Origin of the sequence: Pseudoalteromonas peptidolytica, assembly GCF_012641745.1 — a bacterium.
Lineage (GTDB): Bacteria > Pseudomonadota > Gammaproteobacteria > Enterobacterales > Alteromonadaceae > Pseudoalteromonas > Pseudoalteromonas peptidolytica.
Genome location: NZ_WEHZ01000002.1, coordinates 173,014 through 230,684, shown reverse-complemented (window position 1 = coordinate 230,684; position 57,671 = coordinate 173,014). Strand labels below are relative to the sequence as shown.

55 protein-coding genes, 5 tRNA genes and 1 pseudogene (2 of these 61 only partly in view) are annotated in these 57,671 nt (G+C 42.6%); 24 read left to right on the top strand and 37 right to left on the bottom strand.

Annotated features, from left to right (window positions below):
* Positions 1–7 carry the 3' portion of an alpha/beta fold hydrolase gene (locus F9Y84_RS02275; protein ID WP_128732222.1) on the top strand. It extends 923 nt beyond the left edge of the window, so only the last 7 of its 930 coding nucleotides appear in the window; its start codon lies beyond the left edge, outside the window; it ends in the stop codon at positions 5–7.
* 25 nt (positions 8–32) lie between these two features.
* On the opposite strand, the gene F9Y84_RS02270 is transcribed toward F9Y84_RS02275, so the two are convergent.
* From F9Y84_RS02270 to F9Y84_RS02255, 4 genes are all read right to left on the bottom strand, one after another.
* A complete protein-coding gene (locus tag F9Y84_RS02270; protein WP_147389800.1) occupies positions 33–335 on the bottom strand; it encodes a hypothetical protein in 303 nt (100 codons plus the stop codon).
* 82 nt (positions 336–417) lie between these two features.
* Positions 418–1,548: a sodium ion-translocating decarboxylase subunit beta gene (locus F9Y84_RS02265; RefSeq protein WP_147389803.1), complete on the bottom strand. Its 1,131-nt coding sequence runs from the start codon at positions 1,546–1,548 to the stop codon at positions 418–420.
* A gap of 10 nt (positions 1,549–1,558) precedes the next feature.
* A complete protein-coding gene (oadA, locus tag F9Y84_RS02260; RefSeq protein WP_147389805.1) occupies positions 1,559–3,340 on the bottom strand; it encodes a sodium-extruding oxaloacetate decarboxylase subunit alpha in 1,782 nt (593 codons plus the stop codon).
* A gap of 12 nt (positions 3,341–3,352) precedes the next feature.
* On the bottom strand, positions 3,353–3,601 hold the full coding sequence (locus F9Y84_RS02255; RefSeq protein WP_125254021.1) for an OadG family protein: 249 nt from the start codon (positions 3,599–3,601) through the stop codon (positions 3,353–3,355).
* Positions 3,602–4,059: 458 nt separating this feature from the next.
* Here F9Y84_RS02255 and F9Y84_RS02250 point away from each other — a divergent pair, with 458 nt between their 5' ends.
* On the top strand, positions 4,060–4,560 hold the full coding sequence (locus F9Y84_RS02250) for a YcxB family protein (RefSeq protein WP_147389807.1): 501 nt from the start codon (positions 4,060–4,062) through the stop codon (positions 4,558–4,560).
* Positions 4,561–4,821: 261 nt separating this feature from the next.
* On the opposite strand, the gene csrA is transcribed toward F9Y84_RS02250, so the two are convergent.
* The 6 genes from csrA to F9Y84_RS02220 form a co-directional block, all read right to left on the bottom strand.
* On the bottom strand, positions 4,822–5,007 hold the full coding sequence (gene csrA / locus F9Y84_RS02245) for a carbon storage regulator CsrA (protein ID WP_010375935.1): 186 nt from the start codon (positions 5,005–5,007) through the stop codon (positions 4,822–4,824).
* A gap of 90 nt (positions 5,008–5,097) precedes the next feature.
* Positions 5,098–6,321, bottom strand: coding sequence for an aspartate kinase (locus F9Y84_RS02240; protein WP_125254023.1), 1,224 nt, complete (start codon positions 6,319–6,321; stop codon positions 5,098–5,100).
* 7 nt (positions 6,322–6,328) lie between these two features.
* Positions 6,329–8,932: an alanine--tRNA ligase gene (gene alaS / locus F9Y84_RS02235; RefSeq protein ID WP_128732227.1), complete on the bottom strand. Its 2,604-nt coding sequence runs from the start codon at positions 8,930–8,932 to the stop codon at positions 6,329–6,331.
* Between the two features lie 4 nt (positions 8,933–8,936).
* Complete coding sequence (locus F9Y84_RS02230; RefSeq protein WP_125254025.1) at positions 8,937–9,425, bottom strand: regulatory protein RecX; 489 nt, start codon at positions 9,423–9,425, stop codon at positions 8,937–8,939.
* Positions 9,425–10,222, bottom strand: a complete 798-nt coding sequence (locus F9Y84_RS02225; RefSeq protein ID WP_147389809.1) for a BPSS1780 family membrane protein — start codon at positions 10,220–10,222, stop codon at positions 9,425–9,427. Before F9Y84_RS02225 ends, F9Y84_RS02230 begins: the two co-directional genes overlap by 1 nt.
* A 261-nt stretch (positions 10,223–10,483) precedes the next feature.
* Entirely contained in the window at positions 10,484–11,110 is a 627-nt protein-coding gene (locus F9Y84_RS02220) for a GTP cyclohydrolase II (RefSeq protein ID WP_125254027.1), read from the bottom strand.
* Positions 11,111–11,272: 162 nt separating this feature from the next.
* On the opposite strand from F9Y84_RS02220, the gene F9Y84_RS02215 reads away from it, so the two are divergent.
* Genes F9Y84_RS02215 through F9Y84_RS02205 form a run of 3 tightly spaced genes read left to right on the top strand, consistent with a single transcriptional unit; the run spans position 11,273 to position 14,494 of the window.
* Positions 11,273–12,493 (top strand): hypothetical protein, encoded by a 1,221-nt coding sequence (locus F9Y84_RS02215; RefSeq protein ID WP_147389811.1) that lies wholly within the window; start codon positions 11,273–11,275, stop codon positions 12,491–12,493.
* The gene (locus F9Y84_RS02210; protein WP_125254029.1) at positions 12,493–12,915 is read left to right on the top strand and encodes a type 2 periplasmic-binding domain-containing protein; all 423 of its coding nucleotides are present in this window, start codon (positions 12,493–12,495) and stop codon (positions 12,913–12,915) included. Before F9Y84_RS02215 ends, F9Y84_RS02210 begins: the two co-directional genes overlap by 1 nt.
* The gene (locus F9Y84_RS02205; protein ID WP_147389813.1) at positions 12,908–14,494 is read left to right on the top strand and encodes a sensor domain-containing diguanylate cyclase; all 1,587 of its coding nucleotides are present in this window, start codon (positions 12,908–12,910) and stop codon (positions 14,492–14,494) included. Before F9Y84_RS02210 ends, F9Y84_RS02205 begins: the two co-directional genes overlap by 8 nt.
* A 111-nt stretch (positions 14,495–14,605) precedes the next feature.
* Here F9Y84_RS02205 and F9Y84_RS02200 read toward each other — a convergent pair whose 3' ends face one another.
* From F9Y84_RS02200 to F9Y84_RS02190, 3 genes are all read right to left on the bottom strand, one after another.
* Entirely contained in the window at positions 14,606–16,417 is a 1,812-nt protein-coding gene (locus tag F9Y84_RS02200; protein ID WP_280177905.1) for a DUF3413 domain-containing protein, read from the bottom strand.
* Between the two features lie 256 nt (positions 16,418–16,673).
* Entirely contained in the window at positions 16,674–17,180 is a 507-nt protein-coding gene (locus F9Y84_RS02195; protein WP_125254032.1) for a DUF3087 domain-containing protein, read from the bottom strand.
* Positions 17,181–17,595: 415 nt separating this feature from the next.
* Positions 17,596–18,972, bottom strand: coding sequence for a Na+/H+ antiporter NhaC family protein (locus F9Y84_RS02190; protein ID WP_147389817.1), 1,377 nt, complete (start codon positions 18,970–18,972; stop codon positions 17,596–17,598).
* Positions 18,973–19,184: 212 nt separating this feature from the next.
* Here F9Y84_RS02190 and F9Y84_RS02185 point away from each other — a divergent pair, with 212 nt between their 5' ends.
* The gene (locus tag F9Y84_RS02185; protein WP_125254034.1) at positions 19,185–20,033 is read left to right on the top strand and encodes a MurR/RpiR family transcriptional regulator; all 849 of its coding nucleotides are present in this window, start codon (positions 19,185–19,187) and stop codon (positions 20,031–20,033) included.
* Positions 20,034–20,087: 54 nt separating this feature from the next.
* Here the strand turns inward: F9Y84_RS02185 and F9Y84_RS02180 are convergent, their stop codons facing one another.
* From F9Y84_RS02180 to xerD, 12 genes are all read right to left on the bottom strand, one after another.
* Complete coding sequence (locus F9Y84_RS02180) at positions 20,088–21,245, bottom strand: exo-beta-N-acetylmuramidase NamZ family protein (RefSeq protein WP_147389819.1); 1,158 nt, start codon at positions 21,243–21,245, stop codon at positions 20,088–20,090.
* 409 nt (positions 21,246–21,654) lie between these two features.
* Positions 21,655–21,731 (bottom strand) — tRNA-Arg (locus F9Y84_RS02175).
* A 53-nt stretch (positions 21,732–21,784) separates the two neighbouring features.
* A tRNA-Arg gene (locus tag F9Y84_RS02170) sits at positions 21,785–21,861 on the bottom strand.
* Between the two features lie 136 nt (positions 21,862–21,997).
* Positions 21,998–22,074 (bottom strand) — tRNA-Arg (locus F9Y84_RS02165).
* Between the two features lie 53 nt (positions 22,075–22,127).
* Positions 22,128–22,204: transfer RNA gene (locus F9Y84_RS02160), tRNA-Arg, on the bottom strand.
* A gap of 22 nt (positions 22,205–22,226) precedes the next feature.
* Positions 22,227–22,319: transfer RNA gene (locus F9Y84_RS02155), tRNA-Ser, on the bottom strand.
* Positions 22,320–22,438: 119 nt separating this feature from the next.
* Positions 22,439–22,624, bottom strand: coding sequence for a hypothetical protein (locus tag F9Y84_RS02150; RefSeq protein ID WP_147391061.1), 186 nt, complete (start codon positions 22,622–22,624; stop codon positions 22,439–22,441).
* Positions 22,625–23,153: 529 nt separating this feature from the next.
* The gene (lysS, locus tag F9Y84_RS02145; protein WP_147391062.1) at positions 23,154–24,704 is read right to left on the bottom strand and encodes a lysine--tRNA ligase; all 1,551 of its coding nucleotides are present in this window, start codon (positions 24,702–24,704) and stop codon (positions 23,154–23,156) included.
* Between the two features lie 27 nt (positions 24,705–24,731).
* A protein-coding gene (gene prfB, locus F9Y84_RS02140) for a peptide chain release factor 2 (RefSeq protein ID WP_125250840.1) occupies positions 24,732–25,830 on the bottom strand; the annotation gives its coding sequence in 2 pieces (ribosomal slippage) (positions 24,732–25,754 and positions 25,756–25,830; 1,098 coding nt in all).
* Between the two features lie 177 nt (positions 25,831–26,007).
* The gene (recJ, locus tag F9Y84_RS02135) at positions 26,008–27,732 is read right to left on the bottom strand and encodes a single-stranded-DNA-specific exonuclease RecJ (protein ID WP_147391063.1); all 1,725 of its coding nucleotides are present in this window, start codon (positions 27,730–27,732) and stop codon (positions 26,008–26,010) included.
* A gap of 99 nt (positions 27,733–27,831) precedes the next feature.
* Positions 27,832–28,563, bottom strand: coding sequence for a bifunctional protein-disulfide isomerase/oxidoreductase DsbC (dsbC, locus tag F9Y84_RS02130; RefSeq protein WP_147391064.1), 732 nt, complete (start codon positions 28,561–28,563; stop codon positions 27,832–27,834).
* 97 nt (positions 28,564–28,660) lie between these two features.
* The gene (gene xerD, locus F9Y84_RS02125; protein WP_125250971.1) at positions 28,661–29,554 is read right to left on the bottom strand and encodes a site-specific tyrosine recombinase XerD; all 894 of its coding nucleotides are present in this window, start codon (positions 29,552–29,554) and stop codon (positions 28,661–28,663) included.
* 110 nt (positions 29,555–29,664) lie between these two features.
* Between xerD and fldB the strand changes: the two genes are divergently transcribed.
* Positions 29,665–30,189: a flavodoxin FldB gene (gene fldB / locus F9Y84_RS02120; protein WP_125250843.1), complete on the top strand. Its 525-nt coding sequence runs from the start codon at positions 29,665–29,667 to the stop codon at positions 30,187–30,189.
* A 45-nt stretch (positions 30,190–30,234) separates the two neighbouring features.
* Here fldB and F9Y84_RS02115 read toward each other — a convergent pair whose 3' ends face one another.
* A complete protein-coding gene (locus tag F9Y84_RS02115) occupies positions 30,235–30,936 on the bottom strand; it encodes a tRNA1(Val) (adenine(37)-N6)-methyltransferase (protein ID WP_128731930.1) in 702 nt (233 codons plus the stop codon).
* A gap of 67 nt (positions 30,937–31,003) precedes the next feature.
* On the opposite strand from F9Y84_RS02115, the gene srmB reads away from it, so the two are divergent.
* Together srmB and F9Y84_RS02105 are read left to right on the top strand one after the other, a co-directional pair.
* A complete protein-coding gene (gene srmB / locus F9Y84_RS02110) occupies positions 31,004–32,230 on the top strand; it encodes an ATP-dependent RNA helicase SrmB (protein ID WP_147391065.1) in 1,227 nt (408 codons plus the stop codon).
* Positions 32,231–32,513: 283 nt separating this feature from the next.
* Positions 32,514–32,726: a hypothetical protein gene (locus F9Y84_RS02105; protein ID WP_147391066.1), complete on the top strand. Its 213-nt coding sequence runs from the start codon at positions 32,514–32,516 to the stop codon at positions 32,724–32,726.
* 40 nt (positions 32,727–32,766) lie between these two features.
* Here the strand turns inward: F9Y84_RS02105 and F9Y84_RS02100 are convergent, their stop codons facing one another.
* The 3 genes and pseudogenes from F9Y84_RS02100 to F9Y84_RS02090 form a co-directional block, all read right to left on the bottom strand.
* Complete coding sequence (locus tag F9Y84_RS02100; protein WP_147391067.1) at positions 32,767–33,264, bottom strand: GNAT family N-acetyltransferase; 498 nt, start codon at positions 33,262–33,264, stop codon at positions 32,767–32,769.
* Positions 33,261–33,533 carry a type II toxin-antitoxin system TacA family antitoxin gene (locus tag F9Y84_RS02095; RefSeq protein WP_017420534.1) on the bottom strand — a complete coding sequence of 91 codons (273 nt, stop codon included), beginning with the start codon at positions 33,531–33,533 and terminating at the stop codon, positions 33,261–33,263. Before F9Y84_RS02095 ends, F9Y84_RS02100 begins: the two co-directional genes overlap by 4 nt.
* Positions 33,534–33,878: 345 nt before the next feature.
* Positions 33,879–34,265: pseudogene (locus tag F9Y84_RS02090) on the bottom strand (transposase); the annotation flags it as partial.
* Positions 34,266–34,674: 409 nt separating this feature from the next.
* Between F9Y84_RS02090 and F9Y84_RS02080 the strand changes: the two are divergent.
* The 4 genes from F9Y84_RS02080 (at position 34,675) to F9Y84_RS02065 (ending at position 36,870) form a co-directional block, all read left to right on the top strand.
* Positions 34,675–35,604: a DUF2971 domain-containing protein gene (locus F9Y84_RS02080; protein ID WP_147390722.1), complete on the top strand. Its 930-nt coding sequence runs from the start codon at positions 34,675–34,677 to the stop codon at positions 35,602–35,604.
* 151 nt (positions 35,605–35,755) lie between these two features.
* Positions 35,756–36,166: a hypothetical protein gene (locus F9Y84_RS02075; RefSeq protein ID WP_147390723.1), complete on the top strand. Its 411-nt coding sequence runs from the start codon at positions 35,756–35,758 to the stop codon at positions 36,164–36,166.
* Between the two features lie 175 nt (positions 36,167–36,341).
* Positions 36,342–36,590, top strand: a complete 249-nt coding sequence (locus F9Y84_RS02070; RefSeq protein ID WP_005377003.1) for a type II toxin-antitoxin system Phd/YefM family antitoxin — start codon at positions 36,342–36,344, stop codon at positions 36,588–36,590.
* Entirely contained in the window at positions 36,580–36,870 is a 291-nt protein-coding gene (locus tag F9Y84_RS02065) for a type II toxin-antitoxin system RelE family toxin (RefSeq protein WP_147390724.1), read from the top strand. The genes F9Y84_RS02070 and F9Y84_RS02065 overlap by 11 nt, the downstream gene beginning before the upstream one ends.
* A 209-nt stretch (positions 36,871–37,079) precedes the next feature.
* Here F9Y84_RS02065 and F9Y84_RS22495 read toward each other — a convergent pair whose 3' ends face one another.
* The 4 genes from F9Y84_RS22495 to F9Y84_RS02045 all read right to left on the bottom strand — a co-directional run bounded on the left by F9Y84_RS22495 (position 37,080) and on the right by F9Y84_RS02045 (position 41,098).
* Positions 37,080–38,114 carry a S66 family peptidase gene (locus F9Y84_RS22495; RefSeq protein ID WP_147390725.1) on the bottom strand — a complete coding sequence of 345 codons (1,035 nt, stop codon included), beginning with the start codon at positions 38,112–38,114 and terminating at the stop codon, positions 37,080–37,082.
* A 71-nt stretch (positions 38,115–38,185) separates the two neighbouring features.
* Positions 38,186–39,391 (bottom strand): NAD(P)/FAD-dependent oxidoreductase, encoded by a 1,206-nt coding sequence (locus F9Y84_RS02055; RefSeq protein WP_128732582.1) that lies wholly within the window; start codon positions 39,389–39,391, stop codon positions 38,186–38,188.
* Entirely contained in the window at positions 39,378–40,787 is a 1,410-nt protein-coding gene (locus F9Y84_RS02050; RefSeq protein WP_225740681.1) for an FAD/NAD(P)-dependent oxidoreductase, read from the bottom strand. The genes F9Y84_RS02055 and F9Y84_RS02050 overlap by 14 nt, the downstream gene beginning before the upstream one ends.
* Positions 40,787–41,098 (bottom strand): 2Fe-2S iron-sulfur cluster-binding protein, encoded by a 312-nt coding sequence (locus tag F9Y84_RS02045; protein ID WP_125250854.1) that lies wholly within the window; start codon positions 41,096–41,098, stop codon positions 40,787–40,789. The genes F9Y84_RS02050 and F9Y84_RS02045 overlap by 1 nt, the downstream gene beginning before the upstream one ends.
* A 376-nt stretch (positions 41,099–41,474) precedes the next feature.
* Here F9Y84_RS02045 and F9Y84_RS02040 point away from each other — a divergent pair, with 376 nt between their 5' ends.
* Positions 41,475–41,702 carry a hypothetical protein gene (locus F9Y84_RS02040; RefSeq protein ID WP_147390726.1) on the top strand — a complete coding sequence of 76 codons (228 nt, stop codon included), beginning with the start codon at positions 41,475–41,477 and terminating at the stop codon, positions 41,700–41,702.
* A gap of 109 nt (positions 41,703–41,811) precedes the next feature.
* Here the strand turns inward: F9Y84_RS02040 and F9Y84_RS02035 are convergent, their stop codons facing one another.
* Together F9Y84_RS02035 and F9Y84_RS02030 are read right to left on the bottom strand one after the other, a co-directional pair.
* Positions 41,812–42,558 (bottom strand): SDR family oxidoreductase, encoded by a 747-nt coding sequence (locus tag F9Y84_RS02035; RefSeq protein ID WP_147390727.1) that lies wholly within the window; start codon positions 42,556–42,558, stop codon positions 41,812–41,814.
* Positions 42,559–42,590: 32 nt separating this feature from the next.
* On the bottom strand, positions 42,591–43,079 hold the full coding sequence (locus F9Y84_RS02030) for a winged helix-turn-helix transcriptional regulator (protein ID WP_125250857.1): 489 nt from the start codon (positions 43,077–43,079) through the stop codon (positions 42,591–42,593).
* Between the two features lie 404 nt (positions 43,080–43,483).
* Here F9Y84_RS02030 and putA point away from each other — a divergent pair, with 404 nt between their 5' ends.
* Positions 43,484–47,287 carry a bifunctional proline dehydrogenase/L-glutamate gamma-semialdehyde dehydrogenase PutA gene (gene putA, locus F9Y84_RS02025; protein WP_147390728.1) on the top strand — a complete coding sequence of 1,268 codons (3,804 nt, stop codon included), beginning with the start codon at positions 43,484–43,486 and terminating at the stop codon, positions 47,285–47,287.
* A gap of 74 nt (positions 47,288–47,361) precedes the next feature.
* Here putA and F9Y84_RS02020 read toward each other — a convergent pair whose 3' ends face one another.
* Complete coding sequence (locus tag F9Y84_RS02020; RefSeq protein ID WP_125250973.1) at positions 47,362–47,616, bottom strand: helix-turn-helix domain-containing protein; 255 nt, start codon at positions 47,614–47,616, stop codon at positions 47,362–47,364.
* A gap of 227 nt (positions 47,617–47,843) precedes the next feature.
* Between F9Y84_RS02020 and F9Y84_RS02015 the strand changes: the two genes are divergently transcribed.
* Together F9Y84_RS02015 and F9Y84_RS02010 are read left to right on the top strand one after the other, a co-directional pair.
* Positions 47,844–48,527, top strand: coding sequence for an XRE family transcriptional regulator (locus F9Y84_RS02015; RefSeq protein ID WP_125250859.1), 684 nt, complete (start codon positions 47,844–47,846; stop codon positions 48,525–48,527).
* Positions 48,528–48,541: 14 nt separating this feature from the next.
* On the top strand, positions 48,542–49,177 hold the full coding sequence (locus F9Y84_RS02010) for a LysE family translocator (RefSeq protein WP_128732619.1): 636 nt from the start codon (positions 48,542–48,544) through the stop codon (positions 49,175–49,177).
* Between the two features lie 214 nt (positions 49,178–49,391).
* Here F9Y84_RS02010 and yegD read toward each other — a convergent pair whose 3' ends face one another.
* A complete protein-coding gene (yegD, locus tag F9Y84_RS02005; protein WP_147390729.1) occupies positions 49,392–50,750 on the bottom strand; it encodes a molecular chaperone in 1,359 nt (452 codons plus the stop codon).
* Between the two features lie 241 nt (positions 50,751–50,991).
* On the opposite strand from yegD, the gene F9Y84_RS02000 reads away from it, so the two are divergent.
* The 7 genes from F9Y84_RS02000 to F9Y84_RS01970 all read left to right on the top strand — a co-directional run.
* Positions 50,992–51,774 (top strand): sporulation protein, encoded by a 783-nt coding sequence (locus tag F9Y84_RS02000; protein WP_147390730.1) that lies wholly within the window; start codon positions 50,992–50,994, stop codon positions 51,772–51,774.
* 486 nt (positions 51,775–52,260) lie between these two features.
* On the top strand, positions 52,261–53,202 hold the full coding sequence (locus F9Y84_RS01995; RefSeq protein ID WP_128729774.1) for a CHAD domain-containing protein: 942 nt from the start codon (positions 52,261–52,263) through the stop codon (positions 53,200–53,202).
* A 23-nt stretch (positions 53,203–53,225) separates the two neighbouring features.
* Positions 53,226–54,125, top strand: coding sequence for a DUF350 domain-containing protein (locus tag F9Y84_RS01990; RefSeq protein ID WP_125250863.1), 900 nt, complete (start codon positions 53,226–53,228; stop codon positions 54,123–54,125).
* An 87-nt stretch (positions 54,126–54,212) separates the two neighbouring features.
* Positions 54,213–55,865, top strand: coding sequence for a polyamine aminopropyltransferase (locus tag F9Y84_RS01985; RefSeq protein WP_244297447.1), 1,653 nt, complete (start codon positions 54,213–54,215; stop codon positions 55,863–55,865).
* Between the two features lie 80 nt (positions 55,866–55,945).
* Positions 55,946–56,359, top strand: a complete 414-nt coding sequence (locus F9Y84_RS01980) for a DUF2170 family protein (RefSeq protein WP_125250865.1) — start codon at positions 55,946–55,948, stop codon at positions 56,357–56,359.
* Between the two features lie 15 nt (positions 56,360–56,374).
* Complete coding sequence (locus F9Y84_RS01975) at positions 56,375–57,064, top strand: PspA/IM30 family protein (protein WP_147391321.1); 690 nt, start codon at positions 56,375–56,377, stop codon at positions 57,062–57,064.
* A gap of 69 nt (positions 57,065–57,133) precedes the next feature.
* On the top strand, positions 57,134–57,671 hold the 5' portion of the coding sequence (locus F9Y84_RS01970; RefSeq protein ID WP_147391320.1) for a DUF4178 domain-containing protein. Its footprint extends 101 nt past the window's final position; the window shows 538 of its 639 coding nt (coding positions 1–538); the start codon lies at positions 57,134–57,136; its stop codon lies beyond the right edge, outside the window.

Genomic DNA, 57,671 nt, shown 5'->3' with positions numbered 1-57,671 from the left:
GATCTAAGGTCTCGTGTGGGTATATCAAATTATTACGACTTTTCATGAGACATACTTTTTAGCTTAATTGCGAGTCCACATACAAAATATACTTTCACCACACCGACTACCATTAAATGAAAATTCGCACGGGACAAGAGGTCAAAATTATAAATACTAGCTATGATTAACTTGGAGTAAGTGGCCAATTCAACACACCAGTGATAAAGGGCAATCCCCTCTTTTATTATGCCAAACACAATCAAACCAACACCGGTTAAAAATAGCAATCGACGATACCACACTGCAGTTTCTAAACCCGGACATTGTAAGTTTCGAAATGGAATAAACTTCATACTCTTTCAGCTTCTGCATATTTTGGATCAAAAATACGTGGCAATTAAATCATTGCCACGTTAATGGTTGGAGAAGCTAAAATTATCCAACTAGTGCAAGCAAAATACCAGCAGCGACCGCACTGCCTAATACGCCAGCAACATTTGGCCCCATCGCGTGCATCAATAAAAAGTTATGTGGATTACTCTCAAGACCGACCTTGTTAACCACTCGCGCTGCCATCGGCACTGCGGATACTCCTGCCGCACCTACCAGAGGGTTAATCGGAGTATTGCTAAAGCGGTTCATGGTTTTTGCCATTAATACCCCGGTTCCTGTGCCAATACCAAAGGCAACAGCCCCTAACGCCAGAATTCCCAATGTTTCTATCGTTAAAAACTGATCTGCTGCTAATTTTGAGCCAACAGCCAGACCGAGGAAAATGGTTGTAATATTAATAAGCTCGTTTTGTACCGTTTTACTAAGGCGATCCACCACACCACACTCTTTCATCAAGTTACCTAAGCAAAACATACCAACTAGTGGTGTTGCGGCAGGTAAAAACAATATCGTCAAGCCAAGTACAGCGAGTGGAAATAATATCTTTTCTGTTTTCGATACGTGACGTAATTGCGGCATTGCTATCTGACGCTCTTCTTTTGTGGTGAGCGCTTTCATGATCGGTGGCTGAATAATCGGCACCAACGCCATATACGAATATGCAGCAACGGCTATTGCGCCCAATAGTTCAGGGGCTAATTTTGATGCCAGAAATATCGCAGTTGGGCCGTCAGCACCACCGATAATCGCGATTGCAGAGGCATCTTGTAGAGTAAATTCAAACCCTGGGATAAAATTAAGTAAAATAGCGCCGAATAAGGTTGCGAAGATCCCAAACTGAGCCGCTGCTCCTAATAACAGCATTTTTGGGTTTGCAATCAATGCACTAAAGTCTGTCATCGCGCCAACCCCCATAAAGATTAACAAAGGGAATACACCGCTATCTATGCCAATGTAATAGACGTAATATAACAAGCCGCCGGGATCTCCAAGCCCTGCAACGGGAATGTTGGTCAAAATAGCCCCAAAACCAATTGGCACCAAAAGCAGCGGCTCAAAACCTTTTGCAATTGCTAGGTACAATAGCCCACAACCCACGGCCATCATACACAATGCAGGCCAGGTAAAATTCGCAAGCCCTGTTGCTTGCCACAAATTAATCAACCCTTCCATTTTTGCTCCCTTACGCTAAAGACATCATAGCGTCGCCAGCACTGACTGAGTCACCTTCGGACACCAATAACTCTGCGACTCGGCCGCTGTGGGTAGCACGAACCTCTGTTTCCATTTTCATCGCCTCCATCACAAGCACAACATCGCCCTCTTGTACTTCATCTCCGGCGCGTACCATTAACTTAAAAATGTTACCAGCAAGCGGCGCATTAAGAGTTTCACTTGAACTTACTGAAGTTGACTGTGGGATGAGTTCACTGTCTTTTACTTGTACCTCTTGCAACTCGCCGCCAGGTGCCACAACAACGTCATACACTTTGCCATCAACTTTTACGCTATAACGCTCTGGAGTTGATGCTTTACCTGTTGCAGGGGTTGCTGTTGTTTTTTGCTCTTTGCTCTCAAGTTGCGTGGGCTTTGGTTCAAAAGCATCAGGGTTGTTGCGGTTTTTTAAGAATTTAAGGCCAATTTGAGGAAATAAAGCGTAAGTCAGTACATCATCAATAACGTCTTCGGCCAACGTAACCTGTTCGCTTTTGGCGGTCGCTATCAATTCACTTTGTAGGCTATCAAGTTCTGGCTCAATTAAATCAGCTGGGCGGCACGTGATAGGCTCCTTACCTTCCAGTACACGCTGCTGTAAGGCGTGGTCAACATCAGCGGGAGTCGCACCATACTCACCTTTTAGTACACCTGCGGTCTCTTTGGTTATCGATTTGTACCGCTCACCTGTAAGTACATTCAATACCGCTTGTGTCCCTACAATCTGCGAAGTTGGTGTAACTAACGGCAAGTAGCCAAGTTCTTTTCTTACACTTGGGATCTCTTTTAAAACAGCATCAAGTTTATCTCCAGCTCCTTGCTCTCTTAACTGGTTTTCCATATTGGTAAGCATACCACCCGGTACTTGAGCCGAGAGAATACGACCATCCACACCTTTTAAACTGCCCTCAAATGCTGCGTATTTCTTTCTCACTTCACGAAAATAAGCCGCTATTTCCTCTAATGCGAGTAAATCTAAACCGGTATCACGCTCAGTACCTTCAACAATTGCAGCAATGGTTTCTGTTGCACTGTGACCATAGGTCATGCTCATAGATGAAATAGCTGTGTCGAGCATGTCAATGCCTGCATCAATGGCTTTTTGATAGGTCGCAGTACTCAACCCAGTCGTAGCATGACACTGCATTGCAATCGGTATTGATACTGTCTGCTTTAGCCCTGAAATCAGTTTCTCAGCGTCATAAGGCTTTAATAATCCCGCCATATCTTTAATACAGATTGAATGACAGCCAAGGTCTTCAAGTTGCTTAGCTTGAGTTAACCACATCTCCAACGTATGGACTGGGCTCACAGTATACGAAATCGTTCCTTGCGCATGCGCCCCCACCTTTATCGCTGCTTTGATAGCAGTTTCTAGGTTACGCACATCATTCATTGCATCAAATATTCTAAAGACATCAACGCCGTTATGGTGAGCACGCTCGACAAACTTTTCAACCACATCATCGGCGTAATGCCGGTAGCCTAAAAGGTTTTGGCCACGTAACAACATTTGCTGTTTGGTTTTAGGCATCGCAGCTTTCAATGCACGGATCCGTTCCCAAGGATCTTCTCCCAAATAGCGAATACATGAGTCAAAGGTTGCACCTCCCCAAGATTCAACCGACCAATACCCCATATTGTCGAGCTGTTCAGCAATCGGAAGCATATCTTCTAATCGCATTCTGGTTGCTAATAATGATTGGTGCGCATCGCGCAACACAAGTTCAGTAAGCTTTAACTGTGACATGCAAGACCCCTATTAATTATTTTTTCTGTAGGTTGCAACAGCTGCACTAATCGCTGCAATATGTGCCTGCGGCACCCCTTGTGAAGAAGCTGTTTTGGCTATTTTTTGCCGTGAAGTGCTAGACTCAGCCTCTTTGAGCTGAGCGGCGAAGTTTGCTAAAAGCCGCATCGCAAAAATCAAAATAGACAGAAACAAAAACACACCAACCATACCAGTTAACATTAAGTTTCCTGCTTGCAATAACTGTGCGCCAATATCCATTTTTACCCCTTACTTGCTATCCGGTTTTATTCTTCGCGTTAACGAACTGATACAAACCTTCACTTTTTATCGATATTTATTCACCTTATAACAAAAAATGTTTCGCTGTAAAGCCTGGTGTAAATTGGTAATACCAAAAATATTAACCTTATGCCAATCATATAGTTAGCTATAAAAATCACCTAAAACATTGCTGATATGCACAATAAATATGAAAAATATTCAAAATAGTAGCAGGTAATAGTCAAGATCTAGGTCTCATTTAATGAAAATTTGGTTATCTTAATTATATTTGTCAATTGGACTGACCAAAAAGGTAAGTTCACGTAAACGTTAAGCTGTAGCGCTTATTTTCCGGTCTGTGTAATAAATTTGTTTTAATTACTCTAACCTAGCATTACCGCTTTGAACCTGTATAAAGGTATAATTAAGGTAAATTTTCACTAAAGTAATTACGTATGTCATCGCCTAAAGAAAATGAAAATTTATCTTTCCAAAGTCAATTTAAGTTAGATAAGGCCTATTACAAAGAGTGCTTTGAAGAATCTGAAGCAAATGGACTGGCGATAAAACCTAAATATGGTCTATTAATACTGCTTTTCGCGCTCGGTTTTTTCGCTATTTATGGATTACAAGAGCACTACCTTGGCAACTTTCTTATTTTGCTAGCCGTAGTCGAATGCTTAGCCTTTTATTATCGTAAAGCTTGGTGGGTAACTAGGCAGGCACTTTCACGAGCCGCTGGCAATGTGGTTACAGTATCAATTACCGATAACCAGATCATCACTAAAGCCAGTCATGCTGAGTTTTGTTATGCTTTTAATGCTATTGAAAAGTTAATTGAAACAGAGCAAGGTTTTTTGGTCTTTCAAAGTAACAAGCCAAGTTATATTAGTAAGTCAGGGTTAAGTGCAGAAGCCATCGAATTTTTGTCACAGAAAGTGACAAAGAACATATAGAAATGATAAACCCCACATTCGTGGGGTTTACTTATGCAAGTTAAACTAACTTGCTTAATAAAGTGAACAATATTCAAAGCAAAAAACCTTGTCGATAATCTCAAGAGGCTTTAGCTCTATCGGCATAAAAATTTGCTATTCAGTTGTTCTAAATAAAATTTTTACGATGTTAACGTCAGGTTTACATCTTCAAATTGAGCAAGTATTAAGACAAACTAGGTATCAAGTCACCTTAACTCACATACTAATTCAATACCTTGATCACATATTGCCTGGGCTAGATTTCTCAGCCTGAATACGCATATAGATTTCTTCACGGTGTACTGAAACATCTTTAGGCGCGTTTACACCAATACGTACTTGGTTACCTTTAACACCTAGTACTGTTACAGTCACTTCATCACCAATCATCAGGGTTTCACCTACTCGACGAGTTAGTATTAGCATTCTCTTGCTCCTGTTATTCCAAAATTTAAAAGATTCCGCATCAAATCCATTTTAAATAAAACTTCCCAGAAAAGTAAGCAAAAACTTAGTTTACTCAGTACTTTCCAATTCGAACTTGGCATGTAATGCTCTCACTGCCAGTTCGAGATACTTCTCCTCTACAAGTGCTGAGATCTTTATCTCAGAGGTAGATACAAGTAGAGTGTGAATGCTTTCCTCGGCCAATGCCATAAAAAATAGACCGGCGACACCAGAGTGAGATTTCATCCCGATCCCAACCGCCGACACTTTTGCCACGTTAGCATTAACCTCCATTGTTGCACCACCAAAATTTTGTAGATGTGGAAGTAAAACTTCTTGTGCCAACACAGCATCATTAACCTGCACAGTAAAAGCATAGTCTATTTTTTTATCACTGTGGTTCAAATGGTTAATCATGTCAACTTCGATATTATATTCACCTAAAAGCGTGAGAATATTAGCCAAGTTGCTTACTTTTACGTCGATATTTTTAACTAAGATCAATACTTCATCTTTGACACTTGCTATCCCAGACACAATCTTAGTATTTTTCATCTTTGCTTCCTCATAGCTAATTAAAGTGCCATTATCAGGGGAAAATGATGACAGTACTCGCAGCGGTACATTGTATCTACCAGCCGCTTCAACAGAGCGGATCTGCAATACTTTTGCGCCAACGGACGCTAACTCCAGCATTTCAGAAAAAGTGATATGTGATAGCCGCTTTGCATGTGGCTCAATGCGTGGGTCGGTCGTATAAACACCATCAACGTCGGTATAAATCTGACATTCATCAGCCTGCAAAGCACCTGCAATTTCAACTGCTGAGGTGTCTGTACCGCCTCGCCCAAGCGTGGTGATATTACCTTCCTCGTCACGGCCTTGAAACCCAGCAATAATAGCAATCCGATTATGCTCTAGCTCTTGCCTTAAGCGCGTTGTATCTATCTGGGTAATTCGCGCTTTAGAAAACATATTGTCAGTTTTGATACCAACTTGATCCGCCAGTAAGCTAACCGCTGAGTGGCCTCGCTTAATAATAGCCATTGCCAATAGAGAAATTGAGACTTGTTCACCCGTCGTGATCAACACATCTAGTTCACGGGCGCTTGGACGTGCATCGATTTGTTGTGCAAGAGAAATTAGGCGGTTTGTCTCACCCGACATTGCAGACAATACGACCACCACTTGGTGGCCTTGTTGTTGTGTTTTAACCACGAGATCAGCGACTGCCTCGATACGCTCTATAGAACCTACCGAGGTGCCGCCAAACTTTTGTACAATCAGCGCCACTTGCTGATTACTGCGTTACTTCATTTAACCAATCAGAAACACTATTGAGTGCTGTGTCAAGGTTTTCTGGTTGTGAGCCTCCAGCTTGCGCCATATCAGGACGACCGCCTCCTTTACCACCAACCTGAGAAGCCATATGATTAACCAGTTCGCCAGCTTTAACCTGACCGACAAGATCTTTCGTTACACCTGCAATCAGGCTTACTTTTTCACCGTTCGCAACACCCAGTGCAATTACACCCGAGCCAATCTTGTTTTTCAGATCATCAACCATACCACGTAAGGCCTTAGACTCAGTGCCTGCAACATTAGCTACCAGTAACTTAATACCATTCACTTGAGTTACCGAGTCTAGTAGTGTTGCACCCGCAGCACTTGCAAGTTTGTCATTCAACTGTGCGACTTGCTTTTCAAGGCCTTTTGACTTTTCAAGCAGTGCCGTTACTTTTTCCAATACCGATGAGGTATCACCTTTAACTAACGCCGCAATTTCTGATAACACTTGCTCTTGTTCATTCACATAAGCAATAGCATCAGCACCAGTTACCGCTTCAATACGACGAACGCCAGCTGCAATACCACCTTCTGAAACTATCTTGAAGAGGCCAATATCACCTGCACGCTTCACGTGTGTACCACCGCAAAGTTCAATTGAGTATTCACCAATTGATACGACTCGAACTTCATCGTCGTACTTTTCACCAAAGAGCGCCATCGCCCCTTTGTCTTTTGCAGCATCAATATCCATCAGCTCCGTTTGCAGAGCAAAGTTACTACGGATCTCAGCATTCACGGCGTCTTCAACTTGTTGCAGCTGTGCTTTTGTCACACCTTCAAAATGCGAAAAGTCAAAGCGCAAACGATCAGGTAGTACCAACGAGCCCTTTTGAGTAACATGGTCGCCTAGTAAGTCGCGTAGTGCTTTATGTACCAAGTGTGTTGCTGTATGGTTTTTCTTCACTCGCTCACGACGCTCAGCGTCAATACGTGCATCCGCCTTGTCGTTGATACCAATACGGCCAACAATATGACCATGATGTGCAAAAGCATTACCTAATTTCTGGGTATCTGTTACGACAAATTCACCATTCGCCACTTTAAGTACACCAGTATCACCTACTTGGCCACCCGACTCAGCATAGAAAGGCGTACGATCAAGCACAACGACACCGTGCTCGCCATCTTCTAGCGTATTCGTGTGCTGACCTTCTTTGAAAATTTCAATCACAGTTCCAGTATAGTGCTCAGCATCATAGCCTTTAAAATCAGTGTGTTTTTCTGACTTGAGACGCTCATTGTAGTCAGCGCCAAATTTACCAGCTGCTTGTGCTTTTTTACGCTGCTCTTCCATACATGCTTGGAAACCACGCTCATCGATTGTCATAAAGCGTTCACGTGCCACATCTGCGGTCAAATCTGCGGGAAAGCCGTAGGTGTCATAAAGCTTAAACACCAAGTCACCAGGGATCACATCGCCTTCAATGCCTTCAAGATTTTCTTCTAAAATGGCAAGACCACGATCCAGAGTTTTACCAAACTGATCTTCTTCTATACGCAGTACTTTTTCGATGATAGCTTGTTGTTTAACTAGCTCCGGATAAGCTTCACCCATTTGCTCAGCCAGCGCAGCGACTAATTTGTAGAAGAATGCGCCCTTCGCGCCTAACTTGTTACCATGGCGAACCGCACGACGAATAATACGACGAAGCACATAACCACGGCCTTCGTTAGAGGGCATGACGCCATCTGCAATAAGGAATGCGCAAGAGCGAATATGGTCAGCAACAACTCGTAGTGATTTATCTTCTAAGTCCTGAGCATCCGTAACTTTTGCTGCGGCTTGGATGAGCGCTTGAAATAAATCGATTTCGTAGTTTGAATGTACACCTTGCATGATCGCTGAAATACGCTCTAAACCCATGCCGGTATCAACCGACTGCATTGGCAGCGGCTCCATTGAACCATCGGCATGACGGTTATATTGCATAAATACTAAGTTCCAGATCTCAATAAAGCGGTCACCATCTTCTTCAGGCGAGCCAGGAGGTCCCCCCCAAATGTGCTCACCATGATCATAGAAAATTTCCGAACATGGGCCACAAGGACCTGTGTCGCCCATTGACCAGAAGTTATCAGATGTCGCTATGCGGATAATGCGCTCTTCAGGCACTCCAACTTGCTTTGACCATATGTCAAATGCTTCGTCATCTTCGTGGTAAACCGTTACCAGTAGTTTTTCTTTCGGCAGCTTAATGACGTCCGTCAAAAATCCCCATGCGAACTTAATGGCATCCGTTTTAAAATAGTCACCAAAGCTAAAGTTACCTAGCATTTCGAAGAAAGTATGGTGTCTTGCGGTGTAACCCACGTTTTCAAGGTCATTATGTTTACCACCAGCACGAACACAACGTTGAGAGCTTGTTGCTCGTGTATATGCTCGTTTTTCAGCACCTAAAAAGGCATCTTTAAACTGCACCATACCGGCGTTAGTGAAAAGTAGTGTGGCATCGTTGCCCGGAATCAACGAGCTTGAAGGCACCACTTGGTGCTGTTGTTTAGCAAAGAAATCTAAGAAGCTTTGCCTAATTTGTGCGGTAGTCATATGCTGCATGTGATCATTCACCCTTTATTGCTTCTTGCTCTGCTGCGTTCATTGCAGCTTCAATTGCAAAATCTATTTCATCAAAACTAAAGCCACGATAGCTCATATACCGTACGCGCTTTGTTTTTTCTTTATATTCTAACGGTTGCTCGCAAACACCATACTTTTTTTGATAGGTTTTTGCAGCTTGCATGTACCAGTCAATTTCGCGTTCAGCGAACAACGCATGCAATGTATCGCGGCTAACTCCTTTTTGCCCGGCATCTAGTAAGATACGCTTTGCTCCAAGTCCTTTGGCTATTTGTCGATTCAAAAAGCTCTCTGCAAAGCGATGGTCATTAACATAGTCTAGTGACACAAGCCACGACACCAGTTGTTGAGCAACTTCTGCCGTCGCCCCTTTTTGCAGCAACTTTTGCGTCAACCCAGTTTGTGAATACTCTTGTCGAGATAACAACCAAACTGCGTAGTTTTTTAGTTTTTTTACTTCTAACTCGTCCATTACGCGTCGAAACGACCCGCATCAGATTGACCGTTACTTTTATGTGCCTCAAGTTCATTTTTATCAATAATTGTAGGCATAAACATAGCCTGAAATGACACAAAAAAGCCTATCATGGCCACGGGCATAATAATAATCGCTGGGATCATTGAAAGTGGAATAGACGCAACGATTAATGCGGCGATAACCAATCCAAAAACCGTCAACGCCCCCACGTTGTGATAGAAGGCTGCTAATGAGCATTTCATTGCATGGAAAATGCGCTTTTCGCCTTGGAAGAAAACTTGTGGCACAACAAAAGCAAATGCCATCATTACTGTGGACTGTGCGATCACAAATAGAGCCACTTCTAGAAAGTTCATGTTACTCGCTACCAACTGGATCAATTGCTCCGGTGAGGTATTTGGCCCTGCACTTTCTATGGCCGTTGCCACATCACTAAATAACACGCCAGCAACCATAGTTAGCAGCAGCGCCCCCGCCATCTGGTAAATACCAACACGAAATAAATTCAGACGTCGACCCTTTGCTGCAAATGGGTCAAAAATATCAGCAAGCTTTGCTGCTTTATTCGTTTGTTTGTTGATAACAGCAAGATAAAAGCCTGCGCTTAAAAAAGGCCCGGATAAGGCAGCGATAAGATGAAAAACTGGCGCAAACAGCGGCAATAAGCTGACAACTGCCATGAAGATATACATCAACATAAAAGTCAAAGGTTGAGTTTTAAAAATTTCCCAACCCGCTTTTACCCATTGGATGCCCATATTTGCTTTGAATGTTCGAATAGGAGTCGACATAGTCCACTTAATTTAAGCTATAACGTCCTTGATTATACTGATTAGAGGGTCTGGTGAAAAGTCATGTAAACAGGATTTGTCTGGGCTTTTTCGTAATCCCTAGGCTGCTTCGCACCCATCTTTCAAATTTATACGAAATTAAGTTTGGATTTAGCCAAGTGGAAAGCGCAGATAGTCACTTTGACCTTCAAGTGGTAAGCCGAGTAAGGCCGCCACCACATCAATACCAGTCATTGTTCAGAGAATAAGGGCAAAAAGCCCTTAGTCCGCTTTTGAAATTTTCTTGATATCTAACATATGAGCACCGTGTTGTATTTTAGTTTTTAAGTATTGCTCATTGCCGGATACTCCAACTTTAACATGGGCTTGTGTTCCAACGACCTCATCGACTGTAATACCAGCGTTTCTCAGTGCTTTTAACTTTTTTGGGTTATTTGTCATTAACTTAACGTGGTTTAGCCCAAGTGCTTGTAACATCAGCACCGCATCTGAAAAGTCCCTTAAGTCATCTTCAAAACCAAGATGATTATTGGCTTCATAGGTATTCATGCCTTGAGATTGCAAAACGTACGCATCAATTTTGTTGTATAAGCCAATACCGCGGCCTTCTTGACGTAAATACAGTAACACGCCTCCTTGTTTGTGCATCATTTCAATGCACTCATTCAGCTGTTCACCGCAATCGCAACGTGAAGAATGGAAGACATCACCAGTCAAGCACTCAGAGTGCATACGAATAAGGGGCACAGACTGATTGCTGTCAGCATTATTAAATACTAATGCAACATGTTCTTGGCCATCATGTAGCCCTGAAAAAGAAACTATTTCCGCAGGGATATTACTGTGCTGCCCTACGTTCAGCTCGACTCTCGCTCTTACTTCTGCCACGTCTTAATCTTGCCTAATGTGATAATATAACAATATGCTACCATAAAAGAGATATGGTGTCTTTACTGGCATTATACAAGGCTAAAGGTAACATCGCATTGGTAAATGGTAAAAATCAAACTAGTCTGAAAGGTAAGGAAGATAAACTCTCACACAAATTTTATGCGTTCAGTATTCGTATGCTTGTTGGCTTTCACACCATTAAGCCATAGTGCAAATGCCGACTTTAGCGGTTTTGCGACGCTTAAAGCGGTAAAAACAGACTCTCGCACGGCTAAAATTAGAGAAACAATCTCACAACCAAGCGGAGTAACGACAGATGAACTTGACTTTTCATTCTCTTCAATTGGCTTACAAGCCGAATGGAAAATAAACAGCTCATTTGATCTAGTCGGACAACTGCTAATCAAAGACCAACGCAATGATAAAATTAACAATACTCTGAAATTGGCTTTTTTACGCTACAGTGCAAGCTCAAATTGGCAGTTTCGTGCTGGACGTACCGGGCTCGATTTGTTTTTAATGACCGAGTATCGAGATATTGGTTACTCTATGGACTTGGAGCATCCGCCAGTTGAGTTTTACGCCATCATTCCTCACCAGAACTTGGATGGTATTGATCTTCAGTACCGCGCGCCACTGAGCCATGGTGTAGCAAGCATAAAAGCATATTGGGGAAGATCTGAGTCACCGCTTTACAGTGACAATGGCTTTTTTTGGAATGTGGAGCTCAAGTCTATCTTAGGCGTAGTGGCACAATATGAAACACTAAACTGGCTATTTAGAGCTAATTACACCACAACAAAGTCGGCTAATGAACACGAACAACAAGGCCAATTACGTGACGCCCTAGTCAAAGTGCCACTCTCATTTTGGCCTACTAAATCACAATTGATCGACTCTCTTTTTATACAAGATAAAGATTTTACTTATAACGCATTAAGCATGCGATATGATGATTCAAATTGGCTAGTACAAACTGAAGCCTCTCTCACCGACTCAAATTCAAGTGTCCTTAATCATCTCAAGGCAGGTTATATTACGGTAGGTAAGCGATTTGATTTGAATACGCTCTCAGTAAGTTATTCCATTGCCAAATCCGATAATAAAGAAGTAGAGCCAGGACCCACAGTACCGTTACCTGAGTTAGTAGAGTTGTATCAAGCAGCGTCAATGCACTCTGGATTTTACCAACTTGATCAAAGCACAACCTCTTTAACTTGGCGGCGCGAGCTCTCAGCAACACTGGCTTTAAAACTTAACTGGCAACACACCACAACCCACCGATTACCCAGCGCATTTTATTTACATCGAGCGGATCAGTTTGAGGAACCTGACCTTTCGTTTAACACCTTCACCTTAAGCTTTAATTGGGTGTTTTGATGAAAGAGCTGAGGTTTTTACTTTTACTTGTTAGTGTAAGCCCTTTATTTGCTCATGCTGATATTGCCGTTATCGTCAATAAAAGTAACCCGATAGATACCGTTTCACAGCGGCAACTTATTGATATGTACATGGGAAAATATGTAGCGTTTCCTAATGGGGAAATGGCGGTTACCTATGATTATGACAAATCTCACCCCATGAGAGAGCCATTCTTTTTTGCGCTTACAGGACGAAATGAAAGTCAAATCAATGCGTATTGGTCAAGGATCAAGTTTAGCGGTAAGGTATCTCCTCCTCAGTACTTTTCATCTCCTTCGGCTATACTAAAAAATATCGTAAAAACACCTAACGCCATAGGCTATATACCGATGGAGCTTGTGACTGATGATGTTAAGGTAATTTATCAGATCAATGACTAGATATGGATTGATTGTCCGACTAGCACTGGTGCTGGTCATATCAACATGCGTATTTTCGCTTTTATATGCCAAGCTATATCACGATCACATTTTCGAGCGTGAATTAGCGCGTTCCAGTACTATTATTGGACAAATCGGTCAAACGGTTTCGGCTTCTTCATCTATTGCTACGTATCTCAACGATAAGGATTTGGCAGTAGAGGTAATAAATGGCTTGATCAGTAACGATGTTATTTCCTCTGCTGCAATGAAAAGTGAGGAAAAATGGTTGGCACAAAGCGTGGGCTTTAAGACCGACAACGCGACTATCATCAAGCTCAACCATCCATTTCTGTTTAATGAAATTGTTGGTGAAATCTATATCCAGCCAAATTCCATATTTATTGAACAAAACGCCAGAGACATCGCTCGGTCCAGCGTCAAGACGTTAATGATCGTCATTATTCCTATTTTGGTCATTTTTACTATCCTGACACACTTTCTAGTCACCAAACCCCTGAGCATTTTGAATAAACAGATTGCCCAGGTCATTCCTGGTGCGCCACTCAAGCTGCAAATACCAAATGGCCATGACTCTAGCGAAATAGGTGATATTGCTAACAATACTAACCAGCTTATCGCGAAAACCGCCGCGATGTTTGAACAAGAACGTCGCCTCAGGGCTGACATAGAAGCACTGGAAAAACGCTTTCGACTTATGTTTGAGCGTTCTTCCTCGCCGACATTATTAGTGAAAGACAAAGGAGAGGTGCTCTTGGCCAATGACGCTGCTTGTGATCTGCTTGCCGGAATGGGAATTGATTTAGAAGAGTTTTTTCCTGAGAGCTTTGGCCGTTATTGCCAAACTCCAGATATACTATACACCTTTACTGAACATACGCTCGCCCTTAACCAGCCCACACAATCTGAGTTTGAATTTATCAATCCGCTCACAGAGCAACCCGTTTGGCTCAGCATCATTATGCTGCGTTTAGAAAGCAACGGACAACTTTATCTGCAAATTTTCCTCTCTGACATCACAATGAGAAAGACTGTTTTCCAAGAGCTGAATATAAAAGCGAACCGCGACAAGCTTACTGGGCTGTATAACCGTCACGGCGCTGAAATCAAGCTTAATGAATGGCTCAATGACGCCTTACCCTTTAGCCTATTTATCGTAGATTTAGATGAGTTTAAGCCGGTAAATGATATTTATGGCCATAATGCTGGGGATAAAATGTTAAGACATATAGCCAAGCAAATAACAAAGCGGGTTAGAGACAAAGATATTGTTTGCCGCTGGGGAGGGGATGAGTTTTTAATTGCCCTACACTGTGTCGAAAAAGAAAAATTACACCAAATTGCGGCAAATTTATTAGCAGCTATCAACACCGCAATGCTGTGGCAAATTAACGAGACTAAAAATATACATCTTAGTGTTGGCGCTAGTATTGGTGTTGCGAGTTACCCAAAAGATGCCAAAGAGCTGGGGCAACTTATTGAGTATGCAGATAAAGCCATGTACGCCGTAAAACGAGGTAAAAAAAATGCGTTTGCAGTTTATTCAATAGATGATGAGAATAATACTAATCTAACCTAAGTACAGGAGCATCAAGGTAGCCGGTAGACAGATACTAATTGATTAAAGCTCCCATCATACTTGGCTTTTAGAAAGGAAATTCCATTGAATTGGTATCAGATAGTTCAGTTCTTATTGGAAGTGTCGACTTTGCTCCAAGGCATGCTGTACATGCTTGTAGTTTGGAGCTTGCTCAGTTGGCCTGTTACTATGATCAAGTACCTCGTAAGTCCCCAATGTTGATACTTCTATAATCTGCTGCCTGTTGACAATGGCGTATTTGTTGTAACTACTCAATAACAACCATTCCCTTTCTTGGACGGGCTCTGTAAGACTCATGCCAAGTGCAAAGTCCTGTACCTCATTTTTTACCCCCAAATACGTTTTCATAATAGTAGGTGCTACATCTAGGTGGCTGGTTGTAGCACGGGATGTTTTCCAATGACGCCATTTTTCTACTTTTGGCCCTACTACAATAAAGGGGACCTTCACTTGAGGAGTTGAAAAGTTACTATTATGGCCCCAATAGTTCAGCTTGTTGTCATTTAATTCCTCACCATGATCTGAGGTAATAATTACCAACGTATTTTCTCTATTAATCTTCGCTAATACTGACGCAACTAAACTGTCCACAAAGTGAGTACTTGTTAAATAGCGATTATAAACTGGCTGTCTTTCGTAGTTATTGTGTAGCAACATATGGTTGATCGGACCATGCATTGGCTGAAATCCAGCTTGGTAGCCATCAGGCACAGCATACCCATGAATTGCATCGTAAAAGAGAAAGCTAAATGAGGGTTGCGCTGGCGTTTTGTTGTCATACCACGACAGCCAGTTTTTGGTTATTTGCCTATCCCTAGCCAATACATCATCACCCTCAGTGTGGGTTTGCAATCCATTTATATTAGAAAAAACGGTTTCGTTAAACTCAGGGCGGATCAGCTGCGCTGAAGAAAAAATACCAAATTGATAGTTTAATTCGCGCATTCTATCCATCCATAGCGGAGCGGCACGATTGTTGTAAATATCTTGCCAATAGGTTCCTGTTAAACTGTAAAATAAGCCAGTGATCCCAGTTCTAGTTGAGTTACCGGTCGAGAAGTGCTGCTCAAAGGTCAGGCCATGTTTGGCAAACGCCCAGATATTAGGAGTGGCACTTTTTGTAAAAGCATCGTAGCGCCAAGAGTCAAGTACAATAACGACAATATTAGGAGCAGTAACAGAGTCTGCCTCAAGCCGATGAAGCGGATAATTAAACTGCCCTTTTACCAAAGACATGCTTTTTTGTTGTGCAAGCGCTGCTTCATCTATTAACTCATATTGCCGCAAAAGTGTATTCGCGGTGGCTGGCTTAAAAAGCGGTAAGTACTTGCTGAATCCAGTAATTGGTTGGTATACGTTAGCACTTGCCCAAACGTGAATTGTGTTGCTTGCTAACACGGCGCAGCAGGTGGCTACAACATATTTTCGCCCCAGCCGCATACTCATTAGCCGTTTTGGTCTACTGCTCCACTTAACAAGTATGTATTGACACACAAATAAGAGGACAAAAATAACACTGGCTTGTATCCAAGCATGCACAGATAACTCAATCACCTGCCCTGCTAACAACATATCAATAATGACACCATTGATATGAAATTTGTATAGCTCGAAACACAGACTGTTGACTATTAGTAACGCAAAGAAAAAAGCATAAAAAGCTGAAAAACCGAGCGCCCTGCAACCTTCTGACTTAACCCAAACCAATGGCAATAGCACCAAACTAATAGCGCCTGTGAGCAATGCCATATGCCCCCATGTCGACACTGTAGCGTAGAAGAGAGTCAGGCCCTGGTAGCTATTCGGATTAGAATTAACAACATTTGCTGCTAGTAAGATAGAAAAAAGTGAGTTAATTAACACTAACCAACCAAATTGATGCAGTCTATGACGTAACGACACTACCCTACTCGTCCCACTAATAGAAAAAACGAGCAGTATATTATTCTCTTGACATATTAGTGTCACATTAAAAAATGTGAAAAATTGCAAACCTTACTTATCAAAGGTTTGCCTAGGATTTGTTTATCTTTCAGGTTTGTTTTTGCAGCAGTTTGGATTCACTTTAGCGCGTTTTGCTCATTGTTGCATAGGTTGCTAGGCGGCAAGTCGAGTGCCGCAACCAATAAAACACTCAAAAAACAAAGATCAACACACCTTAATATTTATCTAAAATAGACTCATGATAATTTTCTGCTCGAATTTCAACTTGGTACTTGCTAGCAAGTGCATCAAGTTCACTTTGCCATAGTGCTAAGTCATCCATCGTTATGGTGTTATCGTCAAGTTGCCAAAGCTGCCTTGAGCCTGCATAACTGTATTGAATCGCAGTCATTGCTTCCACCTCTCCGTTTGCTGCGGCTTGCTTTAGTTTAGACATCTTTCGTGTAATTTTATTGAGTGCCTGCTTCAAATCCCATACATAACTCACTTCGGTCATAAACGAATGGGATTTGTATTTTTTTAAGACACCAGCAATTATCAAACAGGCCACGACGACACCTGATAAGTTCCAATGGAAGTGGCTACCATCAGCATCTGGAAACAAATAGATAAGTAGCTGCGCTACGCCTAAACTAATCGCAGTCAATGCAATAACACATGCCACAATAACCTGATTTAAGTGCTTTCGATAACGGGCTTTATCTATCTCTATTAATGTCATAACTCACCACTCCCCTAAGTTTAACTCAAGACGCTACGTGCCTTTTCAACCCGCGCATTCTAAACCAAGGCATCACATCATACCAAGATTCATATCAACGAAATAAGAAATTTCCATCCTCTTGGTCATTGTTGATCGTTTTTCCTTTAACGATTTATTTTAAGGAGCAGCACCATGACAGCAAAAATGATATCAATTTGCCTAATTAGGTGGTCTATTTTGAGGCGAGAAAATTTTGTCGATAACCCCGCTACCTCGTCCTGCTATCGCCAAGGTACCTACATCCGCAGAGGGACAAATCATCGACATAGAAAGCATGGGACATAGCCGGATACCGGCTTGCCCCCCAGATGTCACTCACGCTAACTAAAATGAGGCTGGTATCAAAACAAAGTCATATAGCTGGAGCCTATAACTAGATCATAACGAAGCTTGCAATCATAAAGCAAACAATTGCAGCCCCTCCTCCTACTAGCGCATAAGGGAGCTGAGTTTTAACATGAGTGAGTAAATCACAGCCCGAGGCGAGTGCAGAAACTGCACTTGTATCAGAAATTGGTGAGCAGTGATCTCCAAATATACCTCCACTCAAAATAGCGCCTATCACTAAGGATGGTGGCAATCCTAACGTTTGGATCAAGGGCACACCTATCGGTATAAGTATTGCAAAAGTGCCCCAAGAAGTTCCTGTAGTAAACGACATTATCGCTCCTGTGATAAAAAGCACAGGTACGATTAAATACACAGGCAAATAGTCACCCACCAAAGATGCAACGAAAGTCCCTGTACCTAAGTCCTTCAGGCTTGCACCCAGCGTTAGAGAAAGGAGCACTATGCTAACAAGTGGGAGCAATTCTCCCATTCCTTTAAAACCGATATCCATTAATTGATGATGGTTAAATCTTTTACCGGCTAATAGCAGTATGTATGCGACTGTTACGGCTAATATTGTGGCGTAGAGCACAGACTTAGACCCACTTCCATTTGCCAACTCACCATTTCCGGTTACAAACATAAACCCAACCATACTTATGATCAGCGTCAATAATGGTATTAACATATAACGAGACTTGGTGGCTTGAGGGCCACTATCTAATTCAACAGATTGATGCTGGAGTTCCTGCTCAGCCTTTTTCATAGGGCCGTGGACTTTATCAAAGATAATTGTGTAAAACACAATTAAGAGTGCGATAATCGCGTAAAAGTTAAACATTACGCTACCCCATAAAATACTGACTGGAGATTGCGCCAACTCATAATTACTCAGCAAACCGAGAACATATGCTCCCCATCCATTTAATAAAATTAAAATACAAACAGGAGCGCTGGTACTATCAATAATGTAAGCTAAACGTGCTCTGCTCATGCTGAACCTGTCAAATAGTCCCCTAGCAACAATGCCTGACGTTAGTACGCTCATATTTGACTCTATAAATACGGCGGTACCTGTAAACATTGTCAACAGCCCAACTTGACGTTTACTTTTTGCAACCCCTCGGTTTAGTAGCATATTTACCGTGGCAGCAACTCCACCAGACTCTCGAATATAAGCCAGCAGTGCTCCAATCACGATACTGAAAATTAATATTCTACTATTACCTGCCGAAGTCGACACTTCAATAACACGCTCAACACTGCCAACAAAAGTAGCCCAAAGTAATGGCTGCTGGCCATTCATTGCCGACAGAAGCTCAGATGAAACTAGCGCTAATATCAGTGCGATGATGACTTCTTTACGCCAAAACACGACCACTATCGCGATCAAAGGTGGTAAAATTGAGTACCAAGCCATATAGTTTAGTCTACGAATTCAAAACACCTAGCTTAAGTTAAGCGGTTTAAAACACCAAGTCTTTATGAATAAATTAAATTTAAGTCAACATTTAACCCCAAAACTGGTACAATGAATGTGTTTTGTGCAATGATATTCCTTTTTGGTCTATCGTAACGTTACAATTGAACCTATAATATGGACAGATTAATTTAGTTCGGATTGAGTATCGCATGTCTACATTTGTCAAAATCAAAGCTCTTCGTCCATCGCTATCAAATAGTGAAGCTAAGCTCGCTGACTTTACCTTGAACTCGGGCGATAAAATCCGTGCGCTTTCTTCTGTTGAGCTGGCGCGTGAAGCTGGTGTTAGCCAATCTAGCGTCGTGAAATTTGCTCAAAAGTTAGGTTACAAAGGGTTTCCTGCTTTTAAATTAGCCGTGGTGGATGCACTTAACGAGCAAGCAGATACAAGCTTGCCAATTGATGAGCTAATTTCCAGCAACGATTCTATTGAGTTAATTGCAGATAAATTACAACTAAAACAGCAAAATGTTATCTCAGAGACTCGGAAATTAAATTCAGCTAAACAGTTTGAATGCGCAATTCAGCTGGTAAAAAACGCCAGAAAAGTAATAGTTTGTGCGCTGGGCAGCACCTTTACGATGGCACAAGATTTAACATGGAAATTACAAAAACTAGGGATCCCAGCCATTGCACAAGTTGATGAGATCAGTGCTTCTAGCTTTATCGCTACAATGGGAAAAGATGATCTACTGATAGTTATTAGTAATACAGGTACAAGTAAAAGCTTGTTAACGCTAACGAATCAAGCACTAGACAATGATTGTAAGTGTTTGGCTATTTCAAGATATGGCAACCATGCACTAGCCGAAATGGCGGACGCCACGCTGTACTGCATTAACGAAGGAGAGCCGCTTAAGCACTCAGGTATGTTATCACGTACTTCACAAGCTTATCTTATAGATGTATTGTTTACATCGCTGGCACAGTCGAACCTTCACTGGCAAAAACGCGTTGATAAAGCAAACGAAAACATGCAGGTATTGCGCAGCGAGTAATGATGTTTTACGGCAGGCTACCTGCCGTGTTTTAGTCGTTTTCAACCAAGTCGCTCACCGTGGGTACAACAAGTACTGTTCTCGTAGCTTTATAAAACGCTGAACATCCTGCTGCCACAGTGTGCGGATCTCTGAGGCAGTCAACCCTGCCTCCATGGCCTTGCGGACTTTGTCTGTTCCTGCTAATTTGTCCATAAAGCTCGGGGATTGAAAAAACTCCACTCCCTCATGGCTGAATTGCTGATAGGCAGCAATAAACCAAGTTAAATCAAATCCTCTCACTGAACTGTCCCTTAAATCTTCACCATAAGCAATCACACCATTTAGTTTTGGGTTAGAGGCCGCACCGATGACAGGCTTAGGGGTAAAATTAAACTTTCCTAGTTTAGGGTTTGAATGGCCAAATACTTGAAACGGAAAGTCTGTGCCTCTTCCTACCGAAACTGGGGTCGCTTCAAAAAAGCAGAGCGAAGGATATAGATAAATAGCGCGTTGATTAGGTAAATTAGGACTTGGCGGTATTGGGGTTTTGTATTGGGTTGCACTACTGTATTGCAGCATAGAAACCACGCGAAGGCGCAATTTATTGTTACTTACCAACCAGCCTTCTCCATTAATCATCAAGGCAAGCTCCCCTACCGTCATACCATGTAGTACTGGGATCGGGTGCATGCCCACAAATGACCGAAACGGCTTTTCTAATACTGGGCCATCTATATAGTTCAGATTTGGGTTTGGCCTATCAAACACCCAAAACTCAATACCAATATCTGATGCTGCTTCCATCGCGAGGTGCATGGTGCTGATATAAGTATAAAATCGTACACCGACATCTTGAATATCAAAAATAAGAATATCGATGTCCTTAAGCTGATCAGCTTTTGGCTTTTTATTCTTGCCATAAAGCGAGATGATTGGCAGTCCGGTTTTCACATCTCTTTCGTCTTCAACTTGCGCGCCTGCATCTTGGTTTCCACGAAAGCCATGCTCTGGGGCAAATACTTTCTTAACATCAACACCTTGTTTTATTAAAAAGTCTACAAGATGATGATCTGCGACTCGGGAGGTTTGATTTACAATGAGTCCCACTCGTTTGCCTTTCAAAGCAGATAAGTAGTCTTCAGCTCGCTCAGCACCTAAGGTAAGCGCATTGAGGCTGAATGATAAGAAACCAAAAATTAAGATCACCAACGTGATGAATGACTGAAACATAGAAGCTACTGAGAATTTAGACAATATTATCAACTCAACGATAAATGAAAAGGCATTCATTTTCAAAGGTTTCCGAAATGTCCAGGCACAAAAAACCGACTTACGTCGGCTTGTGTATCTCTTTATTTTACCTCTTGAGGGAAATGACAGACGCAGGACGTACTTTGTGGGGAGTGAACCTCCGACCGCTTGAACCTCCGTATGGCGATGAGGACGGTGAGATTAAAGATCGCAGGGTAAACCTGCTCCTACACTGTATATTCAGGCACAAAAAAACCGACTTACGTCGGCCTATGTATCTCTTTATTTTACCACTTGAGGAAAGTGATGAACACAGGACATATTTTATGAAGGTGAACCTCCGACTTCCTGTTTCTTACCTTTATTTTTTAACCACCTAAAGAAAAAATGGCGGACGCAGGAGGATTCGAACCTCCGACCGCCTGGTTCGTAGCCAGGTACTCTATCCAGCTGAGCTATGCGTCCGTTTTGAATGTATAGTTTTCCAACTTCTTTATTTTTTACCACTTAAAGAAACGTGGCGGACGCAGGAGGATTCGAACCTCCGACCGCCTGGTTCGTAGCCAGGTACTCTATCCAGCTGAGCTATGCGTCCGTTTTGAATGTATAGTTTTCCAACTTCTTTATTTTTTACCACTTAAATAAGAGTGGCGGATGCAGGGCGTATTTTGTGAAGGTGAACCTCCGACTTCCTGTTTCCTACCTTTATTTTTTACCACCTAAAGAGAAAGTGGCGGACGCAGGAGGATTCGAACCTCCGACCGCCTGGTTCGTAGCCAGGTACTCTATCCAGCTGAGCTATGCGTCCGTTTTGAATGTATAGTTTTCCAACTTCTTTATTTTTTACCACTTAAAGAAAAGTGGCGGACGCAGGAGGATTCGAACCTCCGACCGCCTGGTTCGTAGCCAGGTACTCTATCCAGCTGAGCTATGCGTCCGTACAAGATAACCATTATAAAATGGCGGAGGGGGAGGGATTCGAACCCTCGATAGGGCTACAAACCCTATACTCCCTTAGCAGGGGAGCGCCTTCAGCCACTCGGCCACCTCTCCGTCTTGTGGGGCGTATAATATAGGTTAGAAAAAATATGTCAAATACTTTTCTTGTAAAAAAGCACTGAATGGTGATAGATTGTGCAGTCTGCCTAGTTACTCAGCACTAACGCCAAATTTTACTCATTTTGTAGAGAGTTAGAGTCATTCAACTTGGTTTCACCTAAACGTTTTTGGCTGAATGTTTCATCTAAAAGTGCTTCTTGATAACCTAGCTGTTGAAACTCAGCAATACAGGCTCGATAATACATTATTCTCGCTTGCTCGTGTTCGTCGTCAGCATCAATATGTTCGTGGCGGTTCATTTTATTTCCCTTCGTCCGAAACCAAGCGTACCTAATAGCCATCCAATTTTTACAGTTAACTTCTATCTTAATTTTTTGGCAGTTGCTTACTAAACAAAGCTGACAGCTCAATTAAGTGTCTCGGTATTATTATTGTGAAGTATTCTCAAACTTGAAGAAGGTTAGTTAATAAAGCTAGATAATCAAGTATCAAATAAGGAACTGCATTATAGACTGAGTGAATGCTCACATAGCCCTACAATACCAATTCGACTTAATTAGTGAGCGATTTTTATGCAAGAAGATCTAGTTCATAACCGCTGCTAGGGAACCAGCTATTATCCCAAGTTTAGGTTATTTAGTTGTTCTCATTAAGAAACTTTTAACGCCGTTAGCGTCAGATTTACGTCTTCAAATTGAGCAAGTTTCAAGGCCAACAAGTATAGAGGGCATGATGCTTTGAATACGCAATACGCTTTTTCTCACACAAATAACAGAAAAGCGCCATAAGGCGCTTTTCTTAATGTAGCTTCAAATGACTTGAAAGTACTTATTGCTCAGCTTGTACTTCTGGACGCATATGTGGGAACAAAATAACGTCTTTGATAGTCGGTGAGTCTGTGAACAACATCACTAGGCGATCGATACCAATCCCCTCACCTGCTGTTGGCGGTAAACCATGCTCTAGCGCACGGATATAATCCGCATCGTAGTGCATTGCTTCATCGTCACCTGCATCTTTTTCTTCCACTTGGCGAGCAAAGCGCGCAGCTTGATCTTCAGCATCATTAAGCTCAGAGAAACCATTCGCCAGCTCACGACCGCCAACAAAGAACTCAAAACGGTCAGTAATGAATGGATTTTCGTCATTACGACGCGCAAGTGGAGACACTTCCCACGGGTATTCAGTGATGAACGTCGGTTGGATAAGTCTATGTTCAGCAACTTCCTCGAAGATTTCACATAAGAACTTACCTGGACCCCATACACATTTTTCAGGGATCTTAACGTGTACTTTCTTCGCGTAAGCTTTCAGTGCTTCAAAGTGGTTTTCTGGATCTTTGAAGATTTCAGCTTGCGCTTCAGCATCAGGGCCATACTGTAAAATAGCATCAGCCATTGATAAGCGCTGGAATGGGCTGCCAAAGTCATACTCAATTGTCTCGGTCACTTCGCCTTCAGCATTCTTCACGGTATTAATTACCGTTGTGGTGCCTAATACGTCTTGTGCAACGGTACGTAGCATGTCTTCAGTTAGGTTCATCAAATCATTGTAATCCGCGTATGCTTGATAAAACTCAATCATCGTGAATTCAGGATTGTGACGTGTAGATAAACCTTCGTTACGGAAGTTACGGTTGATTTCGAATACGCGCTCAAAACCACCAACCACTAGGCGCTTAAGGTATAGCTCAGGTGCGATACGTAGGTACATATCGATATCTAATGCGTTGTGATGGGTTACAAATGGACGTGCAGATGCACCACCAGGAATTACCTGTAGCATCGGTGTTTCCACTTCCATAAAGTCACGATCCGCTAAGAAACGGCGAATACCTTCAATCACTTTAGAGCGAATACGGAAAGTTTCACGCGTATCCATGTTAGTGATTAAATCAACATAACGCTGACGATATTTCGCTTCTTGATCTGTCAGACCGTGGAACTTTTCAGGCAGTGGACGTAACGACTTAGTCAGTAGCTCATACTCAACCATGTCTACATATAAATCGCCTTTACCTGACTTATGAAGCGGACCTTTAACGCCAACGATATCGCCGATGTCTAACTGGCCATACTTTTCTTTTAGGTCTTTCTGTACGTCTTTTGAAGCATAAGCCTGAATGCGACCTTTCATATCTTGTAATACTAAGAAAGGACCACGTTTTGCAAGCAGACGACCGGCAACTGAAACATGATGGTCAAGCTCTACAAGTTCTTCTTTCGATTTATCACCAAACTTAGCTTGTAGATCTTGCGTGTAGTCTTCACGGCGGAATGAGTTCGGGTGGCCATTTGCAGGGCAATTCTCACGGATCGCATCTAGCTTGCCACGACGCTCAGCAATAAGTTTATTTTCGTCTTGATTGTGATCTGTCATTGTTTAGCTCTTAGTTTAGCTTGTGGATTAAAGGCCTGATTTCAGGCTTGCTTCGATAAATTTATCTAAATCACCGTCTAATACGGCTTGGGTATTGCGGTTCTCAATACCAGTGCGCAAATCTTTGATACGTGAATCATCAAGCACGTATGAACGGATTTGGCTGCCCCAACCAATGTCAGATTTTGCATCTTCTTGGGCTTGCTTTTCAGCATTTTGCTTTTGCAGTTCAAGTTCAAACAATTTCGCCTTTAACTGCTTCATCGCTTGATCTTTGTTTTTATGCTGCGAGCGGTCATTTTGACACTGTACAACGGTATTCGTTGGTAAGTGTGTAATACGTACCGCCGATTCTGTACGGTTAACGTGCTGACCACCAGCGCCCGATGCACGATATACATCGATACGAAGATCTGCGGGGTTAATATCAATCTCGATATTATCGTCAATTTCTGGGTAAACGAATACAGAGGCAAATGAAGTGTGACGACGACCGCCTGAATCAAAAGGACTCTTACGTACTAAGCGGTGTACACCAGTCTCAGTGCGCAGCCAACCATAGGCATACTCACCACTCACCTTCACGGTTGCACCCTTAATACCGGCAACATCGCCATCTGTTGCTTCAACGATTTCAGCTTTAAAGCCTTTCGCTTCAGCCCAGCGTAAATACATACGAAGCAACATGTTACACCAATCTTGTGCTTCGGTGCCGCCGGAACCTGACTGTAAGTCGATATACGCATCGTTGGCATCTTGATCGCCCGAGAACATCCGACGAAACTCTAGTTTTTCCAGTTGCTCAACAAGGCCGTTAACTTCTTGTTCTGCTTCAGTGAAGGTTTCTTCATCTTCAGCTTCCACAGCAAGCTCAACCAAACCTTCTGCATCATCAGCGCCGGCTACAAGGTTGTCGATGGTTTCAACAATGACTTCTAGGTTTGATTTCTCTTTGCCCAGTGCTTGGGCTCTTTCCGGCTCATTCCATACAGCAGGATCTTCTAATTCGGCATTAACTTCTTCTAAACGCTCTTGCTTTAGAGCGTAGTCAAAGATACCCCCTAAGAAGCTCTGTACGCTCGCGAATTTCCTTGATTTGGTTAATCACAGGATTCACTTCAAACATTTACCATTACTCCAGAACTAAATTTGTGGGTTTGTGAATTCACAAACAAGCCTGACAATCTGCCAGGCTCTAGATTTAAGCGACCAATAGTATCAAATAATAACCGCGCTTAGCATCCCTTAAAGGGAGAATTTTCGTAGTTTTTCTAAAACGCCGCTGACGACGTGCTTACTAACTCTACTGTGCTTGAAGCTCACGAACAATGAGCTGTAAATTATATTTACCACGAAACTCATTAATATCGAGTTGGTAAGCAAACAAGGCGTGGGTTGCTTGGTGATTTGGCCAAGCCCGAACGTCAACATTAAACGCTATTGCATCAACCAAACGACCAGAGCGGTGCTTAAGCACAAGTTTTAGGTGCTTTTCGCCAACAATGCGCTGCTGCACCAACTCAAATACATCCTGAAATACAGGCTCGCTAAATTGTTGTCCCCATGGACCTGCCTGTTGTAATTCAAAAGCAAAATCCATGGTGAAGCAATCACCTGGTAATTCTCCATCGGTCAAGAGAATGCTTTGTTTTGCTTCTTCAGTCAGGGTTGCACTGACTCGTTGCTCAAATATCCTCTTAAAATTGGCAAATTCAGCTTCTTGAATAGTCAGCCCCGCCGCCATCGCATGACCGCCAAACTTTATAATTAAATCCGGATGCTGGGTATTGATTGACTCAAGCAGGTCACGCATATGCAGGCCTTCAATGGAACGACACGACCCTTTGATCTCACCATTGTCGCCTTGTGCAAAAATAATACATGGACGATGATATTTTTCTTTTAGGCGTCCAGCCAGAATACCTATTACCCCTTGATGCCAATCATCTTGATATAAACACAAGGCGTCTGGCACGGCTTGGCTTTTCAATACTAGCCGTTCCAATACCGCTTGCGCTTCTTGCTGCATGCTTTGCTCTATTTCACGACGTTCAATATTCAAACTATCGAGTTCAGACGCAATACGGCGTGCTTGATTAATATCTTTTGACAACAAACAGGCGATCCCTAAACTCATATCATCAAGGCGACCTGCTGCATTTAACCTTGGAGCCAAAGCAAAACCAAAGTCACTGGCGCTCAGCCTTGCAATATTTCGATTCGCAACTTCAATCAAGGCTTGGATCCCAGGCCTTGTTTGACCACTACGGATCCGTGCAAGCCCTTGGTGTACCAGCGTACGATTATTCGCATCCAGCGCCACCACATCAGCAACGGTACCTAACGCGACAATATCAAGTAAAGAAGCTAGGTTAGGTATTGGTTTATTTTGCTCAGTAAAATAATTTTGCAAGCGCAAGTAATGTCGTAGCGCGATTAAGAGATAAAAAGCAACCCCCACTCCGGCGATAGATTTTGATGGAAACTCACAATCAAGGCGATTAGGGTTTACGATTGCATCGGCGTTCGGCAGGACATCACCTTGTAAATGATGATCGGTAACAATAACTTTAATGCCCGCTTGCTTGACAATTTCTACACCACGAATGCAAGAAATACCGTTATCAACTGTTATCACTAAGTCGGGGCTAAGCGATACAATTTGCTCAGCTAAAGCAGGGCTTAATCCATATCCCAAACTAAATCGGTCTGGTACAAGGTAGTCGACATGCAAAAAGCCAAACTGCGCTAACCCCTCCATCAATACCGCTGTACTGGTAGCACCGTCGGCATCAAAATCCCCTACAATGAGTATTTTTGCTTGCTCTGCGAGCGCTTGCGCTAAGATTTGGCTTGCCAGTTCAATGTCTTTGAACAGCTTAAAGTCGTGTAGCGTTGCCGCACTATTATCTAACTCAAAAGCTGCTTTCACCCCTCTTGCGGCATAAAGCTGCTTGATCACCGGATGTAACGATGATGGTAAATGACTGTCGTCAACCCGCTCTCTCGGTTTAATTTCTGTATACATAACCTTTCACAAACAAAAAAGGCCATAATGGCCTTTTGTATTTTTTATTTCGCTATTTTACCGAGTTCTTGTCGTGAACTCCATCGCTGCGTAGAAGCCTTAAGACTTAGGGCTTTGTGCGTCTAGCATCTGTGAAATTGCAGCAGCTGGTTGATAGCCTGGGATCATAGAACCGTCTTCAAGAATGATGGCAGGCGTGCCCGAAATACCAAAGCTCTGACCTAGTTGATAATGCTCAGCAACTGGGGCTTGACAGTTTTCAACTACTTTTACTTCGCCTCCAGCCTTGGCATCTGTTAAGGCTGCTGCAGCATCTTTGGCACACCAAACATTTCTGAGGTCTTCATAGCCCGAGCCACGTAAGCCACCACGTGGAAAAGCTAAATATTTTACCGTGATCCCTGCTGCTAGATACTCCTCTAACTCACGGTGGAGTTTACGGCAGTAGCCACAGGTAATGTCGGTAAATATAGTGATCTGATGCTTCTCGTTTTCTGCCTTATAGACAATCATTGAATCTTCATATTCAGCAATGCCCTGCTTGCGCACGCCACTTAACGCATCCTCAGTGATATTTCGACGGTTATCAAGGTCGATCATCGTGCCCTGGATTAAATATTTTCCGTCAGCACTTGAGTACAACACTCCTTTATCAGTGATCACCGTCTTCAAGCCCGCAAGCGGGCTATCTTTAATCTCTTTCACCGCAATTCCTAAACCACTAAATTGCGCAGTAATTGGATCAACACTGGTAGTTACTTGATTTTCCGTTTGCTCGGCAAATGCACCGAAGCTTAATGCCAGTGATGCGGCGATAATTAATTTTTTCATGTTATTCTCTCTAAACCTTTTATGACAGGAGACGCACTCCTTGTTGCTACCCACTATGACCGGAGTAACCTGTAAATAATTCCCAAGTAACAAAAATTTAAGCTCTTGGATGATGCTGCTGGTGTAAAGTTTTGAGGCGTTCACTGGCAACATGCGTGTAAATTTGAGTCGTTGACAAGTCACTGTGGCCAAGCATCATTTGAACAACGCGCAGGTCGGCACCATGGTTTAGTAAATGTGTTGCAAAAGCATGGCGTAACGTATGTGGCGATAACGGCGACTTTACGTCTGCCAAAATAGCATAGTGTTTAATTCGATGCCAAAAAGTTTGTCGTGTCATACCGATACCGCGCTTTGATGGAAACACAAAATCGGTCGCATGCTTAATCATCAACCCCCGACCTTTTTTAAGAAATTGTTCTAACCAGTGCAATGCTTCTTCCCCCATCGGGACTAAACGTTCTTTATTACCTTTACCCCGCACAAGTACCACAGCTTGTCGCATATTGACCTGCTCCATCCTTAGCCCCACCAGCTCAGTCACTCGCAGCCCTGTGGCATAAAGGAGCTCGAGCATCGCTTTATCTCGTAGGCCCATAGGGTCTTCACAGTCTGGAGCATTTAACAGTGCCTCTACCTCTGCTTCACTAAGGGTTTTTGGCAATGATGGCGTTGTTTTAGGCTGCGCAATAGTATCTAGTGGCGATTGACTGATTTTTTTTTCACGTACCCAGTATAAATAAAATCGTTTTAATGCGCTGATCGCCCTTGCGCTACTTTTCGCTTTTAGGCCTTTATCAACACGATAAGCAAGATAAGCTTCAATGTCTTGAGACGAAACGGCTAATAACGATGTACTCACCTTTTCTTTGGTTATGAACAAAAGAAACTTTTCTAAATCGCTGCGGTAGGCACTAATCGTATTTTCGCTTAGTCCTTGCTCCAAAAAAAGCGCATCGAGGAAGGCTTCAATCAATTGGGTGTCGGACATCTCAAATGGGTATGGTTGGTGTTCGCTCACTGGGCACCTGTATTAATTCGCTACGTCATGATGTAAACTTGGCGGCCATAATACCAGTCAAATTGAAAGTGATAAATACAATGCAAATTGGGTTATTTTACGGCTCCACTACCTGCTATACAGAAATGGCCGCAGAAAAGATTCAAGAAATTATCGGCAAAGACACCGTAACCTTATTTAACATTAAGGATGAGCCGTTAAAAAAAGCAGAGCAGTTTGACTTCCTAATTTTTGGTATCTCTACTTGGGATTTTGGCGAATTACAAGAAGATTGGGAATCTCACTGGGACGATATTGAAACCGTTGATTTAAGCGGAAAGGTCATTGCGCTATTTGGTATGGGAGATCAACAAGGATATGGTGAGTGGTTTCAAGATGCCCTAGGCATGCTGCACGATAAAATTGCACCACAGCAAGTGACTTTCTTAGGTTATTGGCCAAACAATGATGAATACGAGTTTGAAGCATCAAAGGCGCTTACTGAAGATAACGCTCATTTTGTTGGACTTGCGCTGGATGAAGATAGCCAATACGACAAAAGTGATGAGCGCATCGCCACTTGGATTGAGCAGATCATGACGGAATATACCGAGTTGGAGCAGTAGTGCTCACCGAGTTAACACGCCAACCGTGTTAACTCCCCCTCTCGTTTACATTTTTAAGTAAAACGCTTGGCACAAAGCAACGTACTCTTTGCTGTATTGATTATTTTCATCATAAATCACCAGCCTCTGCTCATCTTTAGTATGGTGAGCAAGTTTACTAAATAGCATCAAGCGCCTTGACGGTGCCTTTTTTGGAGTTGTGCTGATTGTACAGGCCGAAATGAGAGAGAGATTTCTTTTGTCAGCCAATTGATTAAACAGCAAACTTTCCTGATACGGCAAAATCACAGCCAACTGACCCTGAGGCGAAGTCAATCTTTCAAACGCAGACAATAAATCGTCAAAGCTTAGGCTGTCTGTATGCCGCGCTCGGTTTCTGGCAGGGTCTTGGCTTTTCAAGCTGGTGTTAAAGTAAGGCGGATTAGACACCATTAAGTCAAACTGAGTTTCGCATTCAAACGCTTGAATTGCAGTATCGCACAACTTAATGTCTGGCCATGGGCTATGGGTAATATTATATTGCGCATCAACGAGTGCCGCTTGGTCCAATTCAACAGCATAAATACTGCTATTTGGGTTGCGCTGCTTACACATTAACGCAACCAAGCCAGTCCCCGCACCAACATCCACAATTGACCTAGCATTCGATACCGGTGCCCAAGCACCAAGTAAGATCCCATCCGTTGAAACTTTCATAGCAGCATGGCGCTGCGTCACTGAAAATTGTTTAAATGCAAACTGAGACATCCTATACCTTTGAGAAAATGCAATAGCAACGTATAATTCCGCTATTGTCCTTTATTTGTGATGCAATATGCAATTTACTGAATTTGATTTAGACGGCAAGCTGATTAGTGCTATTAAGAAAATGGGGTATGAAACTCCTACCAGCATTCAACAGATGGCTATTCCTGAAGCCCTGATTGGTCGAGACATTCTCGCCAGTGCACCAACCGGTACGGGTAAAACCGCTGCATTCTTGATCCCTGCGATTCAGTATTTGCTAGATTTTCCGCGCAAAGAGCCAGGTTTTGCCCGCGTGCTGATCATGACGCCTACTCGGGAGCTTGCCTACCAAATACATGAGCAATGTGAGTTACTGGCAGCAGGTGTTCACCTCAAAATTGGTGTAGTAACCGGTGGTATTAACTATGGTACTCACAAAGAAATTTTTGAGAAGAACAACGATATTCTCATCGCAACACCTGGTCGCTTGATGGAATATCTAGAAACCGAAAACTTCCACGCTGAAAATGTTGAGCTGCTTATTCTAGATGAAGCCGATCGCATGCTAGACATGGGCTTTCGCAAAGAAATGCTACGTATTTGCTCGGAAGCAGTTAACCGTCGCCAGTGTTTTTTGTTCTCTGCAACATTGGAAGGCGAAAGCGTCGAGAAATTCGCTGAGCGTATTTTGCAAGACCCAGCACTACTTGAAGCGACCCCTTCTCGTAAAGAAAAAGGCAAGATCCATCAATGGGTTCATTTAGCTGACAGCTATGAGCACAAGGTTAACCTATTAGCGCAGTTGCTCGATGATGAAGAAGTCACTAAAGCCGTTGTGTTTGTTAAAACCCGTGAAAGACTTGAAACACTGGTGGGCGAACTATTTGCCAAAGGCATAAAAACAACTTGGCTACGTGGTGAAATGCCACAAGATAAACGTATGACTGCTATGGCAAGCTTCCACAGTGGCAAAACAAAAATTCTTGTAGCGACGGATGTTGCCGCCCGTGGTATTGATGTTGCAGACATCAGCCACGTATTCAACTTTGATATGCCACGCACTGCGGATATTTATGTACACCGTATCGGGCGTACCGGCCGAGCAGGGAAAAAAGGCACCGCAGTTTCTTTGGTTGAAGCCCATGATGTTGAAATACTCGGCAAAGTTGAGCGTTATACAGACCAAAAACTTAAGCGCCGCGTAATTAAAGGCTTAGAACCTAAACATAAAGAAGCCAAGGCACCGAAAAAGAAAAAAGATCCCGCTAAAATCAAAGCGAAAAAGAAAGCTGCCAAGGTTAAAAAGAAAAAGTAATAAAAAAACCAGCGTCAATACGCTGGTTTTTTTATGCCCAATTTGATCAAGTGCTAATCTGGATAAGCCTTAGATTTTTGACTTAGCAAAAACTCACATTCTCAGCTCTAGCATTTATTACTGCTGTATTTGCAGCGCTTTGTCGTGCGCGAGAACTCGGTTTAGTGTAGAGATACGCTTCGCGCTAAAAGTCGGCCTATCGGAAAACGCTTTTGACCAAAGTGATAGAAGTGTTTACATACTTTTTACTTCACTTCCTCAGCTTGAATGTTAATCTAGATGGGTGTCACTTATTTTTATACTTATTTTTATATTTTATAAAAGCTCGTTTCCTGAATCATACGCTATTGCAAAAAAATTAATTCTCGATGGTTTGAAAATCTCAGAGTCAGCGAATTATTTTGGTGAAGAAAAATATAATGAGCAAAAGCGTATGGAAGATGGTGCCGCTGCAATGCGTGAACTATTGCAAGGTATTTCAGCAGGAAAAATATAACAAGCCAATTAAGGCGGGACTGTTAAAGGCTAGCGGTTAACTAGCCTAAGCTTGCTCTCACATCTGCAATGGTGATGAAGAGCTTGTTTTCGGCATCATGAAATGCTTGAAAACCATAGCGTTCATAGAAATGTTTTGCTCCGTCTTTGGCATCAACGATAACAACTGGAAATGCAACGCTATCACTAGCTGCTAATAGTTTTCTGAGTGCGTCGATAAGCAGCCACTCACCAAATCCTTTCCCTTTGTATCGGTCATCGACAGCAAGGCGAGCAATCAGACCACCTGAGGTGGATGATTGGTGCTTTTTTTGTAACTTATCAGGCAATGCCTTTAAGTCAATTGGTGCCATTGTTAGCGTGTAAAAGCCGATAACATGTGAGTTGTCGCTATCATCTTCCAAAACAAAAGTTCTGGTGTTGTCCTTCTTTGCTTGCTGACTCGCCATTACTTTTAAGTAATTATTGAGAGCTTCGATGCCACAGTTGAATCGGTTTCTATCGTGTTTAGCTTTATCTAGAAGGACCGTATTCATCATTGAGTTTTGCTCTCGTATCGATCAGCAGCAGCTTTTAGTTTTGAGTTCTGTGTTGCAGGACGATCTAAAGCTTCCATGAGCAGCATCGCATCTGCTTGGCTCAGTTTTAAAGCCTGTTCACGTTCGATGACTTGTTTAGCTTTTTCGATTGCAGCGCTTAGAACAAACGAGTTGATGCTAGACATGCCGGCGATCGCGGCAGCCTTAGTAAGTAAGTCTTGTGTATCGACATCAACTCTAGCGGTGATGCGAGGCAAAGTAGTAGCCATAATGTTATCTCCTATTATGTCAAAATGTCACATGTGCATTATGGTCTTAAAGTGTGCAATAAGCAATCTTTGTGTCACTTTGGCACACAAACACAATCGGATAGCCGAGGGTATCTAGCCCTAAAAAAAGGTAAAAAAAGGACACCCATCACAATTAGCATCCAAATTGAGGTAGTGAAATAAAGAAAATATATAAACACCTCAATCACTGGGTACAAAAACGTTTTTCGGTAGGCCAGTTTTTAGCGCCCAAGCGTATCTCTACACTAAAACTGGGTTATCGCGCATGACAAAGCGTTGTAAATACAACAGTTATAGACTTTCGAGTTGATAGTGTTAGTTTTGTTAAGCCAACAAGCGCTCGCAGTTTGTTAGGTTTGTCCGCCGTCGCTTTTGCAGTGTTTCACAGTAAGCGGTTACTGTTCGCTCTCGACCAACTGCACCGGGAAACACCCGAGAAAATTGCGTAGTGAGTTTTATCCAGTTCTCAGGCTCTATATTTAGGCGAGTGAAAATGTGTTGAAACTCAAAGATATAACCGCGTTTATCTACTCGAATACAACGGCCTGTGAGTTCAACCAATTCAATATAGGATTTGAGTTCAAAAGGCAGGCCTTTTGGCATATGTTTTCGTGGGCTGCCCACAAAGCGTAGTAGGTTTTTTGGTTGCTTTCCCAGCTCGGCGTGGTCGATGCGTTTTTTGATGCTGGTGTAGTCTGAGGTTTCAGGCGTAAACAGCGATGACATTCATTGTTATTAGCGGTGGGTGTCATTAGTTTCTGTACTTTTGACCAAAGTGATAGAAGTGTTTACATACTTTTTACTTCACTTCCTCAGCTTGAATGTTAATCTAGATGGGTGCCACTTATTTTCTCTGCCATTCCTAAATCGAAAATGCCCCAAAACAAGCTAGAAAACTTTGCTCAACGGGGTATCATCGGTTCTAACCAAATATTGCTTAGTCAGCATAAATTTGACGATATGGTTTAAAAATGGCGAACGAGCTCTCATTGAGTTAGCTCTGAAAGTTGACTGTATTTATATACAGTTTCGCCGTACTTCTCCTATAGTCAAGAAAACAACCCATTGGGTCGATATTAAATTGTTATGTTCTCGAAGGTCATTTAACATTGGAGTTGTAGTGAAACTTTTATATAAATATATGTCGAATCCTGAGTATTTTCTGAAAGAAGGCTATATCAGAGCTTCTCAGTTATCTGCGTTAAATGATCCCTTTGAGGCTACCTATTGCAAAGAAGCTTTGTCTGACCTCTGTCCTCATTTTGAAATATGTGATTCACCGAGCGAGTTAATTTCCTATATTGAGGAAAACAAAAATAAAATTGGCGTGATTAGCTTAACTGAAGCTAAAGATAATTTATTAATGTGGTCGCATTACGCCAATGAACATAAAGGTGCGGTTATCGGGTTCTGGGCAAAATCTGCTTTTAACGGCAACATGTTTACTCATTTGCATGAGCCTAGACTTAACTCAACTAGCTTGTTTGAAGGTTTTGAAATGTTTCATGGTGAGTGCCTTCCTGTCATGTATCGAAAACAACCTAGATACCGTGTTGACCGTTTTGACTTTGATTATTCAAACATTTCAGCGGAAGGTCAGGATAGAATCCTATTCGAAATTTTCCAACAGAAAAGTGATGAATGGATTTACGAAAAAGAGCACCGAGTTACTCTTCGGTTAGATCAAGCTGACAAAATTATTGTGAGTGATGTTCATCGTTTGAAAAATAAACATGTGTTAAGCCAACTACTTGCTATAGGTAGCGAAGATGAAAATGGTAGGTTCACCGTTTATCTGGATAAAATATCAGATGAAATAGTACGAGAAGCATACGCTAACAATTTGGTTGAACTTAGTTTTGATCCTAGTAGTTTATATCTATTTAAAGTAGGTCATGTTAACTCCATAATCTATGGGTTAAATGTTAGTCAAAGTACGATCGATAGTTATCAAGAGGATCTCCATAACTATCGTCACATAGAGCAATGGAAAGCATCTTTAAATCATGACTTTTATACTTTGGAGTTCAGCGAAATAGAACGAACATAACAATCTGTTTAAGAGTGATTCGCAACGCTTGGTATTTTTGCTATGCGTTGCGTTTAGGTGTTTAAGGTGTTATGCGGCGGCATCGGTATTGCGTTGCTCACACCTTAACAGGGCGTTGGTACCTTCATCACTTCTTAATTAAAGGTGAATCATGAGTAACTCACTGTCTCTCAAAGACTGGATCGACTTGTTAGAAAAAAACCACGATAAAGTAGTTACCTTGTGGACTATGTATTTAACATTTGTAGTAGCAATATCCGCAGGAGTTATTAGCTTAGGAGAGAAACTCAATACAAGTGGAAAATATCTAGTAAGTATTTCTTTCTTGATCTTCGCAATAATACATTTGGTTGAACTGATGCGCCGTTATAAAGCCATGAACGTAATTTCTATCGAAATTAAATCTATTAGTGAAAGTGATGAAAGCTTGTTAGATAGTTCCAAAAACTGGCTAACAAATATAAATGTTGTGTCGCCAAGTATTGTCTTCGGCATTAGCATTGTATCGACACTTTTGGTGATGATATTGATAAACTATTTACCTTCTACCATAGGTACATAACGCCGCGTTAAGGGATGCTGGCACGCAATACAAAAGCCTCTGCAACGCGCCTTAAACACTGAACTCAACGCATATTAAAAATGCCACGCGTGCCAAATCCCACTTGAACGCCTTGTTATACCGCTTGGTTGAGGCTAAAATGACCAACATAAAGACCACCTAAGAGACCGATTATATGACCACTAGAATTTTAGCCGATGTTGCTGCAAGCATTACTGAGTTGAAAGCTAACCCTATGAAAGTTGCAACTAGTGCTTATGGCGAACCTGTTGCTGTACTAAACCGAAATGAGCCGGCATTTTATTGCGTACCTGCCGAAGCGTACGAAATGATGATGGACAGACTCGAAGATCTTGAACTACTAGCTATCGCTAAAGAGCGTGAATCTGAAGAAAGCATTTCGGTAAATATTGATGACCTATAAACTCGACTTTAAAAAGAGCGCACTCAAAGAGTGGAAAAAGCTTGGCTCTACTCTACAACAACAATTTAAGAAAAAGTTAATCGAGCGCTTAGATAACCCACATGTTCCGGCTTCAGAGCTTTCTGGAGCTGACAACATGTATAAAATTAAGTTGCGTCAATCGGGCTACCGTCTCGTCTACAAAATTGAAGACGATGTCATCATTGTAACCGTCTTAGCAGTCGGAAAACGCGAACGTAGCGATGTTTACCGTAAAGCCATGAAAAGGCTAGATGATTGATCACGGTATAACAAGATGATTAAGCTATTGGGCGTCTTATCATGACGCTAGCCCATAGAATTTTTATGCGGAATTCACCTAATACAGCCAATGAACCAAAGCGTTTCTGTCCAAAAGAGTTTTGAAGCGAGCGTCTGTTTCTCGCTCATAACAGCCAATCAGATAAGGCCTAAATCCTTCACCTTCGCAATAAGGTCGAACATGAGCCATTAGAGTAAGTCAAATACCGGCTCTATCGCCTCTAGACTGAAGTTGTCCAGCTCCAAGCGGTGCTGTATTCCTAACGGCAAAATCCACTGCGGATCGGTATGGCCAAAATCAAGCCGAGTGATAATAGGTAAATCCTTACAGCCAAACTCATCGCGAACCACAGATACAATCACATCATCAAGCGCCGTCATCTCCTGCTCGCTGTAATCCCGGGCGCGGCCAATCATCAAACCGGATACTTTTTCAAACACGCCCATTACGCCATAGTTACGTAACCAAAACCGAACATAGTCTTGACTGGGTTTATCCTCAGAGGTCTCTAAGAACAACAATTTTCCCTGCCAAAATGACGGTGATGGCCAGTATTTCGTGCCTTTTAGCATCTCCATCACTTCAAAACAGCCGCCAAATAGCTGCCCTTCTACTTGTCCCGTCCCTTGCAGTACTTTTGGGCCATTTGTCGCGATTGTGGGATGTAATTTACCTACATTTTCTGGTATCGCCCACTCTGGATAGCCATGAGAATAGCTTTTAAATATTGGATAGTGGATTTCACCGAACAGTGCCTGCGCTAAATATGCTTGATATTCAGCACTAGCGTTGTGGTACTGGGAGAAACCGGCCATGACCGACGGGCCGTTAAAGGTGACTAGGCCCCATTGGTTCAGGAGTGTAGTGAGGGTAGAAAAGTCAGAATAGCCCATCATAAATTTGGGATTATTGATGATAACGGATTTGTCTAAATAAGGCAGGATCCGCGCTGAATCGGAGCCACCAATAGAAGAAATTATCCCGGCTACATTCTGATCTGCAAAGGCGTCATTAATGTCCTTTGCGCGTAACTGCGGCGATGAAAAAATCACATCTGCGGCCAGTCGCGTCGAGGGCATCTCTACTACATTCAGCCCAAGCGAACGCAGGTTTTTTACGCCTTGCTCAAAAATGTGGGGAAATGTGCCTGGGCCTCCCCAGCTAGGCGATACCACTGCGATGGTATCGCCTTTGTTTAGCCTCTTTGGCTTGAGTAACTGCACCGTAAATTTAACCTTAATAGCGCTTTTGGTATGTACTACCTATATCCTATTAAAGCATCTAAATCAACTGGTTAGTCAAACCTCTCAACTCGAAATGGAGTTAGGTCAACGGAGGTTGGCTTACCCATAACCAACTCTGTTATCAGCTTACCCGTGATTGCAGACATGAGTATTCCTGTTCTGAAGTGGCCACACGCATTGATATACCCTTCTACACCGTCTACATGTCCTAATATTGGCAGCTCATCAGGCGTACCTGGCCTGAGCCCAGCCCAACATCGCTTTATACTCGACTCTTTCAATACGGGTAAACACTTCATTGCACCTTGAGACAAGGTTTGAATTTTGTCTAGGCTATTGGTCGTATCAAAGCCTTTTTCTTCTGTTGACGAGCCAATTAAGATCTCTCCATTATCTTTTTGGGCAATATAGCAATCGCTGGTACTAATACAGCCATTCAATACCTTGGGCATACGCTCTGATAAAACAATTTGCCCTTTCACTGGGTATACCGGCATGTGCTTGTCCGTTGCTTGATGATAAATCTCATCAGCCCACGCACCAGCGGCGTTAACCAGCGTATTACAATATAGGGTATCCGTTGGTGTTTTTACCCCGATTACCTTGTGACCATCACGTAAGACTTCGACTACTTCGGTATTTAAAAAAAGCTCAACACCATTTTGACGCGCCCCTTCTGTGTAGGCGTCAACCAAGCGGTATGGATTAACTTGGTGATCGCAAATAAAGTCTATTGCACCAATTGCATCAGGCGTAATATAGGGCTCTTCTTCTCTTAATTGTTGCTGATCTAACCACCTTATTTGCGAAGATAAATGTGGGATCCCAGAAACAATACTGTCTGCATAAACTTCATCATCACGATTGTACATTATGAACTTGAGCCCAGTCCGCTCAAATTTAAAATCCACTTCGTGTCTTGTAAGCATTTCTTCGTGAAGCGCTGGATATAGCTCATTTGACTTCAATGCTAATTCAAAAAAGCACTCGGGCAGCTGGTGTGGTCGCAATGTTTCTGCGGCAGCGGTGTCACCTTCACTTTGCAATTTCGACAGCGTTTTAAAAAAGATGACCCCACAACCAAGCCCTACAGACTCGCCGATTGCCCACAGCCCACCAGCTGAAGCGCGCGACGCGTTTCCTGGCTTTTTTAAGTCTACTAGTGCTATCTTCAAGTCAGTATCACGGCTAAGAAAATAGGCACAAGCAGCCCCTATCACTCCGCCACCGGCAATAACGACATCATACTGCTTCATTATTATTCTCCAGTAATGTAAATGGTATTGGGTCGAGCGGAAATCTGGGTCTGATCACCCCAAGTGTTTCAATGTGCCCTTCTGCATGTAATCTATCTAGCGCATAGCTTGAACACATCTTTCCTTGGCAATCTCCCATGCCAATTCGGGTTCTCATCTTGATACTAGATAAGTCTTTTGCACCTTGCGCTAATGCGACATCCAGTTGTTGACGCTTCACTTGCTCACATCGGCAGATAACAGTATCAGGTTTAGTCAGAGCTAATAACCCTTCACGTCTTGCCGAAAAGCGGTCAAATCCGGCTCTAAACTTTTGCACTTGTTTACGTTGACGTTTTAGTTTGCGCATTCTGCGATGATACTGTGCTTCATTAAAGCAGTGCTGTTCATAAGCCAGTGCTGTCGCCGCAATTTTTCCTTCAATAATGGCAGCTTCGGCACCTAACAAACCATTACCATCACCACAAACATATACGTCATCTAGGCTACTTCGCAGGTTGTCATCAAGCATTGGTATGTAACCATTAGTACCAGTATATTGATGCGAAAGTCCTAGCAACATCGCCAACTGGGTTCTTGCAACAAATCCATACCCCACACCAAGGCTATCAACTTCTAAGTGCTGCGCTTTTGAGACATTTGCATGCCAATTCTCATCAAATGGTGCCACGGTGATCCCTGATAGTTGGCTTTGACCTTCAGCTTTGACAATACCGTATCCATACTTGAACGGGATTTGATGCTTTTTCAAATACGCCAACATACTTAAACCAGACAAAGTCAGTGTTGGCCGCTGCAAAAGTGCAACGGTTTCTTTTGCCAAATCGCTAAAACGGCTGGCTTCAAATACGCCAACAACTTGCGCTCCCGCTTTATGTAGCTGACAAGCAACCAAAGGCAATAGCGGCCCAGTTCCCACCAACGCAACTTTACGTCCGGGGCGGACTAAACCACTTTTTAGCTGCAACTGCATCCCACCCATTAACATCACACCAGGTAATTGCCAACCATCAAAAGGGACACTACGTTCATGGCAACCTGTCGCGAGAACTAGCTTGTTATATTCAATTTGTGTGATTTTCTCTTGAGATTGCAATAACAAACAATTCTTACCCTCAGGACCAAGCACTTTGGTTTGAAGTTGCAGTGTTATATCCTGTTCATACTGGGAGTATCGAACTTTAAGTGCCGCCATAGCGCGCTTCAAATTTTCATCCAAATGTGGCAATTTCGTGGTCTGGCGTAACGGCCCCCGATAAATTACCCCCCCGATTTTTGAAGCCTCATCAATTAAGGTACTTTTTAGTCCATATTTAGCCAGCTCTGCCGCGCAGCTCACACCCGCAGGGCCTGCTCCAATAATAACTATCTTTTCTGGTTGGTCAGCAGCCATCATCAAGCTCCCACCTGCTTAAAACGATTTTGTTTTGTTTCAATTTGCATATTTGGTTGCACCAAAGTTTGACAGGCTTTTTGTTTGTGTTGTTTATTAATAGTCACCTGACAACAGTGACAAACGCCCATCCCACAGTAAGCGCCTGACACCACTTGACGATCATTTTCCATAATCTGTTTGTAATTTGCTGCCAATAAAACCGATAGAACCGTTTCGCCATCACAGGCGTTAACTGCAATTTCATCAATTTTGATTTTGAACTGCAAACCCTCTGGTTCCGTTATATCTTGTGTTCTTGATAGTTCCGACATGAAACATACTCCTTCAATAAATTCGCACAAATTTTACTACTTAAACTTAAAAAATAAACATTTTATTTACTTTATTTACTGCAATTTGATCTGAATTAAACTTATAATTGAACCGCTATAACTTTGATCAATTCGGTGCAATGTATGCTTTGTTATCACTAAAGTTGTGCAATCCACGTGAACAAACAAGAATAAAAAGCATATAAATCATAAGCTTGAGTTTTGGCATAGTTCTTCCTTATTCCCTGTTGCATTCACACAAGGAGCAACATCATGAATACCATCTATCAAACTATGTATTTACTTTGGCATGTTGACGTTAGTGTCTGGCCCATACATGACACGACAATTACGCTCAGCAACGAGGAGTAAATTTATGACGACCTCAAAGTTAAAAACTGCAATACGTGCAGTTAAAAGTGATATGTTCACCCCATCACAAGCGGCGCAGACTTTTGGCATCCCAAAGCGAAAGTTATATGATGCGCTGCGCCAGTCTGATAAAAAACAGCAAACACATTGGCAGAAACTAATGCAAGAAAAAGCCAACCTTGAACGCAGCTTGGCGAAGGTTAATAGGGAGTTATATGAAAAGTTTATCTAGAGCAGCTGTATGAATAACAGCATACGAAGCACCTTAATTAACAATAATAAAGTTAGGACTTTCGTTGGTGAGCGTGGTAGCTATCATGCTCACCATCTTTTACTGCACGTTACTTACCACCAGCCAGATCAATAAACCCACCAGTTGTAAAACTTGCTTCATTACTGAGTAACCAAGCGATCGCATTGGCAACTTCTTCTGCGGTTCCACCACGTTTTAGCGGCAGTGCACTTGCAAGTCTATCGACTCTTTGCGGCTCACCACCATCAGCGTGAATATCGGTATAGATACAGCCTGGCCTTACACCATTTACGCGGATCTGCTCAGCGGCGAGTTCTAAAGAGAGACCTTTGGTAAAGCTGTCTATTGCTCCCTTGGCCGCGGCATAGTCCACATATTCATTAGCGCCACCTAAATAAGAAGCTGCCGACGATACATTCACAATAGCGCATTGTGATGGATTAGCGCTCAAACGCATGTGCTTGATAGCTTCACGCGCACAAATAAAATAAGGAGTAACATTATGGGTCAGCATTTTATTGATGCGCTCTGCGCTCATGTGCTCTACTCTCGTCTGAGTACTCAACACTCCAGCGTTATTGACCAAATGCGTTACCATGCCGATATCGGCTTTGATTTTATCAAACATCGTCACCACAGCTTGCTCATCGGTGATATCTGTTTGAACAACGTAAGCTTTACCACCACTGGTAATAATGCTGTTAGCGACGCTTTGTGCCGCTTGATGATTTTGTTTATAGTTGATGATCACCGTATAGTTACGTTGACCTAAAAGACGTGCGGTCGCGGCACCAATTCCACGACTTCCACCTGTAATAAGTACGACATTTTGCATTCACTATTCCTTTATTGGCTTAAACTAACATACTACTGGTAATTCAGCACTTCTACACCCATATCTTCTTTAACGTGTTCAATTACCATATACGTATGGTTAGTACCAACTCCCGGTATTTCAACAATTTGCCCCAACACTTCACGGTATTGGCGCATGTCCTGAACTCGGATTTTAACCAAGTAATCGAACCCTCCCGCCACCATGTCACAAGAAACAACATTGGGAATGTGGACTATATGCTGTTTGAATACTTCAAACACCGCTTCTGTTGAGCTCTTTAACGTGATCTCTACATGTGCGACTAAATGCTGTCCTAATTTTGCCGCGTTTAATCTGGCGGTATACCCTTCAATATACCCTTCCGCTTCAAGTTTTTTTACTCGATCAAGACAAGGACTTGGGCTCAAATTTACCTCTTTTGCCAAATTTACATTGGAGATCCGGCCATTGCGTTGCAACGCATCTAAAATCGCTAAATCAATGCGGTCAAGTACCCGAGTTTTAATAGAAGTCGTCATATCAGCATAAAATTTTGTGAGGCTGTGAGATTACCCGCAAATTTACCGTATTCCTTAAAAATAAAACAGCATATTCTGCTGTCTTTTCGATAGAATGCCCGCGAAATTAACGATAAAAGACAACGCTGTACATTTCACGTTTTTACACAGCCTTGTTTGAACATTTACATTGTGCATTCTGGCTAAAATTTGAACGCACCTCTAGGTGTGTTATGGTTAGCAATGTGACTGCATCATTTTGTCGTAATTGCGTCTATCTATAAAAGTGGAACTACATATTAATCCAACCTGCCAGCTTGGGTATGCTTTTATTTGGAATGGTAGTGCCGAGTTCACGTTAAGTGTAACTTTTTAGGTAGATTCGAATTACATGTATTTTTGACTCCAATTTTTGAGGGTTGCTTATGCTTTATAACGGCGATTTGACAACTAACTGTCCTATCCGACAAAAGATCCGTGACTTTTACCGCATTGATGAAAACGCAGTAATTGATCATATTTTACCTTTAGCTGAGGTAGGCGTTACAGCTCGAAGCCGAGCATGGGAACGTGCACGTCAAATGGTTTTAAATATCCGTAGAGATCAAGATGGTCAAAACGGCGTTGACGCGCTTTTAAATGAATTCTCTCTTTCTACCGAAGAAGGCGTGGTGCTCATGTGCTTGGCAGAGGCCTTGCTTCGAGTACCAGACAAAGCGACACAAGAAAGCCTGATCCGCGACAAGCTGGCAAAAGGTGATTGGAGCTCACATTTAGGTAGCAGTGACTCGTTATTCGTTAACGCGTCAAGCTGGGGGCTATTAGTTACCGGTAAAATGGTGAACTACTCAGACAAAAATAAAGAAGAGCAATTTGGTGTGCTTAAGCGCACAATTGGTCGTCTTGGTGAGCCTGTTATCCGTAAGTCTGTGAACTACGCGATGAAGATCATGGGTAAGCAGTTTGTAATGGGTGAAACCATTCAAGACGCCATCGTTCGTGCAGCTGATAAAGAACAAAAAGGATATGTATACTCGTACGACATGCTAGGCGAAGGTGCACGTACGATGAAAGATGCGGATCGCTACTTCCAAAGTTATATGAGTGCAATCCACGCTATTGGTAAAGCGGCCAAAGGTCGTGGCCCGGTGAAAAGCCCAGGTATCTCAGTTAAACTTTCAGCGATTCATCCACGCTACGAATTTACACATCGCGATCGCGTGATGAGCGAGCTTGTGCCTAAGTTAAAAGAACTTGCCGTTGCCGCTAAACAATACGATATTGGATTTACGGTAGATGCTGAAGAAGCCGACCGCTTAGACATCTCATTAGATGTAATTGAAGCCGTATTCTCAGACGAAGCGCTTGGCGATTGGAACGGTTTTGGCCTTGCGGTACAAGCATACCAAAAGCGTGCTATTTTTGTAGTTGAGTGGGTTGCCGAACTGGCACGTCGCGTCGGCCGTAAATTAATGGTTCGCCTTGTAAAAGGTGCTTATTGGGATACTGAAATCAAAACCACACAACAAGATGGTCTTGAGCACTTCCCTGTTTTCACTCGTAAAGCAACTACAGACGTTTCTTATAAAGCCTGTGCTATCAAGCTACTAGAAGCCCGCGATGTATTGTTCCCACAATTTGCAACACATAATGCGTATACCGCTGCGACTATCTTAGAAGTTGCCAAAGGCGACAATAAGGGCTTTGAATTCCAGCGTCTACACGGCATGGGTGAGTCTCTTTATGATCAAATCGTCGAAAACGAAGGTATTCAATGCCGCGTTTATGCGCCGGTTGGTCAGCACGAAGATCTACTCGCGTACTTAGTACGTCGCTTGCTTGAAAATGGTGCTAACTCATCATTCGTAAACGCGATTGTTGATACATCTAAGCCTGTTGAATCATTGCTCCCAGATCCTGTAGAAACACTGCAAGGTCTACGTAACCGTTATAATACACAGATTAAATTACCAATTGAGCTGTATGGTGATGAGCGTCCAAACTCAAAGGGTAAAGATTTAACCGACATCAACGATTTAGCGCCGTTCAAAGCAAACCTAGACAATTGGTTTAACGAGCACCTGATCGACGAAGCTCAAGTACCTGACGGCCATCTTGCAGTAAGAAATCCAGCCAACCACAAACAGGTTATTGGTGCTGTGCCTTTACACGATGAAGCATATATGCAGAGTGTATTAACAAATGCAGATGCTGCATTTGAAAGCTGGTCACAGACACCTGTAGAAGAGCGTGCAAATTTACTACGCCGCACGGCTGACATTCTTGAGCGTCATCATGACGAGTTAGTTGCCATCTGTATTAAAGAAGCAGGTAAAGTCACTCAAGACAGTATCGATGAAGTGCGTGAAGCTGTTGATTTTTGTCGCTACTATGCAGCCCGCGCTGAAGAGCTGTCTAAAGACGAGCGCTTTGAAGCCCGTGGCGTGATTTTATGTATTAGCCCATGGAACTTCCCACTGGCAATCTTCTTAGGTCAGGTGGCTGCGGCTATTGTGACTGGTAACACCGTTATTGCAAAACCTGCTGAACAAACCAGTATGATTGCACTACGCTGTATCGAGTTGATGCACACTGTCGGCTTACCTCAGCACGTGGTACAGCCTGTTATCGCTCGTGGTAGCGAAGTAGGTAAACATATTGTACCAGATGAACGTATTCAAGCTGTGATGTTCACCGGCTCAACTGAAACTGGTACGCTTATCTCTCAGATCCTTGCTGAAAGAAACGATATTCAGGTTCCGTTGATAGCGGAGACCGGTGGCCAAAACTGTATGATCGTTGATTCAACTGCACTGCCAGAGCAGGTTGTGGATGATGTGATTTCTTCAGGTTTCCAAAGTGCGGGTCAACGCTGTTCTGCCCTTCGCGTGTTGTTCTTACAAGACGATGTTGCAGACGGCATTATTGAGATGATCCAAGGCGCGCTTAAAGAGCTACATATCGGCGATCCATCGCTACTATCTACAGACGTAGGTCCAGTAATCGACGAAAAAGCACTGACGACATTAACCAAGCATGCAGAATACATGAAGGCTAATGGTAAGTTATTGTTTGAAGCGAAAATACCAGACAATAGTGAAAATGGCGCTTATTTCTTTGCTCCTCGCTTATATGAGATCTCTGATTTATCCGTATTGAAGCGTGAAGTATTTGGTCCTATTGTTCACATTGTGCGCTTTAAGGCTGAAGACTTAGATAACGTTATCGATCAGATCAATGGAACCGGCTACGGCTTAACCATGGGTGTTCATTCTCGCATCGAAGAGCGCTGCGAATACCTAGCTAAGATGTCGCGTGCGGGTAACGTGTATGTAAACCGTAATATGATTGGTGCAATCGTAGGCGTACAGCCATTTGGTGGCCGTGGATTATCTGGTACGGGTCCAAAAGCAGGTGGTCCAAACTACCTACTTCGCCTAGTGAAAGAGAAAGCATCTCCTGACAACGTACAAATGACCGACCTCACACCGGATGAGCTGGAGATCCACCATTTCCCAGGTGCAGTTGAGCAGGTTGAAAAATTAATGCGAAACTCTATGCGTGACGAAAAAATTTGGCGTCGTACCGCATTGAATGATCGAGTTTCTGCGGTACGTCAGTTACTTGCCAAGGTAGCAACAGTCGATATTATCGACGAGTTAGCTGATGACCTTGCGCTAACTCTGTCTGATGCACGTGCTCAGTTGAACCGTTTAGAAAAGCGCATGCGTACTTACACCACACTACCGGGTCCTACAGGTGAATCTAATACCCTTCACCTTGAGCCTCGTGGTTGCGTTGTTGTGTATGCTGACAAGAGCACTTCATTTAACTTCTGGGCAATCTCTATTATCACCGCGCTTGCTGCAGGTAATACGGTTATTACCGTTGCATCAGACTTATTCTATGAAGAAGCATTAGCATTTAGAGATAAGTTTATCTCTACTGGTGTTGCTGAAGGTGTTTTCCAAGTAGCGAAGCAAAATCAGCTACAAGCAATCTTGGCACATCCGCACCTTTCTGGCGCAGTTGTGGCAGCACGTTCTTCTCGTTTAGGTTACTTCTCACAGCAACTAGCTGAGCGTAAAGGCGCAATTCTTCCAGTGATAAGTGCCGAGTATTACGATACCTTAATTAATCGCCTTGTGACTGAGAAAACCATCAGTATCGATACCACAGCCTCTGGTGGTAACACGTCACTGATGACACTCGTTGAAGACGAAGAGTAATACAGTGATCTCAATCGCTATGTCTACCATAGCGATGTCACCTACCGAAGCCAGCGAAAGCTGGCTTTAATTTTTTACGCAGCTGTTGCTGTTCTTAGCCCCACAATCACATGTACGATATCCATTAAATAGACATCTTCTACCAAAGCAACGACGTCGTTCCACTTAGGATTGTATTCATTATTTTCCCAGCGTCTTAATGTGCGCTCTTCTATACCATAGCTTGCCGCTGACTCTGCCTGAGTAAACCCGCGACTTTTACGGGCAAATCTTAAGATAGCTGCACCAAGTGGTGCACGTTCAGAAACTAATGGTTGGCTCATTAACATCACACTCATTCCTTAAAATATTGCGCAAATAAGCCAAAATAAAACTAATCACTTATTTACGCAAACACTGACTAACTGCATCAAATGCGTAATTTAATGAAGATAATAGATCTATTTTTTACGCATTACAACTAATAAGTGGATCTTTTTTGCGTCACAAATGATTTTACTTCGTAAAAAATAGCTCATATAATGAGGGACATGTATTATAACTAAAGAGGCAACGCATGGAACAAAGTCTCATGAGCTTAGCTGAGCGCGTAGAATATGCGATCAAGCCAGACAGCATTAGAGCTTTTGCGTTAAAAATTGATGTATCAGAAGGGACGCTGCGCAGAATATTAAAAGGCGAAGATCCTAAATTAAGTGTTATAGAGCGCATTGCAACGCAAGCAAATGTTGACCTAATGTGGTTAGTCACTGGCGTACCGGTTGACTGCAAAACGCCATCTCCAGTCATTCAGCAACATATTTCTCTAGATGAATTCAATGAAGACTTCGTTATTGTCCCTGGGTATCACGTTTCTGTTAGTACAGGACATGGTGCATTTAACCAAAGTGCAGAAGTCGCACGTTATCTCGCATTTAGAAAAAAGTGGATTGAATTTAAAAATCTCGACAAGTCACAACTCGTCGTGGTGTTTGCCAAGGGCGACTCTATGGAGCCCACCATTCATAACAACAACACTATACTAGTCGATCTCTCAGATAAAAAGCTCAGTGAAGGGCTGATTTACGTGGTGCGACTTGGTGAAGAGCTTTATGCCAAACGCTTGCAACAAAACTTTGATGGCTCAGTGCGCTTGATTAGTGATAATAAAGAGTACAAAGAGCAAGTCGTGATGCCGAATGAATTAGAGCAATTGGAGATCCTCGGCAAAGTGGTATGGATTGGTAAGGATCTCATATAACGATAAGCGCTATGATGCTAAACCCTGAATACTTATTTTCATTCTTAATCGCCAGCACCGTGATTGCTGTTGCGCCAGGCCCCTCTAACGCATTTTTGATGGCGCAAACTTTTACTAATGGCCGTGCTGCTGGCATGCAAAGCGCATTGGGCTTTGCACTCGGTGGCGTGATCCACACCATTTTTGCTGTGGTAGGTTTGTCAGCACTACTAAAAGCCTCAGAAGCAGCCTATACCACAGTACAATATCTCGGTGCAGCTTATCTTGCTTATCTTGGCATCATAACGATTAAGGATACGTTAGGCCAAGCCCAGCTGGCCTGTGAGGATAAACCGCATGTAAGCACAAAAAAGCCTAAAAATGTAATGCTGCAAGCCATGATGACTGAAGTGTTAAATCCAAAGGTTGCACTTTTTTTTATCGCTTTTATTCCTCAGTTTGTCGATAGTAATTTAGCAACTTCAACCACGATGCAGTTGGCGATGTTTGGCTTACTTTATCCTATCTTAGCCTTTCCAATAGACTGTATGTATATCTATGGCGGCGATAAAATTGCAGGATATTTTCGACAACACCCAGCCGCGCCCATTTGGATTGATCGTATTTCAGGATTAATTTTTATTGCGCTAGCTGTCAACTTATTACGCTAATTGATGATACTTCTCGTTTTTAGGGGCTGTCATACCTATTAGCATTAATAGTTGCTCAATTTGAAGACGTAACACTGACGCTAACTGCGTTAAAAATTTCCTATTTAGAACAGCTAAATAGCAAAGTTTTCGCCTTGCCTACATCCATGTCGGCAAGGAAAGCTTTTTACCCCAAGTTCAGGTAAATACTAAGACACATTGATGGCCGTAAGCGTTACTTAAATATTTTATCCGCCCACTTAGTTAACCCTGCCGTCACACTGCCAAAGTTGTCACCGTTAACCATCTCAATATCACCAATTTGCTGCGCAAGGGTTGCTTTAAGCAATGGAGACTGCGCACTACCACCGGTTAAATAGATCACATCAGGCTTTGCGCCTGCTTGGCTTATCGCTTCTTTGGCAAGCGCTCCCATTTGCTCAAGATTTAACATCACGGCGTCAGCAAAATCTTGCTGTGTGATAGTTTGAGTTAAGTGTGCTCCAATAAAGCTCAGATCGGCGTTGAACTGCTCCTGCTCAGATAGCGCTATTTTGCCAAGCTCACCTTCGCGGACAACCTGATGGGTCAACTTATTTTGTTGAATGGTCAGTAAACGTGCCAATTTGTCCGGCTCGGCAACGTCACGAAGCATGCTTTTTAGTTCACGTGTTAGTTTATCGCTATAAAAATCTAGTTGTGACTGGATGTCATTAATTTTACATGCCTGCCAGTATAGTTGACTCGGCATTGGCAGGCCTGAATTCATCTTTGAACCTAGCCCGCATAGCGGCATTAACTGATGATAAGCAAGAGCGATGTCTAAATCATTACCCCCTACACGCTTTCCGGTGTGTGCCAAAAAGTCCTGTTGTCGCTGGTCGTTGTCGCGATAGCTCGGCCCCATACGCACAAAAGAGCAGTCGCTAGTACCACCTCCAATATCGACAACTAACACCAACTTATCGCGCTCAAGGCGACTTTCATATTCAATTCCCGCAGCTAAAGGCTCAAACAAAAAATCTACCGCTTGAAATCCAGCCCGTTTGGCTGCTGTAGTTAAAATGCTGATAGCCTGCTGATTACTCTCTTCGCCTCCGACGGATTGAAAGTTAACCGGGCGACCGATAACTGTATCAGTAAGTGTTTGTTGTAATTGAGATTCGGCTCGCTGCTTAATCTCTAACATCATTGCCGTTGCGATGTCTTCAAAAAATGCAACTTGTTGTGGCTTGAGGCCAACAGCACCAAAAAAAGACTTGGGAGATTTAACGTAAAAGCCTTCTTCGGGGAATTCGATGTATTCGTTAATGGCTTGCTGGCCAAAAAATACGCCTGTCTCCTGCGAAGCAAGATCTAAATCACGTTTTGCCTGCTGAGCAACACTCAGTAAGCCTTGACGAGACTGAGCGTAGTCGGGATCCGTAATAACAGCGTGGCGGTGCACAAAAGCGGGGATGAGTGCATTGTGCATGGCATACATAGTTGAAGGTAGGTAATGTTTATCTTGCTCAAGACGCAGTAATTCTACTTCACCATTTTTCATGACGCCCATTGCGCAATTGGAGCTACCGTAATCAAACCCGACTTTCATTCTCTACCTCGAACAACTGAAAAGTCGCGAAGTGTACCATGATTGAGGTTATTGTCAGATGAATTTATTAGCGCTGATTGGGTTAATGTTACACTCTAATTCATCTTGTTGAAAAATAATACACAACCCAGAAAACAGCGTCTGCGAAACAGAAAAGCATTTGACGAATCTCTATTAATTCCTATAATCGACAGCGCAAAACTTTCCATGATGGAAGGTCATAACATAAATAAGGATGAATATGTCTTTCTTTAAAAAAGCCCTTGGGGCTGTCGGTATTGGCGCAGCAAAAGTTGACACCGTACTGGATCATCATCAAGCCGCTCCTGGCGAAGAAATCTCTGGCATTGTAAAAATCATTGGTGGCAAAGTTGCACAAGAGATCAACAAAATAGATCTAAAAGTAATGTGTAATTACACCGTTGAAAAAGAAGACAGTGAAGGTGAGACAATAACGGTTACTAAATCGCATACTCTCGCTGCATTTCATATAGATGAACAATTTACCATCGAACCTGGTGATGAAAAGCATATTCCATTTGCGCTCGATTTAGCAGAAGAGACTCCACTGACCGTGGGTCAATCTAAGACGTGGATTGCAACCAACCTCGACATTGATATGGCACTTGATAAATCTGACCGCGACTATCTGCACATTGTGCCTTCTGAGCTACAACAAGCCGTAATCGATGCGATGGAAGCCCTTGGTTTTAAACTTTATGAGTCTGATTGTGAAGGTATTGATGAAGTATCCTTTTCACGTCTTCCATTTGTGCAGGAGTTGGAGTTTAAAACCATCACAGGCGATTTTCACGGTCGCTTTGATGAAGTCGAGATGGTCTTTTTTACCCGTGGCAAACAGCTAGAAGTTATTTTCGAAATGGATAGAAAAGCTAGAGGATTAAAAGGCTTTTTTGCTGAAGCCCTCGATCTTGATGAGTCTAAGTCAAGGCTATTAATAAGTGCAGAAGACATCGAAGCACTTGAAGACATCATCTACGACATGCTCGAGCAACATAGCTAAGCGAGTTGAGTAACAAGCAACCTCAGGTTAAATAGGCAGTAGTAATACCCATTTGACTTAATACTTGCTCAATTTGAAGGAGTAAATCTAACGCTAACCGCGTTAAAAATTTCTTATTTAGAACAACTAAATAGCAAAATTTTTGCCTGGTTATCGACAAGATTTTCTCGCCTCAAAATAGACCACTTAATTAAGAAAATTGGTATAACCTTATAACTACTGCTTTTTTGCAATATTAACAACAATACTTATAACAATAGAGTCTGTATGACGATAGTTTTTACTGTAATGCCATGCGCTTGTCATAATCAGCTGCTTAATTGGACAATATTGATGTTAGGGATATAAGTTAAGAAAACCCTCTCTCTGACTTATTGTTACAATTTAAGGCAATTTAAGGCTTGGTATTATAAAGCTTAATAGTTGACTTAAAGGCAATAAGGCAGCACATTAACACGAATGGTCAAGGTAGATTAGGTGACATGAATGTCCAACTTTAAAATTTGGCAATTAGTTAGCCTGCTGTGTGTAATGAGTTTTCTGCTAGGCTGTGAATCAAAAGAAGAGCGCCTCCAGCAAACCATCACACATACACTTCAAGACGCCTCAACAGCGATTAATACGTTGGGTACTGCGCTTGATAAAAAACAGCTAAGAAATGCCAACCTATTGACTGAGTATGGCAAAGTACTCGCTCAGCAAAAACCTCAACTTAGTGAAATTGCTAAAATCATCGCACAAGATGCAACGAGCAGTGGCACACTTTATCAGAGTTTATTGACTCGTTATCAATCCCTTAAATCTCCAGCTCCGACAATGAGCAGCGACGATATCATTAACCAAGCAATACTGTTAAAAGAGGCAGCCTCAATTAGTCTGTTTAATGATGCACTAACCGATCCTATCAATGTGTTAGCGGATATGTCTGATGGTAAATTAGCCCGTGTCGGTGCTATCAGCCAACAGGCAGAACACATAACAAACAATGGTCAGGCAGCGGTGGGTAACCAGCTTGTCGGTAATGCAAACTATGGTGAATGGCAAACTGACTCAAATGGAACAAGCTTTTGGGTGTGGTATGGTGTTTATCGCATGCTTGGCGACATTGTCGGCGACGTCGAATATGGCCGCTGGAGTAAACATCGAAGATATAGCTATTACAGCGACTATGGTCGCCACAGATATACCAGCTATAAGAGCTACAAACGCCAAACTGAATTAGTGAAACGCACTAAGCAGTCCTATCAACGCCAAGGCAAACAATTTACTAGTCCTTATGCGAAGAAAAAAGCTGGCGCATCAGGGCTAAGCCGAAGCAGTAATACCCCCTCGTCGGTTACGCGAAGCAGCTATTCAAGAGCTTCCAGTTCAGGCTCAATTCGCAATAGCTCAAGTAGAACCTCCCGCGGCGTAAGCCGGGGCAAATAGCGCATATATAGCGGAGTTAACACATGTATCAATTTAACGGATTAACAGCTTGGACTTTTCAAGCATTGCTAATAGATATGGCGGTGATCGTCGCGCTATTTGTTAGCTTAAAATATATTAAAGGCTTGGTGTCTAACCTCCACGCCAACGACGAGATCACAGAAAGAGACAATTTTGCTTTTGGCTTGAGCTTTGCAGCTGGGTTAACTGGTTTAGCTATCGTTATCTCAGGTATAACCAGTGGCGCATTTGCCAGTTCACTTGCTCAAGAAGCGATTCAAATGGCAGGTTATGGCATCGTGGGGATCGTACTGATTAAACTTGGTCACTTTTTTCAAGACAAAGTTGCGCTGCGAAAGGTCGACCTACATGATGAGATCATCAAAGGTAACGTCACAGCTGCACTTATCGACTTTGGCCATGTGGTAAGTGTTGCCATTGTGATACGCTCAGCCTTGTTATGGGTGCTTACTGAGGGATGGTATGGCTTACCCATCGTCGTTGCCGCTTTTGTTATCGGGAACATCTGTATGCTATTGGTAACTCAGTATCGTGTACAACTATTCAAACGCACCAACAAGAGTGGCGACTGCTTACAGCAGGCAATTAAAGACAACAATGTTGCTGTGGGGATCCGTTACGCTGGCTTTTTAATCGGCTCTGCTTTGGCGCTTACCGCAGCTTCGGGTATCGCTCCTTATGTTGCCGACGATATCAATGCTAGCCTGCTATATTGGAGCCTTTGTGCCCTTGGCAGTGTGCTGCTTTTTATTGTTCTACACTTGGTGATGATCAAAATCATCCTTGCTGGCAAAGATATTTCTGATGAAGTAAATAGACAAAAGAATGTTGGTGTTGCAGCCATTTCAGCGGCACTCTCTTTTGCGATTGGCTTAACGATGGCAAGTTTGCTAGGTGCCTAACTCTTGAGCGAAACAGCACCACAAACTTCAACAAAGGTGGCCGGCAACTGGTCGTTGCTCGGTCACGACACATTACTTATCGGCGTAATGGCTATTTTGGCTGGTTGCGGCCTTATTTACGAATACTTACTCTCCCACTATGCTGGACGCGTTTTAGGCTCTGTCGAAAGTGCAATTTATGCAATGATAGGCACCATGATAGTTGCCATGGGTATTGGCGCTTTCTTAGCTCGTTGGTTCAAGGATCCTTTTACAGCCTTTGCTTGGCTTGAAAGCTTAATCGCACTGCTGGGAATGAGTAGTATTTTGATCATTGCCAGCGTCATCGCGCTCACCTACACGCTGCCCCATACGTTATCTAGTATCTACAGCTTGCCGACAGACAGCCTGCTTGATGGCATGCCATTTGAGCAACTACAAGACTTTGCACGATTTCTTCCCTATGTATTTGGGTTAATCTTAGGTATTTTTATCGGCATGGAAATTCCACTGATAGCGAGGATCCGTCAACAAGTATATGGCCGTTTTCTTGAAAATAACGCTGGTACTATTTATGGCGCAGACTACATCGGGGCAGGCGTTGGTGCAGCAATATGGGTGACCATTATGCTGGCACTGCCAATCATGCAAGCCGCGGCATGGACAGCACTTTTCAATATTATTGCTGGATTGATTTTTTTATGGCGCTATCAAGCCCATGTAAAGCTATCTAAACTACTTTTTGTCTGTCATTTTCTGTTACTAGGGATCTTTTTTATCATCTTAAATAATGGCTCTATTTGGATGAAAGACCTAAGCAATGTCTTGTACAAAGACAAAGTAATTTACTCAGAAGCAACCAAGTATCAGCATGTTGTTATTACCGAGCGTTTGAGTCGCACACAGCCGACTCCCATTAATGACTTATTCCTAAATGGCCGACTGCAATTTTCGTCTGTGGATGAGCAAATCTACCATACCATGCTCGTCTACCCTGCCATGCTTGCTTCAAATCGTCGTGAAAATGTCTTGATCATTGGCGGTGGCGACGGGCTCGCATTACGCGATGTATTAGAATGGCCCGTAAAAAGTGCCACCTTGATAGATTTGGATGGGCAATTACTGTCACTATTTGGCTTGGCGGATCAACCGTTTCCTCAAAAACCAGAGATCACAGCCAAACTGACTACATTAAACAAGGGGGCGTTAAACGATCCGCGAGCTACTGTCATTGTTGCAGACGCATTTTTAGAAGTTGAAAAAATGCTCGATCAAGGGCGGCAGTTTGACACTATCATTATTGATTTACCCGATCCAAACCACCCTGATTTGAACAAATTGTACAGCGACTATTTTTACAACCATGTGCGTCAGTTACTCGCACCAGACGGCGCCTTGGCAATTCAATCAACTTCGCCCTACCATGCTCAAAAAGCTTTTATTAGTATCGCTAAAACCGTCAAGCATGCAGGCTTCACCCATGTGGAACAATATCAGCAAAATATTCCCTCATTTGGCCAGTGGGGTTGGACAATTGCAACCAGAGCAGGACAACCAGCAAGTGAAAGAATTCGCACTGTCACGACGTTGCCTGTGGCAAGTAATTGGATCAATAAAAATTATTTATTGTCTACTTTTGCATTTCCAAATCACTTTTTTGATGACGCAAAAGATATAGAAGTCAATCAGTTAGGGACGGGAAAGCTCTATGATTACTATCGCCAAGCATGGCAAACTGAAGATGAGTTGTACAAAAATTAACGCGCGACCATTGACATAATATGTCTTACGTGCAAATCTTAACTCAGACATAATATGTCAATACGAAAAGGTAAATGAAGATGGAATTAAATGAACTATCAATCAAATTAGCATCATTTGAAACTGAAGGTGCTAACTTCGAATCATTCCTAATCGCTAATGAAGGCGAGCAGGATGTATTGCAAGTGATTGTTGACGGAAATGACGAATTACCGATTTTTGTAACTCAGACTGAAGAGCAACTAGTGTGTATTAGTTACTTGTTCAACGAAAATGAAGTGAAACCTGAGTTACTCAACGAGTTAAATGAAGCATTATTAAAACTCAATGTGCCTATTCCTCTGAGTGCGTTTGCTAAAATTGATGAGCAGTATGCAATATTTGGTGCTCTAGCTGTTTCCTCCTCAATTGATGAAATCACGCACGAACTTGTCACCTTAGCTGATAATGCCATTGAAGCTTTAGATGCTGTGACTATGTATTTGAATGATTAGTATTGGAGTTGTGAAATGAGTATTTTAAAGAAATTATTTACCGCGGTCCGTGGTGGTGCGAGAGAAGTTGGTGAATCAATTGTTGATGCAAACGGCATCCGTATTTTTGAGCAAGAGATTGCAGATGCTAAAAACGCGTTAGCCAAAGCGAAGAAAAGTCTTACTGAAGTGATGGCTAAAGAAATGCAAACTAAGCGCAAACTCGCATCGCTTGAAGACAGCATCATTGAACATGAAAACTACGCAGGTGAAGCACTAGAAAAGGGTAATGAAGCGCTTGCGGTTGAAATAGCAGAGAAAATCAGCGAATTTGAAGATGAGCGTGCAGAGCACCAACAAGTGCTAGATGGCTTTAGTAAACATGTAATCTTATTGAAGCAACAAATTAAAGAAGCCGAAAAGTCGATAAAGGAAAATCAACGCCAATTGACTATGGTTAAAACCACAGACAGCGTTCAAAAAGCGACCATGGCAGTGAACAGCACACTAAACACCAATGAGTCATCAATGGTAAATGCCCGTCAATCTCTTGAGCGTATCAAGCAGCGCCAACAAGATAGACAAGACCAACTCGCCGCAGCGAAAGAGCTAGAAGCAGCTGCCAGTGGTGCTGATTTAAAAGCAAAAATGGCTGAAGCTGGAATTGGCTCTACGCCAAAGAGCAACGATATTCTTGAGCGCATTAAAGCGAAGCAAAACAAGTAAACTTGCTATTTTTTAAGAAGGGAGGCCTAGCCTCCTTTTTATCATTTTTGATAACCCTATAGGTGCATCATGTTTGGTTTCTTTAAATCTAAAAAAACACCTGAGCGACAACTTGATCATGCCAAAGATCTAAAAGTTGGAGACATGCTCACTATCATTGATTCATTTGCATACCCAAGTTGGCTAAAAGGCAAAACACTCAAAGTGATTGGGGTGCAAACATACCAGTATGAACGAAGTGCCGAATACGAATTTGTGCTTGAAAGTGATTCAGGCAAGGTTACTTTTTTACAGATAGAACAAAGCGATGGTGAAGAGTACGCCAACTTCTCAATCAAGATCCAACGAGAAGATGTCGACGCGATTTTCAGTCTTGATGAGTTCGCACGGATTTTTGATGAAGAGTCGCTGACTCACATTAATACCCAAGCCACACCTGAGCCGTTGGAACGATTTTTAGGAAAAAGTTATCAGCAAAGTGAAGCTCCCTATGTTTGCTATTTTTATGACAGCGATTATCGTGACCGCGCCTTACCACGCTATCAAGATGAAAGTGGTGAAGCCTGTGAAGTCATAGAGCTTATTTCAAGCGATGAAAAATATGCTA

What these genes read in the sequence shown, in the direction of transcription:
- F9Y84_RS02270 (WP_147389800.1), bottom strand. Translation starts at nt 335, where the DNA reads ATGAAGTTTATTCCATTTCGAAACTTACAATGTCCGGGTTTAGAAACT.
- F9Y84_RS02265 (WP_147389803.1), bottom strand. Translation starts at nt 1,548, where the DNA reads ATGGAAGGGTTGATTAATTTGTGGCAAGCAACAGGGCTTGCGAATTTT.
- oadA (WP_147389805.1), bottom strand. Translation starts at nt 3,340, where the DNA reads ATGTCACAGTTAAAGCTTACTGAACTTGTGTTGCGCGATGCGCACCAA.
- F9Y84_RS02255 (WP_125254021.1), bottom strand. Translation starts at nt 3,601, where the DNA reads ATGGATATTGGCGCACAGTTATTGCAAGCAGGAAACTTAATGTTAACT.
- F9Y84_RS02250 (WP_147389807.1), top strand. Translation starts at nt 4,060, where the DNA reads ATGTCATCGCCTAAAGAAAATGAAAATTTATCTTTCCAAAGTCAATTT.
- csrA (WP_010375935.1), bottom strand. Translation starts at nt 5,007, where the DNA reads ATGCTAATACTAACTCGTCGAGTAGGTGAAACCCTGATGATTGGTGAT.
- alaS (WP_128732227.1), bottom strand. Translation starts at nt 8,932, where the DNA reads ATGCAGCATATGACTACCGCACAAATTAGGCAAAGCTTCTTAGATTTC.
- F9Y84_RS02230 (WP_125254025.1), bottom strand. Translation starts at nt 9,425, where the DNA reads ATGGACGAGTTAGAAGTAAAAAAACTAAAAAACTACGCAGTTTGGTTG.
- F9Y84_RS02225 (WP_147389809.1), bottom strand. Translation starts at nt 10,222, where the DNA reads ATGTCGACTCCTATTCGAACATTCAAAGCAAATATGGGCATCCAATGG.
- F9Y84_RS02215 (WP_147389811.1), top strand. Translation starts at nt 11,273, where the DNA reads ATGCGTTCAGTATTCGTATGCTTGTTGGCTTTCACACCATTAAGCCAT.
- F9Y84_RS02210 (WP_125254029.1), top strand. Translation starts at nt 12,493, where the DNA reads ATGAAAGAGCTGAGGTTTTTACTTTTACTTGTTAGTGTAAGCCCTTTA.
- F9Y84_RS02205 (WP_147389813.1), top strand. Translation starts at nt 12,908, where the DNA reads ATGACTAGATATGGATTGATTGTCCGACTAGCACTGGTGCTGGTCATA.
- F9Y84_RS02195 (WP_125254032.1), bottom strand. Translation starts at nt 17,180, where the DNA reads ATGACATTAATAGAGATAGATAAAGCCCGTTATCGAAAGCACTTAAAT.
- F9Y84_RS02190 (WP_147389817.1), bottom strand. Translation starts at nt 18,972, where the DNA reads ATGGCTTGGTACTCAATTTTACCACCTTTGATCGCGATAGTGGTCGTG.
- F9Y84_RS02185 (WP_125254034.1), top strand. Translation starts at nt 19,185, where the DNA reads ATGTCTACATTTGTCAAAATCAAAGCTCTTCGTCCATCGCTATCAAAT.
- F9Y84_RS02180 (WP_147389819.1), bottom strand. Translation starts at nt 21,245, where the DNA reads ATGTTTCAGTCATTCATCACGTTGGTGATCTTAATTTTTGGTTTCTTA.
- F9Y84_RS02150 (WP_147391061.1), bottom strand. Translation starts at nt 22,624, where the DNA reads ATGAACCGCCACGAACATATTGATGCTGACGACGAACACGAGCAAGCG.
- lysS (WP_147391062.1), bottom strand. Translation starts at nt 24,704, where the DNA reads ATGACAGATCACAATCAAGACGAAAATAAACTTATTGCTGAGCGTCGT.
- recJ (WP_147391063.1), bottom strand. Translation starts at nt 27,732, where the DNA reads ATGTATACAGAAATTAAACCGAGAGAGCGGGTTGACGACAGTCATTTA.
- dsbC (WP_147391064.1), bottom strand. Translation starts at nt 28,563, where the DNA reads ATGAAAAAATTAATTATCGCCGCATCACTGGCATTAAGCTTCGGTGCA.
- xerD (WP_125250971.1), bottom strand. Translation starts at nt 29,554, where the DNA reads ATGTCCGACACCCAATTGATTGAAGCCTTCCTCGATGCGCTTTTTTTG.
- fldB (WP_125250843.1), top strand. Translation starts at nt 29,665, where the DNA reads ATGCAAATTGGGTTATTTTACGGCTCCACTACCTGCTATACAGAAATG.
- F9Y84_RS02115 (WP_128731930.1), bottom strand. Translation starts at nt 30,936, where the DNA reads ATGTCTCAGTTTGCATTTAAACAATTTTCAGTGACGCAGCGCCATGCT.
- srmB (WP_147391065.1), top strand. Translation starts at nt 31,004, where the DNA reads ATGCAATTTACTGAATTTGATTTAGACGGCAAGCTGATTAGTGCTATT.
- F9Y84_RS02100 (WP_147391067.1), bottom strand. Translation starts at nt 33,264, where the DNA reads ATGATGAATACGGTCCTTCTAGATAAAGCTAAACACGATAGAAACCGA.
- F9Y84_RS02095 (WP_017420534.1), bottom strand. Translation starts at nt 33,533, where the DNA reads ATGGCTACTACTTTGCCTCGCATCACCGCTAGAGTTGATGTCGATACA.
- F9Y84_RS02075 (WP_147390723.1), top strand. Translation starts at nt 35,756, where the DNA reads ATGAGTAACTCACTGTCTCTCAAAGACTGGATCGACTTGTTAGAAAAA.
- F9Y84_RS02070 (WP_005377003.1), top strand. Translation starts at nt 36,342, where the DNA reads ATGACCACTAGAATTTTAGCCGATGTTGCTGCAAGCATTACTGAGTTG.
- F9Y84_RS02065 (WP_147390724.1), top strand. Translation starts at nt 36,580, where the DNA reads ATGACCTATAAACTCGACTTTAAAAAGAGCGCACTCAAAGAGTGGAAA.
- F9Y84_RS02055 (WP_128732582.1), bottom strand. Translation starts at nt 39,391, where the DNA reads ATGAAGCAGTATGATGTCGTTATTGCCGGTGGCGGAGTGATAGGGGCT.
- F9Y84_RS02050 (WP_225740681.1), bottom strand. Translation starts at nt 40,787, where the DNA reads ATGATGGCTGCTGACCAACCAGAAAAGATAGTTATTATTGGAGCAGGC.
- F9Y84_RS02045 (WP_125250854.1), bottom strand. Translation starts at nt 41,098, where the DNA reads ATGTCGGAACTATCAAGAACACAAGATATAACGGAACCAGAGGGTTTG.
- F9Y84_RS02040 (WP_147390726.1), top strand. Translation starts at nt 41,475, where the DNA reads ATGACGACCTCAAAGTTAAAAACTGCAATACGTGCAGTTAAAAGTGAT.
- F9Y84_RS02035 (WP_147390727.1), bottom strand. Translation starts at nt 42,558, where the DNA reads ATGCAAAATGTCGTACTTATTACAGGTGGAAGTCGTGGAATTGGTGCC.
- F9Y84_RS02030 (WP_125250857.1), bottom strand. Translation starts at nt 43,079, where the DNA reads ATGACGACTTCTATTAAAACTCGGGTACTTGACCGCATTGATTTAGCG.
- putA (WP_147390728.1), top strand. Translation starts at nt 43,484, where the DNA reads ATGCTTTATAACGGCGATTTGACAACTAACTGTCCTATCCGACAAAAG.
- F9Y84_RS02020 (WP_125250973.1), bottom strand. Translation starts at nt 47,616, where the DNA reads ATGTTAATGAGCCAACCATTAGTTTCTGAACGTGCACCACTTGGTGCA.
- F9Y84_RS02015 (WP_125250859.1), top strand. Translation starts at nt 47,844, where the DNA reads ATGGAACAAAGTCTCATGAGCTTAGCTGAGCGCGTAGAATATGCGATC.
- F9Y84_RS02010 (WP_128732619.1), top strand. Translation starts at nt 48,542, where the DNA reads ATGCTAAACCCTGAATACTTATTTTCATTCTTAATCGCCAGCACCGTG.
- yegD (WP_147390729.1), bottom strand. Translation starts at nt 50,750, where the DNA reads ATGAAAGTCGGGTTTGATTACGGTAGCTCCAATTGCGCAATGGGCGTC.
- F9Y84_RS02000 (WP_147390730.1), top strand. Translation starts at nt 50,992, where the DNA reads ATGTCTTTCTTTAAAAAAGCCCTTGGGGCTGTCGGTATTGGCGCAGCA.
- F9Y84_RS01995 (WP_128729774.1), top strand. Translation starts at nt 52,261, where the DNA reads ATGTCCAACTTTAAAATTTGGCAATTAGTTAGCCTGCTGTGTGTAATG.
- F9Y84_RS01990 (WP_125250863.1), top strand. Translation starts at nt 53,226, where the DNA reads ATGTATCAATTTAACGGATTAACAGCTTGGACTTTTCAAGCATTGCTA.
- F9Y84_RS01985 (WP_244297447.1), top strand. Translation starts at nt 54,213, where the DNA reads ATGGCTATTTTGGCTGGTTGCGGCCTTATTTACGAATACTTACTCTCC.
- F9Y84_RS01980 (WP_125250865.1), top strand. Translation starts at nt 55,946, where the DNA reads ATGGAATTAAATGAACTATCAATCAAATTAGCATCATTTGAAACTGAA.
- F9Y84_RS01975 (WP_147391321.1), top strand. Translation starts at nt 56,375, where the DNA reads ATGAGTATTTTAAAGAAATTATTTACCGCGGTCCGTGGTGGTGCGAGA.